The following is a 51607-nucleotide window of genomic DNA, read 5'->3' on the forward strand; positions in this document are numbered from 1 at the left end:
ATCCCGTGTCCGTACGTTACCTGTCGGGAAGTCAAGGTTAGCAGAAGCAATCGCTTGTTGCACCTGCGAAACTGACAGTCCGTAGCCCTCTAGTTTATTAGGATCCACGCTAACTTGGATTTCGCGCTCTTCTCCCCCAATCATATCCACTTTTGCAACACCGTTGATACGGGCGAAAACCGGTTGGATTTTTTGATCTAAAAGATCATATAAATCTTTTTCTGACAAATTGGACGTTACAGATAGATTCATGATAGGTACATCATCCAAGGAGAATTTGGACAATGCCGGTGTTTCTACATCATCCGGAAATTCATTGATCACCGCATTTATCTTACGTTGTGCGTCAGTGAGCAGGAAGTTAACATCCGCCCCGGTATTAAGCTGAATCATGACGACAGAAACTGATTCCATCGATTTGGATTCTATTTTCTTTACGTTTTCTAACGACGCCACAGCGTCCTCCACTACTTTGGTTACGGAAGTTTCTACCTCGGATGGTGCCGCACCGGGATATATTGTTTGCACCGTAATGACGTTGACCTCAAATTTCGGCACAAGCTCATATCCCATTTGGCTATAGGAGAATATTCCACCAAGCGTAAGTATAATAAACAATACAATTATTATACTGGGTCTTTTTATAGATATTTCAGAAATCTTCATTGAAAGGTTCTTTTTTACTTAATAATTTCTACCGGTGTGCCCTCCAAAAGGTTAATTTGACCAGAAGTTACAACCACCGTACCTTTTTCTAATCCCGACACCACTTCGATGTAATTCCCAAAGCTTCTTCCTGACACCACATTTTTCAATACCGCTTTTCCATCTTCAACAGCAAAAACTTGATTAGAGCTCACACTTCCTACAAAGGCGTTTCGTGGTATAACTAAGGCATTAACAGCTCCTTCGCCACCAAAATAGGCCGTACCATACATTCCGGCTTTCAAATCATTATTGGCATTGTTTTTTATTTCTAACTCAACAGGAAAATTTAAACTGCCATCTGCTTTAGGTGCTACAAAAGTGACCGTACCATAAAAGGTCTGATTCGGCAAGACAGGTGATTCAACCTTAACGCTTTGCCCTAATTTCGTTTGTCCGATATTTTTTTCGTCGACATTTATTTTCAACTTTAACGTGGACACATTGACCACCTCAAATAGTTCCTGTCCTGGGCTTACATAAGAACCGGGTTCAATATTTCTCTTGTTGATTACACCTGCGAAAGACGCTGTAATATTTACATCAGAAGCTGACAACTGTGCTGATTTCAAGTTGTTTTTTGCATTTTCCAACTGGAGCTTCACTTGGTCCAGCTGCTGTTGGGTGACGCCTCCTGTGGAATAAGCACTCTCGAAACGAGCAACTTCCGCCTCTGCGTTGTTGTAGGTTGCTTGCGCATTTGTCACCGTAACATTTTGCTTATCGCCATCAATTATGGCAAGTGTCTGGCCAGCTTTTACATACGCTCCCTCTTCTACCAGTACACGAACTACCTTGCCAGAAGCTTCTGCGGACAACATAACTTCCTGCTTAGGCGCAAATACACCATTAGTGACATATTCTGCATTGACGTCTTTAAAATCTGCCGTATCAGCACGAACGGATACCGCTGCGTTTTGAATGGCAACCGTAGCCGTATCAGCTTCGTTTTTAGCTTTGTTCTGATTCAAAATAAACATAATCCCTGCTAACGCAGCAGCAATGATGATTACCGTTAAAATTACCCGTTTCATATTTGATGTGTATAAATAAGTTGATTATTCGTTGATTAATGTTCTTAAATTTCCGTTTGCTTTGATCAGCTGTACCTCTGCTAATTTGTAATCTAGCAAAGAAGTATTCAAATTTGTCTCTGCATCTGCCAGTGCTTTTTCTGCGTCCAACAAATCTGTCAGTGTAGCCAAACCATTGTTGTAATTGTTTTGGGTGTCACTCAAAACCTCCTCGGCAAGTTTTACATTTCTACGGTTTGCATCTACCGTTAATAAACTGTTTCTTATTTGGGTTTTAGCATTTTCATTTGCCAGCGAAATACCCAATTTCGTATCCTCTAATACGACTCGTGCTTTTCGAATATCAATATCCGCCTGATTGATCCGAGCTTTTGTCGCTCCTCCTGTAAAAATCGGGATCGATAAATTTAAACCAATACTGGAAGTTTTAGGCCACATAAAATCTCCTCCGATCGGAAACCCTTGACCAAAACCACTAAATCCGAAATCAGTTCCTAACGACAAAGTAGGATACAAACTTGCTGTTTGCGCTTTTTTATTCAATTCGTATAACGCTATTTGTTTCTCACTCAAAAGAACTTCCGATCTATTCTCAACATCATTTACTTGTAAGGAAATAGCCGGATTGATTTCAAATGTTTCTTCAGGCAGTTCGATACCCATCTCCATCGGCATACCGATGGCAAATTTCAATGCATTCTCTTTTAGTTGCAACGCACTTTGTATCTGTTTCTTTTGTGACTCCAGATTGTTTACTGCTACCGACAAACGATCCAAATCAATTTTTTTGGCAAGACCAGCAGCTACCATACCGTCGATGATCTTATGTGTTTTGCTCGTATTATCTAAATTGTTCTGGATAGTTTGCAATTGTAACTGCGTTTGGAAAATATCGTAATACGCGTTGGATACATTTTCAATCAGCTGCTCATCCGTTAATTGCGCATTCAGCTGATAGAATTCTCTTGTGGTCCTGGCCGCTTTCAAACCTGTGAAGAGAGATTGATTAAACAATTGTTGATTCAAGGAGACAACTGCCGTAGAATTCCAGGGTTGTCCCATTTTTGCCGTAATCGTTTCTCCACCAAACTCGAGCGCCATTTCTGGAATAATAATATTATACTTCATTGTCCCCGATGCATTAATTTGCGGTAACGCTCCGGCACGCACCTCATCAATCTGATATTGCGCATTTTCGACGTCCAGTTTAGCCGTCTTCGCTTCTGCTTTATTTTCGAGTGCATATTTTATCGCCTCTTGCAGCGTAAGTGTCTGTTGGGCTTGAAGAGGGTTACCCTGCAGCAGTAAACCGACCGCTAAAACACCTAAATATTTAAATCCCATTTTTGAAAACATGATCTGTAAAACTAATTTTTCTCCTTTATTTTATTATTGAATATAAACTTTGTCGCTTTCTGTTGGCTCTCCAAAATATCATCAACATTACGTGCATTCGGCATTCCGGAAATCGTATCGGAGACACTGCGAATGAGGCTCAATCCTGCCATAATTTCCGTATACGAGGTCGCCGCTTCTTCGGTAGAGCACACCTCAATCTCGCCATATTCTACAGCGCGCTTCAATAAATCCCCTACAATCTCAATATTTTTATAGTGAAATTTTTCCAAAAGTGTACCTATCCCCTGTCCTTTTATCCATTCCAGATTTTCATTGATATGGAGAACGTAGTAATCCTTTAAAAAGTCCGCCTTTATCTCTAACAACTTACAAAGTACTTTCACCAAGCTACCGTCATACTGATCGAGCACTTCATACTGCTTTGTCAGGATTTCGTCCGATATATAGGCAAGCACATCTTTTATAAGCGCATTTTTGTCTGGATAATAGTAATATAGGTTGGCCTTTGTAATATTCAAGTCAACAGCGATCTCACTCATTGTGGTTTTATTAAAACCATAATGTGAAAACCGTTTGAGAGCCGCTTGAACAATCTGTCCCTTTTTACTGTCCATTCTTACCTTTATACTTTTTGACTTTTTTCTAAAAACGTTCAAAAGTATAAAAACAAAATGAAACAGCAAGAAACAATCCATCAAGAAATTGTAATCTTACTGTAAATTAGCATTACTTCTTACATCATACCTAGTTGTTTCTGGAATTTACGTTTGTCGAATTTATACAATCTGGCCGCACGATACGAAACGCCCTTTTGTACTTCGGGCAATTCCTTGAGAAACCCCGCATTGGCGATTTTTTTACGAAAATTTCGCTTGTCCAAGGTCTTCCCTATAATAGCTTCGTATACTTGCTGTAACTGCGTTAATGTAAATTTTTCAGGTAAAAGTTCATATACAGCAGTCGAGTAATTAATCGTATGTTTTAACTTTTGCAAGCTTTCCTGTACAATTCTAGCATGATCAAAAGCTAAGTCAGGTAGTTGATCTATGGGAAACCATTTTGCCTGTCGCATATAAGAAGTCATGGGCTTAATCTTTGACTTCACATCTTCATATTTCACAATAGTTGAAAAAGCAACTGTCAATATGCGTCCTTCTGGATGTCGTTTCACACCGGCGAAGGCGCCCAATTGCTCCATAAAGATATCTTTCAGACCAGTATGTTCATAGAGGATACGCTTTACAGCATCCTCCATTTCTTCGTCTTTCTGCGTAAAGAAGCCAGGTAAAGCCCACCAATCCTTATACGGATATACACTTCTTTCGGTTAGCAATAACTGAAGCTTGCCTTCGTTAAAGCTATATATTACACAATCTATGGTGAAATGAGTCTGCAAAACAATGTGATTTTTTAATCAATATTCACCAATATTATCACAATAATCCAAAAAAAACAAAAAAAATTTAATAGTGTAAGAAATACACACTATATTCGTAGAACCTAAAATGAGTAATCGAGTGAGAAAAATAACACGAGTAGGCGTTTTTACATCAGGGGGGGATGCCCCGGGAATGAACGCTGCTATCCGTGCTGTTGTGAGAACAGCACTGCATAATGACAAGAAAGTTACCGGTATTTATCATGGTTATCAAGGCATGATTGATAATACGATGTTTGATATGGAAAGTAAATCGGTTAGTTCCATTATACAAAAAGGAGGTACCGTCTTAAAAACTGCCCGGTGTATGGAATTTAAAACAGCGGAGGGACGCGCAAAGGCATATGAAAACGTTCGTGCAGCCGGTATCGATGCATTGGTTGCTATCGGCGGTGACGGTACATTTACAGGTGCAGAAATATTTTCGCGTGAATTTGATATTCCGGTAATGTGTATTCCAGGGACTATTGATAATGACTTAAACGGTACTGACCTCACGATTGGATATGATACCGCAAATAATACCGTTATCGAAGCGATTGATAAAATCCGTGATACGGCTGCTTCCCACAACCGCTTGTTTTTTATCGAAGTTATGGGTCGTGATTCCGGATGTATTGCGCTCAATGCTGGTATTGCGGGTGGTGCTGAGGCTATCCTCCTCCCCGAAAAGGATACCGCAATTGATGAACTTATCGAGATGCTGGCCCATGCCGCCGACAGAAATAAATCGTCCATGATTGTTATCGTCGCAGAAGGTGATAAAAACGGTGGCGCAAATAACGTCGCTAAACGTGTCCATGAAAAATTTGGTTATTATGACACAAAAGTTAGTATACTAGGTCATCTGCAACGGGGCGGAGCTCCAAGTAGTGCAGACAGGGTATTAGCAACGCGTATGGGGTATGCAGCGGTCAACGAACTTTTAAAAGGCAATACAAGGGCTACGATCGGGATTCGTGGATCAGAAATGGTTACAACCCCTTTAGAAGAAGCGCTAAGTAAAAAAGAATTAAAGCTTAACGAAGACCTTGTAGAAATTGCAAAAATAATGGCCTTATAAAAAATCATTTTTTTATTTATTGATGTTTTATTAGTTTTAAGGCATCAATGAACCATTTCAGGTTTTTGGCTTTTTAAGCGAGCTTTAGCACGTTTATCTTTAGATATTTTATAAATGATTGTAGTTGTTTTTAGCGGGTCGAGATATGCAGATTGGCGGATTGCGGATAAAAAACGTGTACTCCACGGTTTCCGTACGCCGGGTATCAACTCCTATATACAAGATGAGCGGTATATTACACAGCTCCTGAACAAAAGCAATCATTTAATAAACAATGCCGAAAAGATTCGTAAAATTTTCTTTTTCGGTGCGGGTGTATCCTCGCCTGAACGCCAGCAAAAAATAGAACAGACATTTGCACAATTTTTTAAAAATGCCAAAGTAAAAGCGGGGCATGATATGGAAGCCTCGGCGAAATCAACTTTTGGGGACGAAAAAGGTATTGTTGGCATTATTGGTAGCGGTTCGAATGCGGCATATTATAATGGTAGAAAAGTTATGCCTAATAATTACGGCATGGGCTATATCTTAGCCGATGAGGGTTCAACAAATTGGTTAGGCAGGCAATTGTTGAAAGATTTTTTAACCGAAACAATGCCGAGTAGTATCCGTGAAAAATTACTACACAAATACAACCTAGACCGACGTTCAATTTTGGAACGTGTATATTATAATCCTAATCCGAATTTGTTTTTAACAAGTTTTGCCGATTTCATTTATGAACATCGTGATGAACCTTATTTTACACAACAAATAAAAAAAGGATTAGATATATATATTAAAACATATTTAATTCCTTTGTCAGAAAGTTATCCGGATAATCAGTTTAATTTCACCGGATCAGTAGCCAACAATTACGCCGATTGGTTACGTGAATTGGGCGCGGAACATGGATTACATATTGGCTCTATTATCAAAGAGCCTGTTCAAAACTTAATAAAGTATTACATTAATAAAAACTAATAGAGAAAATGAAAATTGGAATTAACGGATTCGGTCGGATTGGCCGTTTAGCTTTTAGAGCAGCTATTAATCGCAGTGATATTGAAGTTGTTGGTATTAACGATTTGGTAGAACCTGATTATTTGGCATATATGCTAAAATATGACTCTACACATGGAAAATTCGATGGTACGGTAGAAGTTAAAGACGGACATTTAGTTGTCAACGGAAAAACAATCCGCGTAACAGCTGAAAAAGATCCTGCTAACTTAAAATGGGATGAAGTAGGTGCCGAAGTGATTATCGAATCGACAGGTTTCTTCTTAACGCAAGAAACAGCACAAAAGCATATTGATGCAGGTGCAAAAAAAGTCGTAATGTCTGCGCCGGCAAAAGATGATACACCAACCTTTGTAATGGGTGTAAACCACAAAGAATTAAAAGCAGAATACACAATTGTATCAAACGCTTCTTGTACAACAAACTGTTTAGCACCTCTTGCAAAAGTATTGAACGATAACTTCGGTATCTTGGAAGGCTTAATGACAACAGTACATGCGGTAACTGCTACACAAAAAACAGTTGATGGTCCGTCTGTAAAAGACTGGAGAGGTGGTCGTGGTGCTTATCAAAACATTATTCCTTCTTCTACTGGTGCCGCAAAAGCAGTTGGATTGGTTCTTCCGGAATTGAAAGGCAAATTAACAGGTATGTCGATGCGTGTTCCTACAGCAGACGTTTCTGTAGTTGATTTAACAGTTCGCCTAGAAAAAGGTGCTTCTTATGAAGAAATTAAAAAAGTAATGAGAGAAGCTTCGGAAGGTGAACTAAAAGGTATCTTGGGTTATACGGAAGATGAGGTCGTTTCTTCTGACTTTATTGGTGATACACGCACATCGATTTTCGATGCGAAAGCTGGGATCTCATTGAATGACAACTTTGTAAAAGTTGTTTCATGGTATGACAACGAATGGGGCTATTCCAACAAAATTATCGATTTGGCACAAGAGATTGGTAAATTGTAATTATAAAAAAGGGCTCACAATTGCGAGCCCCTTTTTGTATTCTATTTCATCAGAAAACCGCCACCGAGTAAATCACTACCTTCATAGAAAACAGCAGACTGTCCGGGTGCTATGCCTTTGACACGATGTGTAAAATCTACTTGCATCACATTTCCTTGCTGCGTTATTGTAGATTGTGCGCCTGCGTCTTTATAGCGTATTTTTGTAATGGCTTCCATTGGTTCTTCTATCGAAGCATATTTAATCAAGTTGATATCGCGTACAAAAGCTTGTGATTTCTCCAATTCATGCTCCTCTCCTAACACTACGGTATTACTTTCTGGCAATATCTCAATGACAAACATCGGTTTACCCAACGCAATACCTAATCCTTTACGTTGGCCGATGGTAAAATAAGGATAGCCAATGTGTTGGCCGACTACCGTTCCGTCAGACAACACAAAATTTCCCGGTCCGATTTCATCATCGAGTGTAGGCCGTTTATGGCGTAAAAAAGCACGATAGTCGTTGTCTGGAACGAAACAGATTTCATAGCTTTCCGATTTTTGAGCAAGCTCTTCCTGTCCCATTTCCAACGCCATCTGCCGGATTTCCTTTTTCGTAAAATTGCCTAACGGAAACTGTGTCCGGGCAAGGTTTTCCTGCGATACTCCCCAAAGCACATAGGATTGATCTTTATTTTCGTCTCTTCCCTTCGATATAACATACCTTCCATTATCGTGTAAACGGATGTTCGCATAATGCCCGGTCGCAATAAATTCGCAATCCAGCTTATCTGCCCGCTTCATCAATGCTGACCATTTGATATGGGTATTACAAAGTACGCAAGGATTAGGTGTCCTTCCTGCAATATATTCATCGACAAAATTATCAATAACAAAATCACCGAATTCATCCCGTATATCCAATATATAATGCGGGAAACCATAGCCTACAGCCAATGCCCTCGCATCGTTTATACTATCCAGACTACAACATCCTGTTTCTTTAGACGAACCACCAGCGGAGGCATAGTCCCACGTTTTCATCGTGATCCCGATAACTTCGTAGCCCTGCTCATGTAACATAATGGCCGCCACGGAACTATCTACTCCACCACTCATCGCGACCAATACCCTGCCTTTTTTACTCATATTAATTTTGTGAGCTGCAAAGATAGGTTATTTGAGACATAGCCGTGTTTATTTCGTGTAATTTTATTTACATAAGAATCAACGACTTGAAAAATACTTAAAAAATAATACAGACAAAAGTTTTAGATTTCAAAAAAAGAACATAGATTTGCAACGCAATCAAGGGAAAAATATGGTTGCGGAAGGTGCCATAGCTCAGTTGGTAGAGCAAAGGACTGAAAATCCTTGTGTCGCTGGTTCGAATCCAGCTGGCACCACCACAAAATCTGAAAGTAACAGATTCCAAACAAAAACTTAACGGTGCCATAGCTCAGTTGGTAGAGCAAAGGACTGAAAATCCTTGTGTCGCTGGTTCGAATCCAGCTGGCACCACAAAAAATCCTTTTCGATTCACGGAAAGGATTTTTTGTTTATTATTTTTTCACTTTTTAATACTAATCTTATATATTTGTGTCGTTCGCTTAACAGGCGTTCCTAATCAACACCTTTCATCGTGTTAGGTCTTGGTTTATAAAGAAGTGGCGAGAGACTGGCTCCATGACCCACTGGCAACCAGCAAGAGAGAAATTGAAAAGGTGCCAAATCCTGTCCAAAATAATATCGTTTTGGAACATATAAATACAGTAAGACAATGGGAACATTTACAGTAAACATCACGGACTATACACGCTTCTATTCAACTACATTTATTTGTTGTTGTACCTACTTGGCTATGCGAATGTGCTAGTCTCCCTCTACGCTAGATTACCATCCTACAGACGATCAGCCTCCGTATAGCATGGAATGTCTATTTAATTTTCATTATATTTATTACATTAAAATATTATAAACTATGTCAACAAATAAGAACCTAAAATTCGAAACGTTACAAGTCCACGCCGGACAGGAAGTAGACCCAACCACAGGATCTAGAGCATTGCCTATTTATCAAACTACGTCGTATGTGTTTGAAAATGCCGAACACGGTGCTAACCTCTTTGCATTGAAGCAATTTGGTAACATCTATACGCGCATCATGAACCCAACAACAGATGCTTTTGAAAAACGTATAGCTGCTTTGGAGGGAGGCGTTGCTGCTGTCGCAGTAGCTTCTGGTATGGCCGCACAGTTTTTAGCCTTGACAAATATTATCGAAAGCGGTGAAAACTTTGTAACCGGCTCCGATTTATACGGCGGCACCTACAACCAATTTAAGGTATCTTTCAAACGATTGGGGATTGAAGCTCGTTTTGCGGAGAATAGCACTGCAGAAAACATGGAGCCTTTAATCGATGAAAATACAAAGGCTCTTTATGTAGAAACCATCGGTAACCCGAGTTACAACATCCCTGATTTTGAAAAAATTTCAGCTTTGGCGCAAAAATATGATTTACCCTTGATTGTAGACAATACATTTGGAGCGGGGGGCTATCTATTTAAGCCTTTAGAACATGGTGCACACGTGGTCGTTGAAGCTGCAACGAAATGGATTGGGGGCCATGGCACCAGTATAGGTGGAGTCATTATCGATGGTGGTAATTACAATTGGGGCAATGGCAAATTTAAGCAGTTCTCTGAACCATCCGAAGGCTACCATGGATTGGTATTCGCTGATGTTTTTGGTCCAGAAGGCCCTTTTGGTAATATTCAATTTGCAATACGTGCGCGTGTAGAGGGATTACGTGATTTTGGACCGGCACTTTCGCCATTCAACTCATTTTTGTTAGTACAAGGGTTGGAAACACTTTCCTTGCGTGTACAACGCCATGTAGATAACGCTTTAGAGATTGCACAATGGCTGGAAGCTCACCCACAAGTAGAGAAAGTTAATTTCCCGGGTTTAAAAAGTGATCCGAACCATTTAGCTGCACAGAAATATTTGAAGAATGGTTATGGTGCTGTATTGTCCTTCACCATAAAAGGAGGAGCAGATAAGGCAAATGAGTTTATTGATGCATTGGATTTAATTAGCCATCTAGCCAACGTCGGTGATGCTAAAACATTGATTATACATCCGGCAGCAACTACACACCAACAGCTTTCGGAAGACGCACAAAGAAGTGCTGGAGTATTCCCTGGGCAATTACGTCTTTCTGTGGGTATCGAACATGTAGATGATATCAAAGCTGATCTGCAACAGGCTTTTGATAAGATTAAATAATAAATGGGTATACTTTTTTAGAAAAAGTTAAGGATGGGACAATACTAAACTTGACAAAAAATAATGCTTTACGAGAATAAACAACAGAATAATAACAATGAGTGAAAGGTTAATCATAGGCATTTTTGGATTTGGTGTGGTTGGACAGGGACTATATGATATTATAAAAACAAAAAAGCTAAATTTAGAAATCAAGAAGTTCGTTATCAAAAATGCGGATAAGAAGAGAACACTTCCGGCAGCGCTATTTACCACAGATGCTGAGGCTATTTTGGGAGATGACGAAATAAATACGGTGGTTGAACTTATCGATGACGCTGATGCAGCTTTTGAAATCACGAAACGTGCGTTGAAATCGGGCAAAAATGTAGTCTCTGCCAACAAGAAGATGATTGCCTCTCACTTAGAAGAGCTTACACGCATTCAGCAAGAATATGGTACATCTTTATTATATGAAGGTGCGGTGTGTGGTAGTATTCCGATTATTCGCAATTTGGAAGAATACTACGACAATGAACTACTTCACTCCATAAGCGGTATCTTTAACGGTTCTTCTAATTATATCTTATCGAAGATCTTTAATGATAGCCAGAGTTATGATGTGGCGTTAAAACAGGCACAGGATTTAGGATTTGCAGAAACAGATCCCATATTGGATGTGGGCGGATTCGATCCTAAATACAAACTGGCTATTGTAGCTTCCCACGCTTACGGGATTTATGTAAATCCCGATGATATCCTCAACATCGGAATTGATAAATTGGACGACCGAGATATCCGCTTTGCTAAAGAAAAAAGATTTAAAATTAAACTTTTGCCTTTCGCAAAAGAAATCAACAACAACCAGGTTGTTTTGTATGTATTGCCAAGATTCATTACGTCAAACAATATCTTGTTCAATGTTGAAAATGAAAACAATGGCGTCTTAGTAAAAGCCGCTTTTGCAGATGAGCAATTTTTCTACGGAAAAGGTGCTGGTGGACATCCTACCGGATCTGCTGTGCTTTCAGATATTGCGGCATTACGTTATGGCTACCGCTATGAGTATAAAAAGCATTTAGAGGCATCTCAAATCCAGTATAGCACAAATTATAAGTTAACGGTATATTTCCGTTATGCAGAGGAAGCAACTTTGAATCAGTTACAGTTTGACTCTATAGTAGAGCGTTTCTATGGACAAGATTTTAAATATGTCATCGGTGAAATCAACCTGCAAGAAATCATTGCAAAAAAAGATATCATCAACCAAAGCGGAAATTTTATTGCGGAGGTCCTTTTATAGGACTTTCCGTAATAAGTTTTCAACATAATCCTTGATAACTACGTAATTTTTTATGTTGTGGTATTATGTCAAAATTCGGTTCGTGAATGTAAAATATTTTTTTTAGGTTTGCCTTTCGATTTCGGGTTGTAGCGTAGCCAGGTATCGCGCCAGCATGGGGTGCTGGAGGTCGTGGGTTCGAATCCCGCCAACCCGACAGATTAAAGTTCGACGATAGTCGGACTTTTTTTGTTTCGATACCCGAGAAGCCTTGAACTGCATATTCAGCTGTTCCAAGATCGGGTACTACCACCATAATGCAGATTTAGTTTTAGGAAGCTACGGCGGCAATTCTTGTCTCCTGTAACCGGGCTTTAAAGTAAAAAATATAGCTCTTTTGCGGAACGTTAAGACCATATCGTCGGAGTTCTTTAACATGTCATCGGGGTTCTCCAACATGTTGCCGACCTTCTTTCCCCTGATCAACGGTATCTTTATCATATCGATGCACATCATATTTGCTTGGTAAGGTATGATGTTCACTTGGATGGGCTTCATTCTCGCTGTCCAGGATATCATCACCAAAAAGAAGGGGTAACCGAACCGAACCTTGGACATCATACGGTGTCGTAACCCCATCTTTTATGTTCTGTAAGGCGTCTTAATCGTATAGTCATATTTGTCGACCACGTACTTGTGCTTCCGTATCGCAGACCAAGGCAACATCGAGGCCTGTTTGGTATATAGAGCGACGAAGAATAATCGAAGCGTCGTGCAGATGGTCCGATAGCGTATATTGATACTATTCGGAAATAGAAATATAGATAAGAGGGTGTGACGGAAGAGGGATTCTATCATTTATCCGACCAACAGAAGTATAAAAATGGTTACTATAGCTTCCATAAAGGTCGGCAACGGTTCCAAGAAGTACGGCGACAGGTTCAAGAACTACGACGACGGGTTCAAGAACTACGGCAAAATGTGGCGAAATTCATTTTTGTTGCTTAATAACCAAAGAGTCCTTATCTTCGTATATAGCAGTGACGTCATATCAAGTCATTCTATTTATTCCGAATAAATCATCACGTTTTTGAAACACTACTTATTATTTATCGATACAGAAACCTCCGGTATTCCACAACGTTGGAATCGCCCCTACTCCGATGAAAAAAACTGGCCTCACGTCATTCAGGTCGCTTGGATTATTTATGATGTTAGTGGAACAGAAATCAAGCGTACCAGTAAATACATTTATGAAGGTGATATAGATATAACATCCGCTTCTCACGATGTTCACGGTATTACGTATGCATATCTAAAACAGCATGGTGATAGAAGGAAAGCCGTATTGCGTAAGTTAGCGCACGATATACAAAAATATAAGCCGGTTATTATCGGTCACTTTGTCGAGCTAGATGTGCAAGTGCTAAGTGCGGATTATTATCGGGCGAACCTCCCGAATCCATTCATTAGCCAATCGTTCTTCTGTACAATGTTGGATAGCGAAAAATACGCTACCAACCCATCGGCAACCTATCTTCGGTTGCCACAATTGCACGAATACCTGTTTGACAACTTATTGACAGATATTCACGAGGCAGAACAGGATGCCAATGCGACGGCGAAATGTTTTTTCGAGTTATGGAATCGTCATGAAATAACCCCATCCGATATGGAAAGGCAACAAAAAATGTTTTCACAGAAACTTAACTTTTTAGATAAATAGAATATTTAACATTGTGTTATAAAGCAGATTATGTCGAATTTGATTGAAGTTTTAAAAAAAGCCGCACCTTTTGATATTCTCCCCGAAAGCGTACTTCGTGGTATCTCCGAGTCGTTGGTACAAACTTCCTATACCCGAGATACCCTCGCTTATAGACAGGGAATAACAGAGTTGAAAGGTGTCGATATCATTGTCAAAGGAGAATATGAAACATTTTTTTATGACGCTTCTGAAAATAGACGGTCAATAGAAATACATCATCCGATTTATTGTTTCGGCGGTATTTCTATTCTTCTAAATAGGCGAAAAGCACTGAAGTCTGTCATGGCAAAAAAAGGAACAGTTGTCTACAATTTACCGCGTAAAGAATTTCTTAAAATATGTCAGGCATATGAAGATTTTTTCCAATACTATACGACCGACTTTGGTAAGAGGATGTTGGATGAAGAATTTTCACATTTTGTTAAGACACCGGCCTCTTTCGAAGAAAGTTATATTGCAGCAGAACAATTGTATTCCCGAAAAATAGACGGAATCACCTATAAGGATATTGTTTCCTGTCCTGCAGATACGCCCATCTATAAAGCAGCAAAACACATGGCCGATAATCGGGTAAGCTGTCTCTTCATTCAAGGCGAAAATCAAAATATCATCGGTTATGCCACTGATATGACCTTGCGCGATAATGTTATTTCGAAGTGCATCGATGTGAATACACCGATTGGAGAAGTCATGGACAATCCCATTGTTTCCATATCCCATCAAGCTTATCTCTATGAAGCCGTATTAATGATGTTTAGCACGAAAACACGCTATCTTTTAGTTGAAAAAGACGGTCGGTATGTAGGATTCTTGAGTCGGAACCGTATCTTAAGTGAACAAGGCCAATCACCATTAGTCTTTATACAGTCCGTAAAACTGGCCGAAACAATTGAAGAACTACGTCAAAAATGGAACTATGTGCCAGAGATCATCAAACAATTATTAGGTAGAGGTATTAATGCAGAGATTACCAATCAGGTCATTACCACAATCGCGGATACGATTGCGATTAAAATCATTGGACGTGTAATTCGGGAAATGGGAGAACCTCCGGCTAAATTTGTTTTTATGGTAACAGGAAGTGAAGGACGGAAAGAACAAACCCTGAAAACCGACCAAGATAATGCGATCATCTATGAAGATAAAGCGAACGAACAACGGGAGATGGTGCGGGAATATTTTCTAACGTTTGCCACCAAGGTATCCGATTATTTAAATGAAATTGGCTTCAGTTATTGTGAAGGAGGGTATATGGCGAGCAATCCCGAATGGACACATTCACTATCCCATTGGAAACGTAATTATAAAAAATGGATTGAAGACAGTGTGCCGGAAAATGCTATCAAATTTTCAACTTTTTTTGATTGCCGTTTTTTATACGGAGACAAAAATATTATTGAAGAACTTAAGCAGTTTCTTGAAGAAGAACTTCAAAAGCCAAACGATCGTTTTTTTGCTTTTACGGCAAAAAATGCGTTACAATATGAACCTCCTCTCACCTTCTTTAAGAATATTAAAACCGAAACAATCGGCAAAACCGAGGTTTTCAATATCAAGAACGCCATGACGCCTATTGTGGATCTAGTAAGGGTATATGCGCTTCAAAAGAGAATATATCAGGAGAATACGGGCGAACGGTTAAAAAAGCTAATGGAAATGGAGGTATTTACACCCCAACAATATCATGAACTTTATCAGTCCTACTATTATTTGATGGCTTTACGATTAGAAAATCAAGCTAATCAAATACTGGTAGAGAAGTCGGAACCCAATAACTATATCCGGATCAATACGTTAACCAAAATTGAAAAAGCTACGCTGAAAGAGATCTTCAAAACGATTAGCAACTTTCAAATGGGCATTAAAATGCGGTTCACCAATAATATACTGGGATAAGACATAGAAATGTTACAAAATATGAAGCAATAAATTGAAAGGAACACTTGACTTAGTGTAAAAAAGACACTATATTTGTCCCTTCATAATTTAGGTTTATAATTGGTTAGTTAAGGGCTTTCATTCTCCCCGTTTGAAAGCCCTTTTTTATGGTAAAAAATATAAAAATACCCCCTATTTTTACTATTAGGAGGCACTTTGTTTTAAGTTAAACGTTTGTTTATCAAAGAGATTCTGTTACTGTTTTGTAGCTTCCAGATTAACACCTACCTCAATGTCACGGCTTATTCCCCACTCAGCCGGATCTAATTCAGAAGTACCAAATTTGATCCCCCAATCAACACGATTTACTGTAAACTTAGCTTCTACAGCCACTTTGTTCTCTTGAACGTCAATTTTTGCAGGAAAAGAAATATTCAACGTACTGTCTAACAACGTAAGATTACCGCTAACAAGTTTGTTTGCTCCGTTCACAGCATTATTTACCGTAGATAAATCTAGATCAGAAACCTGCGTAATATGAAAAGTTGCTGTCGCATGATTTTCTACATCAAAAAAGTCTTCGCTTTTTAGGTGGTTCTGCAAATCGATAGCCTTCTTATCCGCTTCCGTTACAGAAGCGGCATCAACTTCTAAAGATTTCATATCAATGGTAAAATCACCAGCATTAACATTGCCCTCAGCAACTGTTAATTCGCCGGAAGTTACCGAAAGTATACCCCACCGAGGAGCAAGACCACCTTTATGTGTAGCTTTCCAATTTACTTCAGAAGCCTCTAGATTAGCCGTATACACATCTCCTTGCTTCTCCGCTACTTCTTGTTTTTCGGATACTTGCGTCTTGGAAGAATTTCCCCCACAAGAAGCAAACAGAATGGCTGTACCCACGACCATTGATAAAAAAATTTTTCTCATAAATATCTTATTTATATTCAATAAAAATTACCAATAAAAATACCTATCTTTTTTGATGTTCACAACATCCAGACCTTTTCCCGGCAAAAAATATTATATATGTTGTCTTAATGTAACATTTAGTATACCAGTACAATTTAGGTATCCAACACGACCAACGATTTACGGATAATGTCAATAGCCTCTTCCAATTCTTCTTTCGTAATCACTAAAGGAGGCGCAAAACGTATCTTGTCACCATGTGTAGGCTTCGCCAACAAGCCATTTTTCATGAGTTCCAAACACAAAATATCAGCTGCATTATCGCTGGTATGCTTAATGACAATGGCATTAAGCAATCCTTTTCCCCGAACCTGTTTAATTACGGGGTGTGCGAATCCAACTAACGCTGTTCGGAAATAGGCCCCGAGTTCTGCAGCACGATCTGCAAGTTTTTCTTCCTTCAGTACTTCTAGTGAAGCTATAGCAACAGCGCAAGCTAACGGATTACCCCCATACGTCGATCCGTGTTCACCAGGCGCTATGGTTAGCATGATTTCGTCATCCGCTAGAACAGCGGAAATTGGCATAACACCACCACTCAAAGCTTTTCCCAGAATAAGAATATCTGGACGTACATTTTCGTGGTCGCAGGCCAGTAATTTTCCAGTTCTAGACAAACCGGTTTGGATCTCATCCCCGATAAATAGGACGCGGTGTTCTTTACAAAGCGCTTTAGCAGCAGCCAAATAACCACTGTCGGGCACATATACTCCTGCTTCTCCTTGAATAGGTTCCACCAGAAAGCCAACGACGTCCTCATCTGCGATTGTATGACGAAGAGCATGTAGATCGTTATAGGGGATAGTAATATAGCCAGGCATAAACGGACCAAATCCCGCTTTTGCGGTAGGGTCTGTACTGAAGGAAATAACATTGATAGTCCGACCATGAAAATTGCCTTCTACCGTAATAATTTTGGCCTGGCCATCCGGCACGCCCTTTACAGCATAGCCCCATCTACGCGCTAATTTCAAAGCAGTCTCCACAGCTTCTACTCCCGTATTCATGGGCAATACCTTGTCATAACCAAAATACTGTGTAATATATCGCGTGTATTCTGCCATACGATCACTATGAAAAGCTCTTGATGTTAACGTTAGTTGTTTTGCCTGCTCCGTCAAAGCATGAAGAATCTTCGGATGGCAATGACCTTGGTTGACTGCGGAATAACCCGAAAGAAAATCAAAATAACGTTTGTCTTCCACATCCCAAACGAATGCCCCAAGCCCCCTATTTAGTACTACTGGCAATGGATGGTAATTATGGGCTCCATGTTGATCTTCAATTTGAATACAACTTGCTGTTTTTTCCGGTATTTGATAGCCGTTGATCTCCATAACACTGATATTATATTAATAAACTTTTAATGTAAACATATTTTTTGGAATATCGAACCAGAGTCCCTAAATTCGATTACTAAATAAAACTATCACTATATGATGTTATATAATAGAGTATCGTTAGTCATGCTGACCATTATCATGACAGCTGTTCTTTCCGAAGCAGGTGCACAGGAAAAAAGTGCTTCCCAAGCCGTGGAAACGGCTACAAAAGCACTTATAGACGCCATGTTAAAGCCTAATGCACAGGTGTTAAATAAACTTGCCTCCGACAAGCTTAGCTATGGCCATTCCAGTGGAACAATCGAAACAAAAGAGCAGTTTGTACAGACACTTATTTCTGGTGCTTCTGTTTTTGAAGAAATTCAAACGACCGGCCAAACGGTGGATGTGCAAGATAATACCGCCATTGTTCGCCATACATTGAGCGCCAAAACGAATGACCCGGGAAAAGGTCCGGCCAGTATCCGGTTAGGCATTATGCTGACATGGGTGAAATCGAATGATAGTTGGCAGCTTCTTGGACGGCAAGCGTTTAAATTGTAGATAAAATCTTCTCTATTACTGCTGTTGTCCGTAAGGCACTCTCTCCTGTTGAAAGACAATGCCCTTCTCCTCGTAACTCTTTTACAATGGATTCTATTAGGGCTTGTTGGATATGTGCTGGTTTTTCAAAATCAAAAAATTGGGTACCCGATGGTGTTATCCATGTTACTGGTGAGAAATCAAAGGTGCTAAAGCGTATCTCCCCGGTGGTTCCGGTGATGATGATTTGGTCTTCTGCCGTTTCCTGAATTCCGGAAAACGTCCATATACCTGTCCCCAGCACGCCATTGTCATGCTGCCAGCTAGCACAAACGCTATCCGGTACCTCATAATTTTTGGCAAGATTGATGGCATAGCCGTTTACGTCTGCTATCGGACTTATCATATAATCTACTATATCGAGTGTATGAGGAGCCATATCGACAAAATATCCCTCGCCTCCTATTTCCTTTTTAATGCGCCATGTATGCATATCGGGATTTAAATCCGAAAGACTGGGCGCACGTACCAATCTGACCGATACCGTTAATATTTTACCGATTTTCCCTTCATCGATCCATTGTTTAACCTGTGAAAAATAGGGTAACGCCCGACGATAAAAAGCCACAAATAGGGATACTCCCTTTTGTTTAGCTGCATCGTACATCTCTCTAGCTTCCGCGAGTGACATTGCCATCGGTTTTTCCACGTATACGGGCTTTCCGGCTTGTATCGCCTGTAATGCATATTCTTTATGTGTACTAGGAGGTGTCGCAATGTAAACAATATCAATATCTGGGTCAGCCAACAATGCTGGCACACCTTCGTATACTTTAGGCACTCCATGTCGTAGCGCATAATCTTCTGCTTTCTCTTTCGTGCGGGAAGTAACTGCTAATAAGAAAGAATGAGGTGTTTTATAAAAAGCCGGTCCGCTCTTCATTTCTGTTACCTCGCCAACGCCAATCATACCCCACTTTATAGTTTCCATATTTTTATTTCTTAAATTTCAATGCAAGTTTACCTAAAAATAACCCATTCTCCATCCATTCATGGGCTGTTGAAGCATCGCTCATAGGAAATACTTTAGACAATTGTGGTTGGAATGATTTTCCGATGAGTGGCCAAACATATTGGTGTACATCCCGTGTTAGCGGGATTTTGAAAGAAAGATCCCGAGCACGCAATGTACTTCCGGTCAAGAGGATACGTTTTTGCATTAATTTTAAAATATGAAGCTCTACCTTATGTCCTTTCATTGCATTGATATAAATCAAGCGACCGTCTGCCGCTAACAAGTCTAGATTTTTCTGGAAATAATCACCGCCGATACTGTCTAATATGACATGCACGTTCTCCGTCCGCAGAATCTCTCGAAAATCACTTTCTCGATAATTGACGACCTTATCGGCCCCTAATTGTCGACAATACCTTTCCTTTTCCGCTGTGCTAACCGTCGTCAGCACCCGTGCTCCAAATGCTTTTGCGAGCTGTATGGCCGTGCTTCCGATTCCACCCGCTCCACCATGAACCAACAGCGTCTCTCCTTCCCGCAAAGCCCCCCGTCGAAATACATTGTCCCAGACGGTATACACGGTTTCTGGTAATACTGCCGCTTCTTCAAAGCTGATCCCTTCTGGAATCGGAAGACACATCTCCTGATGAGCAGCAACATATTCCGCATATCCACCTCCCGCCACGAGACAACATACGCTGTCCCCTACTTTCCACAATGTTACTGCCGTACCTACCTCAACAATAACCCCGGCCACCTCCAGTCCTGGAATATCCTCCACCACGCCTACTGGCGCTGGATAATTTCCTTTTCGCTGAAAAATATCCGGACGGTTTATTCCCGCTGCGTTTACCTGTATCAATACTTCATTTTTCGCTATTGCGGGAATAGCTCGCTCTTGCAGTTCTAAAACTTCCGGACCACCTGCTTTTGTTATAACAATAGCTTTCATACCTATCTTTTTTTTGGATACTTCTGCAAACGCATGTTTAATGTAACCATAAAATAACGCCCAAGCCGATTATTTCGCGCCTCATATACGTCATTACCTATGTATTCACTGTACGTACCCATATTTTTATTCTGATCCAACAAATCGAACCCCTGTAAGCGTAGCAATGCCTGCTTATTATGCAAAAACGAAAACTCCAGATAGGCATTGATAATCGTCGGATTAATATTCATAAAACTGCTGGCATACCCAGAATTGAATCGTTGCGACATCTCCGCACCTAACGTTACATGTTCTCCCAAATAGCTTTTGGTAGCGGCACTTGCCAATAAGCTATGTCCGGTAATTTTCGTCGTATAAGGCCACGTATAACTCGCGTTATTTAAAAGATAATTCGCATTAAACATGGATTCAAAATAATCGCTCCAGCTATAACGCAGTTGAGCAGACTGGGAGTATATGAATTGTCTGGTGGTATTTCGTTGGTCGTTCACATATGACAAATTATTATAATAATCCGTGTTTCCACTGATATCCAATTGTACATTCTCATTAAACAGTGGTGTGTTGAAGAGATAATACCATTTAATATCATAATAACCGTCTGTATTTTTGAATGTGGTTTCCTGAATAGTAGAACCGGAAATTGCAGTTTTGTCAGATACAATTTTGTTAGCTACATAATTGTACGCAAAATTGGTTTCAAAATATTGTCCTCTGGACGTTACGAATTTTCGTAACGTCGTACTAATTCGGTTTGAAAATTCGGCTTTTAATTCTGGATTTCCGACGATAATATTTTGCGAGTTACTGTTATCCCTGATCGGGATGATATGTAAGAGATTAGGTTGATTATTTTTACCTACGTAATCAACACTCCAATCAGTTTCCTCATTTAATCGCCATTTAAACCCTGCCGTAGGCACTAGGTTAACATTTTCATACGTATACTGCATATCTTCCCGTGGAAGGAAACTGCTCAGTTTTACAGGCTGCACCGCAAATCCAATATTTGCCCGGAAGGTTTTGTGGGGTGTGTACAAATAATTCAATCCCATACGGCTATTTCGAAAACGGTAATTATAGTTCACCCCTAATGAATCCACGTAGAAAAAATAGCCAAGTTCCTCCGATTTAAGCTTATCTTCCACGATTCGTTGCGTGGTCATATCCGTTAATTCATAATTGTACAAAAACTCTAATGTACTGTATGCAGAGAAAGGCTCAACAAAAGACACCGATGCCCTCACACCATCTGTTCCGTTTCGCTGTTGTATAAAATATCGTTGCTCAAACAAGCTATGTATTGGATCTATAGGTGTCGAATCTACAGAGACATAGCGATCGAGCACGTCTTCTAGTTTACGTTGGCTATTAAAGTTAAGCGAAACACTTCCTAATAACTTTCTACCTGGTTTTTGGAATGATTTGGCATACAACATGTCAATATCTAAATTAGGATTTCGCTGATAGGATGAATCTTGATAAGTTCCTCTATTGGTTATTCTATTATTGTTAACCTGTCTCTTTCGGTTATTCCAAACATATACCCTACTATAGGAAAAAACTGGTTTTATTTCTAATACATCTTGATTTTGGAACCGATGTTTGAGTTCCGCTCTAAGTCTATGAAAATTATCATCGTTTGTTATATCATAATTTTCCTCGTTAGAAATCCGGTTTCTAAGATAATCCGAGTGCAGTATGGAATTTCCTTCCGTAAAATTTTTCTTTCGTGTAAAGCTATAATTAGCGTTGAATTGTGTATTTTCTGCTAAATTATCTGAAAAGCTAAACCCTAACGACCGTATATTATTGAGACCATCCGTAGGATCTACAAAATCATTAACATCAAAAAGTGATTTCTCCCTTTCTCCCATCCCGGTTGGCGATCCAAAAGAGAATAGACTTGTGTTTGTATTGTTTATAGAACCTACCAATGAAAACTCCTGTCCATCGTCAAAACGATTAATACCTGCGCTACCGATATAGCGTTCCCTAGTTCCGACACCAGCGGTCAATTGACCAAAGGAAATACGCTTACGATCCTCCTTGAGAACAATATTCAAAATTTTCTCCGGTTCTTCCGTTGTAAAACGCTTATCGGCCGAAAGCTCGTTGCGATAGTTTAATATCTGAATACTCTTGATAAAATCAGCAGGCAAATTACGTGTCGCCGTCAAAACATCGCCTCCGAAGAATTTCCGACCGTCTACCTGTACGGATGAAATGGGCTTTCCTTGTGCATAGACGGTTCCGTCGCGCGAAACCTGGATACCCGGCAACTGCTTCAACGCCTCCTCTAAAAGAGAATTCGACCGAAAAGTAAACGCATCCATATTATATTGAACGGTGTCACCTGCATAGACGACCGGAATAGTTTTTAACACATACACTCCCTCTATTAATGAGCTCTGTGGCCGAAGTACGACATTCGGCATAACGATAAAGCTGAACAAGTTTTTAGATGACAGCGTTCTGTTCACAATTTGATGCCCCAACATGCTATAAGACAACCGAATATCCAAACCCCTTATATCTTTAAAACGATAATATCCTGCATTGGAACTTATTACTGTAATTGTGTCCCGTGTGCTTGTCAATCGTATGGTAACACCTTTTAGTCTTGTTCCAGCGGTATCCACTACAAATCCCTGAATCTGCCGTGGTTCGGTTTGGGCTTTTGCTCCAATCGAACCTAGCCCAACAAAAAAGAGCGTCGCAATCAGAAATATAAGATACCGATGATGTTCCACAAAAACTAACGTTTACGCATTTGTGTCAATATACAAAAAAAATGAAATTCAATAAAAGAAAAGCGGGTCATCTCCTATTGAAATGACCCGCTTATGTAATTTTTTCTGGAATTATTCTCCGTCAAATGTTACTTTAACTAAATGCTTATCTATTTCCCAACGACCAGTACCTTCTTCGCCAATCACATCAAACAATTCTAAAATACGACGCGCCACATACTCTTCTTCTACTTGTTCCTCTAAGAACCATTGTACGAAATTAAATGTAACATAATCTTTCAGCTTCATACATTTGTCCGCTATGTTATTAAACTGTTCGGTAACATGCATTTCCTGCTCCAATGTTTGCTCAAACACGCCACGAAAAGATTCGAAGTCAACCGGTATATTTGTAATCTCAGGAGAGATCGCACGTCCTCCGCGGTTATTGATATAGTTAAATAACTTCAACATATGCTCTCGTTCTTCGTCTGCTTGTTTAGCAAAAAAAGTTGCAGAATTATCCAACCCTTGATCGTCACACCAAGAAGACATTGCTAAATAAAGTGCGGATGCATGTGCTTCTACTTTTACCTGTGCATTTAATATATTTTCTATCTCCTCAGATAACGAAGATTTCAATTTCAATAGGTCTTTCATATTTATCTTCCTTTAATATAATCTTATATACTTTAATAAACAACAATGTATTCCCCACATTGTTTGTACAAAGATAAACCAAGAAAACTCAAAATGGATAAAGAAAATACAATACAAATTAAGTCTAAATTACAGCTCATCCGACTTAACTTGTTTAGAATCAGTACAATTAAAAGACTAGATAACGAGCAAAGCATCCTTACGAAGGATTTTCTTTATTTCGCTGTTTAGCTCTATCATGAACTTTGCTCCAGCCAAAATTTCCTTTAAATTTAGAATATCCTGAATGGAAAGAATAAAACACCTTTCCGTACGGTGAGGCATCATAATTTCAAAATCAGCAGCACGGGAAGTATCTGCCAACATACGCGCAATATCCATCCCATCTACACGTTTTTTAAATAGAAAGAAATCAGAAATCTTAAAGGCGGTTGTCGTGTGTTGAAATTCGAGCCAATAGCAGTTTTTTCGACTACATTGGTACACGGCTCCGTGTGTTGTTTTGAATACTTCTTCTACGTGTGCTAATGGACAGATCATCGTTGTTAAAATTCGCTGAGCAAATATAGATGTTATTCAGATTCAATCCAAATAAATTACTCGTAAAATATATAAAAAAAGCTGATCTCTCGATCAGCTTCTCTCTTTTTTGATTTGTTTTTTTAAAATTCCTCTTCCGGATTACTCAATAGCTCCTTGTGATTACTTACTGCTGTCCTGGTTTTCGTCTTATGTTTATTGATCTGTCGTCGTAGTGATTCTACGGCAAGATCAGTTGCTTCTTCGAAACTTTTCGCCTGTGCTTTGGCAAATAATTGGTTTCCAGGTATGTTCATCTTCAATTCCACCACTTTGTTGGCTTCATCGTCTACGTTTTCCAAACGAAGATAACATACGCTCTCGATGATGTTGTCCAAAAACTGTTCTAACTTAGCTGTTCTCTTTTTGATAAAATCAACTAATTTTTGATCAGCATCAAACTTGATAGATTGCACAGTAATGTTCATTTTTCCTCCTTTTTTTTAAGCCTTTGGATGGGCTTGTTTATAAATAGATTTTAATCTTTCTACAGAGTTGTGCGTATAAACTTGTGTTGCCGCTAAACCAGCGTGTCCCAGTAATTCCTTGATGGCATTCAAATCCGCTCCATTATTCAAAAGCGTCGTGGCAAAGGTATGTCGCAATACATGCGGACTTTTTTTCTGCTGAGAGGTAATACGTCCTAGATATTGCCGTACTGTCCGATAAATCAAGGAACGATAAGCCTGCTTTCCTTCTTTGGTAACGATTAAATAGGTTGATTTGTTTTTAAAATCTTGTGCATATTTCAACATTAAATAGCGTCTGATTTCTTCCAACAGTGTTTGGTGCACAGGCACTAACCTTTCTTTACCCCGCTTTCCAAATATGCGTACCCTCCGATTATAGGTATCAATATCACGTTCTTGAATCGCAAGCAATTCCGAAAGTCTTATACCCGTGCCAAACAATAACTCTAAAATAATAAAGTCACGTGCTTCCTCAAAGCTTTCCGAATCCATTGCCCCCCTATCTAATAATTCTACCATTTTTTCCTGCTCGACTACCACAGGCAATTTCCGGGGTGTTTTAAGTGCATGGACCAACTGCATAGGGCTAGAAGTTACAACGCCTTCCCTGACTAGAAACTTATAAAAAGAACGCAAGGACGATATAGATCGGTTAATACTAGAAGCTTGTCTATCGTTCTCTTTCATCACCGCCAAATAATATCGAATAACCCGATAGTCTACCTCTTCAAAAACGATTTCTTCGGTTGATAGAAAGTCGAGAAAACGATCTATTTCCAACGCATAAGCCAAAATGGTATGGGAGGAATAACGCTTCTCAAACTCCAAAAAACTTAAAAACCGTTGCTTATTCATCATCTATATCGTTCTTCTATAAATATAGTAAAAAGAGTGATGTAAAAAAATTTATTAGAAAATTTTAGAAAAAAGATGGCATAAAAAAAACTTAGCTCACCGTGGTCCGCAAGCTAAGTTTTAAGCGATCAATAGTAAATCTTACAATTTCGTATTTACATCAATAGCGTTCAATTCGTTGAAGGCTTGTTTTAAACGTTCTACAAACGTTTCTTCACCTTTACGCAGCCAAACCCGTGGATCATAATATTTTTTATTTGGAGAATCCGCACCTTCCGGGTTCCCGATCTGGGCCTGCAAATAATCCCGATTTTTTGCTTCATAAGCGCGAATACCATCCCAGAATGCCCATTGCATGTCTGTATCAATATTCATTTTGATAGCGCCGTAGGAAATCGCTTCTGAAATTTCTTCTGGCGAAGATCCAGAACCACCGTGAAAAACAAAATTTACCGGCTTCTCAGCGGATAAATTAAATTTCTCCCGGATATATTCTTGTGAGTTATGTAAAATAACCGGTTGCAATTTCACATTACCAGGCTTGTATACCCCATGTACATTACCAAATGCCGCCGCTACCGTAAATTTATCGGAAACTTTGGATAGCTCTTCATATGCATAAGCCACTTCCTCCGGCTGTGTATACAATTTTGAGCTGTCTACATCCGTATTATCTACACCATCTTCCTCGCCGCCAGTTACACCTAATTCAATTTCAACCGTCATACCAAGCGGCTTCATGCGCTCTAAATATTTTCTGGAGATCTCGATATTCTCTTCGATTGGTTCCTCTGATAAATCCAACATATGCGAAGAGAACAACGGTTTTCCGTGTTGTGCAAAGAATTTTTCGCCCGCATCCAAAAGACCGTCAATCCACGGCAACAATTTTTTTGCCGCGTGATCTGTATGCAATATAACAGCCACACCGTAATGCTCCGCTAACAAATGAACGTGATGAGCAGCCGATACAGCTCCCAAAATACAGGCTTGCAAACCGTCGTTGTTCAATGATTTTCCTGCATAAAACTGTGCTCCACCATTGGATAATTGAATAATGACCGGTGAGTTCACCGCCTTCGCTGTTTCCAAAACAGCATTGATCGAATTTGTTCCAATTACATTAACCGCAGGTAAAGCAAACTTATGTTCTTTAGCTATCTCAAATAGTTCTTGTACTTGATCGCCAGTTAAAACACCCTTAAAATCTTTTAGGCTCATATTTTTTATTTTATTACTTGTGTTATTCGCGACTAAAGATAGAGAGTTTTTTTGTTTTTTACAACTTAGTGTATAAAATACACAACATAGATGTAACACCGCTATATAGCCTCAAAAAAAACGTGTAATTTGCATAGAGACAGAAAGAAATGATATAGGAACAGAAAAGAATACCACTATTTTTTAATAATATTAATATCTTTATCACATCATACAACATAAAAACGAAATTAATTAATGGCATTACAGGTATACGGAATCAAGAATTGCAACACGGTAAAAAAAGCGTTAACGTGGCTGGATGACAATAACATTGCTTACAGATTTCATGATTACAAGAAGGAACCTGCGACATCGGAGCAGCTAACGGCGTGGGAAAAGAAAGTATCTTGGGAGTCCTTGGTCAATAAAAAAGGAACAACCTGGCGTAAACTAAATCCCGAAGAGCAGGCAGCAGTAGTTGATGCCAACTCAGCAAATGCTGTTCTTTTAAGAAATAATAGCATGATTAAAAGACCATTAATAGAATCACCTAAAGGTATTATATTAGGTTTCGATGAGGAGGAATATCAAGATAAACTTAAATAGTGCTATGATTAAAAAACTGATTTTTATATCGTTTAGCGCTGTCCTGCTGGCCATAGGTCAAGTAAGTGCACAAACGAACAGTGTATACGACTATACAGAAGCTTTCCATCCTATTTTTTATACGCAGAACGGCTCTCCTTATCGTTCCGCTAGCGGAAAACCAGGGCACGCATACTGGCAAAACAGTGCGGATTATATCATCAAAGTGTCCCTAGATGAACAAATAAACCAAGTTTCTGGACATTTAACTATCCACTATACCAACAATAGTCCGGATGATTTACAACATCTTTGGTTTCAACTAGATCAAAATCTCTTCCAAGCGGATTCGCGGGGACAGGCTACTATACCATTGCAAGATAGCCGTTATGGCTCTGCGGAATCTGATTTTAAGGGAGGATTTCAATTAACGAATCTTCACTTTTCCGATGGTTCAAAGGCATCTTACGAGGTCATTGATACACGAATGCGATTGGAATTGCCTAAAGTATTAAAAGCTGGAGGCCAATCGGTTACCTTAGAAATGGAATTTTCATATACCGTTCCGGAATACGGAGCGGATAGGACAGGTATATTAGACACCAAAAACGGAAAGATATACACTATAGCACAATGGTATCCTCGAGTATGTGTATACGATGATATTTTGGGCTGGAATACAGACCCTTATACAGGACCGGGTGAATTTTATCTTGAATATGGAGATTATCATGTAGAGATCGATGCACCTGCTGATCACATCGTCGTCGCGGGAGGAGAACTCCTTAATCCGACAGAAGTTTGGACTTCCGAACAGCTTTCCCGATATAAACAAGCATTTGAAAGTGAAAGAACAATCTTAATTCGATCGGCAGAAGAAGTGACTAACGCTGCTTCACGCCCGAACAAGAAACGCCTCACCTGGAAATACAAATTGGATAATGCGCATGACTTCGCTTGGGCCTCTTCCAAAGCTTTTATTATTGACGGTGCAAGGATCAATAACCCTAGTGGAAAAAGCGCATTGGCCCTCTCTGCTTATCCTGCTGAAAGTAACGGTGGCAATGCTTGGGAGCGTTCTACGGAATATACGAAGGCATCTATCGAACATTACAGCAAAAAATGGCTTGAATACCCCTACCCAGTTGCTGTTAATGTGGCGTCTAACGTCGGCGGGATGGAGTACCCGGCTATTTCTTTTTGTGGCGCTACAGCCAAAGCAGGTAATTTATGGGGCGTAACCGATCACGAATTCGGACACAACTGGTTTCCAATGATCGTAGGAAGCAACGAAAGGCTTCACGCTTGGATGGATGAAGGTTTTAATACGTTTATCAATGGCTTATCCACCGAGGAATTCAATAAAGGAGAATATCATAAAAAGTTCGGAAACCGTAATAGTATGGCGCCGGCATTTTCCAAACCTGATTTAGAACCGATCATGTCTTCTCCCCAAAATATGAAAGAAAAAAACATTGGGATTCTTGCCTATTACAAACCTGCGTATGGCTTACGTTTGTTACGCGATGAGATAATTGGTGCGGAGCGTTTCGACAGCGCATTCCGTAAGTATATTGCGTACTGGGCATATAAACATCCTACACCGGATGATTTTTTTCGTACCATGGAAAATGAAACAGGCGAAAATCTAGCTTGGTTTTGGCGTGGTTGGTTTAAAAACAACTGGGCATTGGATCAAGCTGTCCGGTCAGTAGAATACGAGGGGCTGGACCCAAAACATGGTGCGATAATAACGATCGATAATCTACAAAAACTGGCTATGCCTGTTGTCATCGAAGCTACCACGGAGTCTGGAAAAAAAATAAGGAAAAAACTTCCTGTAGAAATATGGCAACGTAACACATCTTGGCGCTTTAAGCTTAAATCTACGGAAAAACTTACACGGGTAATCATCGATCCAGACAACGTTTACCCAGATATGGATCCTTATAATAACGTATGGCCCAGAAATTAGGGGTGATGAGATATAAGATAGAAAATATAATGAGAAAACAGATACAACATTACGCATTCCCTTTCTTTCTATTGCTTAGCGGGCTGGGTATAAGCTTTTCGACCAGTGGACAGGAAATTAAAGGCATTGTGTACGAACTGGAAAGCAGTCAGCGGTTACGCGATGTGACCGTTAAAAACCTTCGGACACATGAAACCACACAGACGGATATAGAGGGTAATTTTATGGTGGATGGACAAATCAATGATCTACTGACCTTTACGCAGCCTGGATACGAGGTAGATACTGCTTTCGTTTATCAAGAAGGCATACAACGGATCTATCTCATTCGCGACAGCAAAACCATTATGATCGATGAGGTTGTTATCAGTCGTCTTACTGACAGTCGTTTGGCACACGAAATAGAAAAAGCTAAAAATGAAGGACAGGTTACCGAAGCGTCGCAAAACCGTGGTGGGTTGCGGATTTCGCTTTCCCGTTTATTCGGAAGGCAAAGTAAAATGGCGCGTAAAAATCTCGATCTTCTACTGGAAGAACAGCATAATCGAAAAGTGGATCGGTTATTTAGTGCACAGGCTATTCGTGCCCTTGTACCACTTACAGATACCGAAATGGCACTCTTTAGAGAACAATTTCGCCCTTCACTTGAATTTATCGAAACAGCCTCGCCAGAAGATGTACGGGCTTATGTCCTCGATTCTTACAGTAAATTTAAATCTTCAAAATAAGACAGCGCAGTCTCTATAAAATAATATTATGCTATATAAAAAGTCTATACCACAAATTATCCAAGAAGCGAAGGAGAGCGGAGAGCACACCTTAAAACGAACACTTTCAAGTACTGGCTTGGTTTCTTTAGGTGTAGGCGCTATTATTGGAGCTGGGCTTTTCTCATTAACGGGAATTGCTGCTGCTGAAAATGCGGGGCCTGCCGTTATCCTTTCTTTCATTATCGCTGCCATAGCGTGTTCTTTTGCCGGACTATGTTATGCTGAATTTGCCTCTATGATTCCAGTCGCTGGCAGTGCTTATACTTATTCCTATGCGACGATGGGTGAATTTATGGCATGGATCATCGGTTGGGATTTAGTTCTAGAATATGCGCTGGCCAGTGCCACGGTAGCCGTCAGCTGGTCACATTATTTCAACGAGCTCTTACTCACCTTCGGATTTATTATTCCACCAGAATATTTAAAAGGCCCCTGGGAAGGCGGCTATATTAATATTCCGGCGATTATCATCGTTTGTCTCTTATCGTTGCTATTGATGCGAGGTACGAAAGAATCATCAACAGTCAATAATTTGTTGGTTATATTGAAAGTGGCAGTTGTCCTCATCTTTATTGTATTGGGTTGGAGCTTCATCGATTCATCCAACCACGTTCCTTTTATTCCGGAAAATGAAGGCGAAAAAATGGTGAAAAGTGGGGAAATGGGACTTTGGTCCTTTCTTAACAGTGATTATTTCGGACAGTTTGGTATCAGCGGGATTTTTCGAGCTGCCGGTATATTATTTTTTGCATTTATAGGGTTCGATGCGGTGAGCACAGCCGCACAAGAAGCTAAAAATCCGAAAAAAGGCATGCCTATAGGTATTATTGGGTCGCTTGTTATCTGTACAATTTTATATGTGCTTTTTTCCTATGTAATGACAGGCTTGGAAAACTATAAATCCTTCGAGGGGGACGCAAAGCCTGTCGCAACAGCATTTGCCAATACAGGATACACCTTCTTAAATACGGCACTCATCGTCACCATTCTTGCTGGTTATACGTCGGTTATTCTTGTGATGTTACTGGGACAAAGCCGTGTATTTTATTCCATGAGTAAAGATGGATTATTGCCCAAGATGTTCTCCGATCTTTCCAAAAACCAGACCCCGTGGAAAACAAACGCTTTTTTCATGTTATTTGTATCCTTATTTGCAGGTTTTGTACCTATATCGGATTTAGGTCATATGGTCAGTATTGGAACACTCTTCGCCTTCATGCTGGTTTGTATCGGTGTTTTAGTTCTCCGTAAAACAGATCCGGAACTGGAACGTCCCTTTAAAACACCATTCTCACCTTTAATACCTGTATTAGGCATTATCGTATGCTTAATCCTCATGATATCTTTACCAATCGAAAGCTGGGAGCGTTTAGCAATATGGCTGGTTCTCGGATTTGCCATCTATTGGTTCTATAGCCGAAAACACAGCAAAGTACGGAAATCACATCGATGACCTCTTTCCTTTATCATTATAAAAAAAGAAGCTGTCTAATTAGACAGCTTCTTTTTTATTCTCCACTTTTGGCTTGGGATGTTTTCTAGGTCTTTTCTTTCCATACGATCCCATGATAATTTTTCCTCTACGTGTTTTTTTATCTCCTTTACCCATAGCTTTTTGTATTTAAATATTACAATTATTGATCGATTGAAAGCAATTTAACAATTACTGCATGTAAATCCAAGTACTATAAGGAATTTATCTGATCTTTAACCCCTACTGTAATTAGGTGCTTCTTTTGTAATCGATATATTGTGCGGATGTGATTCTCTTAATCCCGCACCCGTAATTCGTACAAATTGTGCTTCTTTCAATTTTTCGATACTACCCGCCCCACAATATCCCATAGATGCTCTTAACCCACCGATATACTGATATACCACTTCTGCTAATGTTCCTTTATAAGGTACACGTCCCACAATTCCCTCTGGCACTAATTTTTTAATATCCTCTTCCACATCTTGGAAGTAACGGTCTTTAGAACCTTTTTCCATGGCTTCTACCGAACCCATACCCCGGTAAGACTTAAACTTACGACCTTCGTAGATGATCGTTTCACCAGGAGCTTCTTCTACCCCTGCAAATAGTGAACCCGCCATAATGGTATCGGCACCTGCTGCAATAGCTTTCGCAATATCGCCTGTTTGTTTAATACCACCATCGGCAATCAATGGAACGCCAGAACCTTTTAGTGCTTTAGCTACCTCATAAACCGCGTATAATTGTGGTACTCCTACACCTGCAATAATCCGTGTAGTACAGATAGACCCTGGGCCAATCCCAACTTTTACAGCATCTGCACCAGCTTCTGCCAATGCTTTTGCCGCTGCACCAGTCGCAATATTGCCTACAATAACCTGTAGTTCCGGAAAAGCCGATTTAACTTCTTTCAGTTTTTCAATAACGCCCTTCGAATGTCCATGTGCTGTATCAATGGTTACCACATCCACCCCTGCTTTTACTAAGGCAGTAACACGTTCAAGGGTATCTACTGTCACGCCGACTGCTGCCCCTACTAATAGACGACCATGACCATCTTTGGCAGCGTTCGGATAGTGTCTATATTTCTGAATATCTTTAAACGTAATAAGACCTTTCAAGTTTCCTTCCACGTCCACGACGGGTAACTTTTCTATCTTATGGTTTTGTAAAATCTCCTCTGCGCGAATCAGATCCGTTCCCTCCGGTGCCACGACTAAGTTGGTCTTTGTCATAAGCTCATTAATGGGCTTTGACATATCTTTCTGAAAGCGAAGATCACGATTGGTAACAATACCAACAAGCTTTCTATCTCCGTTAACGATCGGGATGCCTCCTATCTTATGCTCTTTCATAATTTTAAAAGCATCGCCGACAGTTGATCCTTCCAACAGCGTTACTGGGTCTTGGATCATTCCGCTTTCTGAGCGCTTTACTTTGCGCACTTCCGCCGCCTGTTCGTCGATAGACATGTTTTTATGCAACATCCCTATCCCCCCCGCTTGTGCGATGGCTATAGCTAAATCAGCTTCTGTTACCGTATCCATAGCGGCAGATACTAACGGAATATTTAAACGGATTTTTTTTGTAAGCTGTGTGCTCGTATCGACGTCACGAGGTAAAATTTCTGAATACGCAGGAATCAATAAAACATCGTCGTACGTAAGACCTTCTGCTACGAATTTTTGTGGATCTAATTGCATATGGCAAATATCTTTGGAGTTTCTATTTGCCAGGCAAAATTACGGTTTTTTTTGAGATTATCAAAAATTATCATTTTTTTATATCGACAGTAGAGCGCTTTTACAATAGGCTTACACTTGCTTTATTAATATGCACCCCTATATCATTTTGACAGTTTGGCAAACTATTTGCATTGAATAGTTTAAAAAAACCAACTTATCGATAATCGATAAGTTTTTGAAATTATATTAGAGAAGAATATCATGAAAAAAGTATTTTTATCGTTATTAGCAGCTTCTTTCGTCACGATCGGCGTACAAGAGGCGAATGCACAAGCCCGTTATCGAACAGCCCTAGGGTTGGGGATTGACGTGGGAGACGGCCCCACACTGGTAGGTCCGCAAATAAAGCATTTTTTTGACGGGGCCAATGCCGGAAACGCTCAAGTATTATTCGGGGACGATGTTACGGTATTAGGGGTTGATTATTCCTACAATCAGGCTATAGCTGGAACCAACGGTTTGAATTGGTATGTAGGTGTGGGTCCACAACTCGCTTTTGTTGATGGTGGACGCTGGTGGGGTGACGGAGATGATGATACCTATTTTGCCCTACGTCCTGCTGCTGGTTTGGAATTTAAAATTCCGTCCGCACCACTAGCATTCCATTTCGATTGGAAACCTTGGTGGAACCTATCCAACAATAGCAATTTTGAACCCGCACGTTTTACATTAGGATTTAAATTCACGCTCAAGTAAATTCCGGTCCACCATAAAAATGGAAATATCGGTATACCAACTTGGTGCACCGATATTTTTTTTTAAAAGCGGAACAAACACTATCTTTGCACTAGATTATATGATTAAGCTAGAGCAAGTCAGCAAAATATTCTATAAGAAAAAAAAGGAGATTCAGGCCCTCCTAAATATTAGTCTCCATATCAATAAGGGGGATATTTTTGGTATTATTGGTTATTCCGGTTCAGGTAAGAGTACACTTGTGCGTACTATTAACCTGTTGGAACGTCCCACTTCGGGAAACCTATACTTGTCGGGTCAGAATATTGTGTCGCTTTCGGAGCAAGAATTAATTCCTCTTCGACGGAAAATAGGGATGATTTTCCAACATTTCAACTTACTTTCTTCCCGCACGGTTTTTGACAACATTGCTTTTCCGCTAGAATTAACAGGAATGCCTAAAGCAGAAATAAAGAAAAAAGTAAGTAGCCTGCTCCATATGGTAGATTTATCGGAAAAACGAGATGAATATCCTGCTGCATTATCTGGCGGACAAAAACAGCGTGTAGCGATTGCCCGAGCATTGGCCTCTGATCCCGAGATTCTACTTTGTGACGAAGCGACCAGTGCATTAGACCCACAAACAACACGGGCCATCCTTTCACTTTTGAGACGTATCAACCGCGAACTGGGTATCACCATTGTTCTGATTACGCATCAAATGGAAGTTGTACGTGCGGTATGTACCCGCGTAGCTGTTATCTCTCAGGGTCAACTGATTGAAGAAAATGAGGTGAATGAATTATTTAAATATCCGAAATCATCTATTACACAGGAATTACTGAATCCAGCATGGACAATTGATTAACAGGAACAATTATGTCAGAAGCAACATTTTGGTTATTAGCGAAAGGCACTTGGGAAACGATCGTCATGACATTTTCTGCCGGATTCTTCAGTTTTCTACTTGGGCTTCCACTAGGCATATTATTATTTTTAACACGGGAGCGACAATTACTCGCCAACAAGCCGTTAAATAGTACGATTGCATTTTTCGTCAATATTTTCCGTTCGATTCCTTTCATCATTCTCATCGTGTGGATGATTCCCTTCACACGCGCTTTAGTAGGTACATCGATTGGTATGAATGCCGCTATAGTACCGCTAAGCATTGGTGCTGCACCATTTGTTGCACGACTGATAGAGAACTGTCTACTGGAAATCCCTTATGGCATCATCGAAGCAGCGCGCTCCATGGGCGCCACAACAATGCAAATTGTACACAAAGTGCTTATTCCTGAAGCTCTTCCTGCCATAATCAACAGTACTTCCCTTACCCTTATCACGTTAGTGGGATATTCTGCTATGGGTGGTGCCGTAGGTGCTGGAGGATTAGGACACATTGGTTATCAATATGGTTATGTAGGTTATGATGCATTAATTATGAATGTGGTGTTGGTATTGTTGATCGGCATTGTATTTGGTATACAATTTATCGGCGATCGACTATCGAAATACGTGGATCATAGGAAGTGAAGCGTTATGAATGATGAGTTATAAGTGATATAAATATGCACAAGATGATTAAATCTTTATTTAGTTCGGCTATTATTATAGCGACCCTTTTATCCTGTGGCGGGGCGAACCGTTCTGCTGATATCCTTCGTGTCGGTGTACAAGCGGGCCCTGAATACAGTTTGGCAGAAGAAGCCAAAAAAGTTGCAAAAGAAAAATACAACTTAGAAGTCGAACTGGTTTCTTTTAACGATTACGTTATGCCGAATGAAGCGCTACATCAGGGTGACATTGATGTGAACGTCTTCCAAACCACTCCCTATTTAGATGATCAAATGGCAAGTCGTGGCTATAAATTAGCCATTGTTGGAAATACGTTTGTTTACCCGATGGCAGGTTATTCCAAGAAAATAAAAAATATAAGTGAACTCAAACCGGGGGCTACGCTAGTTATCCCAAATGATCCCACTAACTTAGGGAGAGCACTTTTGCTCATGCAGGAAGTGGGGTTGATTCAGCTTAAAGATAACGTCGGATTACTACCTCGTTTACAAGATATTACCGGAAACAATTTAAATCTAAAGATCTTGGAACTGGAAGCTCCGCAACTGCCGCGTACATTGGATGACGATAAAGTCGCCGTAGCAGTGATCAATAACAACTTTGCTGCGAGCCACGGACTCATTGCAAAAAATGATGGAATTTTTATCGAAAACGAGAAGTCGCCTTATGTAAATATCATCGTGAGTCGGGAAGATAATAAGGAGGACGAAAAAGTATTAAGTTTTGCAAAAGCATATCAATCAGAAGAAGTAGAGGCTGTCGCAGAAAAGGTATTTAAAGGTGGGGCTATAAAAGGCTGGTAATTTGATGATGGAGGGTACGTTATGCGCCCCCTCCATCATCAAATTTAGCGGTTTGGAACCGTCCATAAAAATATCGTACTTCCATCTACCGTGATAGTTTTTTCAGCTTCCCAGTCGCCCATATCAAAAGCATGCGATACCACGCGTGTTCCCGGCTTCAATTCTTTTAAAATTTTGGATCGCAATTTTAAATTGACTTCCGGAAGTAAATAAAGCGTCAATACATCTGCCTTGCTAAAGTCAAAATCAAACAGATTTCCCTGTACAAAAGTTACTTTATCCGTTACACCTGCTTCTTTTGCATTTTCATTTGCTTCTCGGATACGTTGTGGATCAATGTCTACACCTGTAGAGGTGGCACCACGTTTAGCAGCAGAAATCGCAATACGTCCATCACCACAACCTAAGTCATAATGAACATCTCCTGCTTTCACACCTGCCAAATCCAACATGGCATCTACGACTGGTTGTTTTGTAGGTACATAAGGCACGTCTAGATTAGGTGTTTGTGCAAATACCTGAAAGCCTACGAATAAGCAAAGAACCAGTAAATAATTTTTCAATGCATTCATTTTATTTAATTTAAAGGGTCAAAAAAATATATTCATTTAATTATTATCAAAGTCCAACATACTATAATAGTACGTCGAAATCATGCTTTTTGTTTCGGTATGAAAAAGAAAAACACCATTCCCAACAACAGTACGCCTACTCCAAGCCACGCTCCTCTTCCGGCAAACATTAAACTGGAATATAATAGATACGTAGAGGTGAGGCAAAAAATAATCGGAAGAACGGGATACAACGGCACCTTAAAGGGCCGAGGAGCATGAGGCTCCTTATGACGTAAAACAAAAAGCGATAGCCCGGTACATAAAATAAAAAACCAGAAAATCGGTGCCGTAAAATCCACCATAGATTCAAATCCACTACGGGCGAACGACCCCAGAATAATAAGCATGACCGCTATTCCGCCTTGCGTCAAAAGTGCATTTACAGGTGTAGAGGTTTGAGTTTTCCAAGTGCGCATGAAAGAAAAAACAGAAAAATCCCGCCCTAACGCATGATTGGTGCGTGCCCCCGTAAAGATGGTTGCATTGGTAGACGTCAGTGCTGCCAGAACAACCAATAAGCCTATAAAAAACACACCGGCATCTCCCATAACAACACGCATGGTTTCCACACCAACTGCTTCCGAAGAAGCTAAACCAGCAACCCCCAAAACGTTAAGGTACGCTAGATTTATCAGTAAATATATAGCAGTTATGATTAGGATACTGGTAATCATCACCGTAACCATTTTTTTACTTCCTCCCCGCATCTCCGAAGATATATAACCTGCTTCGTTCCACCCGCCAAATGTCAGCAGCACCATGACCATCGCTCCTCCTATTGCCGATGTTATACCAGGACTTACAGGTGCGGCGGCCGCAGTCACATTATTTTCGGGTGCAAAGAAAAGTCCTGCAACAATCAATGCAAGCAATCCAACGAACTGCAAACCGACTAAGAATTTCTGCGCTCCCGTACCAACATGTACTCCGATAATATTAACAAGTGTTAGCCCAACAACCACTATTGCGGCATAAATAGAAGAAGAAAATGTACCTAAGCTATACAATTCACTCATATAGTCGCCTACGATAAAAGCCAACAATGCGATGGAACCTGTTTGGATAATACTCATCCTTGCCCAAGCAAATAGAAATGCAAAACGCCGACCGAAAGCACGATGCAAAAAATGATAATCACCACCGGTATTGGGGAAAGCCGTGCTCAACTCGGCATAACACATCGCACCGATTAATGATATTACACCTCCTAAGACCCATACGCCAAAAAATAATTCCGAGCTCCCTGTGTTTGCTGCAACAATAGATGGAGTTCGGAAAATACCTGCTCCGACAACAATGCCGACGATAACGACAATAGCATCAATTACACTTAAAACTTGTTTGGGGTGGGTTGATTTATGGGGATTAGCGGCACCATTACTGTTCGCCTCCGTTATGTTTTCAATAGTGGTTTTCAGGTTCTGCGTGTCTTTCATGCGCGCTTTCCATTTTGTAGGGTTATGTATTATTCCTTACATAATAGTACAAACAACTATGCAAATTGTTTCTATTTTTTTACGCTTAACTTACGAAAATGCGCTATCTCCCAGCGCGCTTGACTCCAAACTAATCATAAAATTCCGTACCTTTGCCCTGTTTTTATTTTGAGAAACCAAATTTATGCAAAATATTTATTCATCCCGACCTTATGCTGCGATCACTGCTATAGGTGGCTACCTTCCACAAGGACGACGAACCAACTTTGATTTAGAACAGGTATGCGATACGTCGGACGAATGGATCGTAAAACGTACCGGAATTAAAGAACGTCGTATTTTAGAACAGGGATTGGCCACCTCGGATATGGCCGTTATGGCTATCCGAGATTTGTGCACACGCTACGATAAAGATATTTCTGCAATAGATGCTATCATCGTCGCCACTTCAACACCAGACATGCTGATGCCTGCAACAGCAAATATTATAACACAAAAACTAAACTTAAAAAATGTGTGGGCTTTTGATATGAATGCTGCTTGTTCGGGATTTCTATATGCATTGGATATGGGGGCGTCGTTAGTAGAAACGGAGCGATACAAAAATGTACTCGTTGTCGGAGCGGACAATATCAGTGCATTTGTCAATATTCATGACCGTTCTACCAATATTCTTTTTGGTGACGGGGCTGGCGTAATCTGGTTAGAACCGTCCGCAGAAGCCGGTATCATTGATGCCTTTATGCAAAGTAACGGCGACGGACGCGAGTTCTTAAATATTGAAGGTGGTGGCTCTCTACATCCTACCCATGATGATATATTTAGTGATGAACGCAGGTATTTGCGACAAGACGGAAAGGTCGTATTTAAACAGGCTGTACAGTCCATGAGCAATGCATGCAAAAGCGTACTGCAACGCAACCAACTGGGTATAGAGCATATAGACTGGTTAGTACCACATCAAGCTAATAAACGTATTATCGATGCTGTAGGTAAGGAGATTAATATCCAAGAGGACAAAACACTGACCAATATCGAGTATCGTGGTAATACGATTGCAGCAACCATTCCCTTATGTATCTGGGAGAATATTAAGCTGATACAAAAAGGTGATCTACTGATGTTGACCGCGTTCGGCGCGGGGTTCTCTTGGGGCGCCAGCTTGTTACGATGGATGATATAGATATCAAAATATATACTTATATTCATTCCAGGCTTTAGTTTTCATGGATATGCGTATAAAATCTCTCACCCCATGGTTATTTGTAGTTTTCATATTATCGACTTTGATAGCATGCAGCGTTGTAAAAGACGCACATATACAGCAACAAACGGTAGTTAGTAATTGCAACCAACAAAATATCTACGATTATACGGAGGATGATATGCCACAACCTCTTCATACACTCCCTATCGATAAGACTTTATCTACTTATTTAAGCTATGAAAATTTAAATATGGCTAATGCGATTGGTATTTTAACCGATCTCACGTATTATGTTCGTTTAAAAAATGATAATAATCCCGCAGATCTTGAAAAACGAATTAGTCTCCTGGAATTAAAACAACGCATCGATCATAAAATTAATATGGCTTCTCTTGAAGTCTCTGCAATAGCGTCAGAAATGGATTGTGAAGAAGAACGAACCAGCCAAGTCGCCAATTATTTAAAAGGCGGAGAGAGTGAACTAGAATCTAAACTTACGGTAGCGGCCATCGTGGTAGGTGCAGCGGGTGCTATTACAACAGGTGGTGTTATAAAAAACGAAACGGCAAGCAATACGGTCGGAATTGCGACAGGTATTACCGAAGCCTCGTTAGGTCTCATTATGCTCTTCAACAATCGAAAGATTGACTTCTATCATGAACGAAACGCGCTTCGGGAAGTTTGGAAAGGAAAAAAAGTTTCTTCTAACTTTCCACCTTCTGTATGGTATTATCTCAATTATAATGACCCTACCAACGATACGCCGTCAGTTAGAATGCAAATCATTGACAAATGGAAAAACTTTGGGCAGATTTCGGAAGAAGAAAATGCATCCATCGAGCAAATATATTTTGGTAACGGTGGTAAATATACAACCGAACAACTTGCAAATCGGGCTGATATGTACGATCAGCTCGAATCTCATATCACTTTAATGAAACAAGATTTGAAATCACTGTCGTTAGCACTGGAAAAGCTTTGATCATGTCCTCAATCATTTGGCATAACCTTATATGTGGGGTCTTCCGCTATATCGATTTGGACAAAACCTTGTGCATTTTTTAATAAGGAACGGCAATCTGGACTAAGATGTCTCAATTGTACATGCTTATCCTGTTTTGCATATCGTCCCGTAATTTTATTCAACGCATCTATGGCAGACATATCTACCACCCTACTTTCTTTGAAATCAATAATAATATATTTTGGATCATCGAATACATCAAATTTTTCCATAAAGGCAGCTGTAGACCCGAAAAACAATGGCCCATATATTTCGTAGTGTTTCACCCCATCTTCGTCGATGTATTTTCTAGCACGAATACGTTTGGCGTTGTCCCATGCAAAAACCAGTGCGGAAACAATTACACCAGCTAATACCGCTAAAGCAAGGTTGTGCAGCACAACCGTAATAAACGCGACTAACATGCCTACAAAAATATCTGATCTCGGAAATTTATTAATAATACGTAGGCTTACCCACTGAAATGTACCAATGGCAACCATCATCATCACCCCCACCAAAGCCGCCATCGGAATCTGTTCGATAAACGGTGCGCCCACTAAAATGATAACCATAATAGCCATGGCACCGATGAACGATGAAATTCGGGTGCGAGCACCGGCATCGAGATTAACCAGTGTCTGTGCGACCATCGCACATCCCCCCATACCGCCGAAAAAACCGTTTACCATATTCGCTAGGCCTTGTGCCACGGCTTCCTGGTTTGACTTCCCTTTTGTATTTGTTATTTCATCGACCATATTAAGGGTCAGAAGTGATTCGATAAGCCCCACTCCTGCCATAACCAATGAATAGGGAAAGACTAATTTCAGCGTATCTAATGTCCATGAGATATCGGGAATATGAAAAGCAGGAAGCGTTCCACTTACCGATGCAATATCTGCCACTTTTTTTGTATTGATGCCAAATATGGTCACTAAGGCAAATACCATTAAAATAGCAACTAAAGATGCAGGAATTTTCTTAGTTATCTTCGGGAATCCTATAACGATCAGAATCGTGAGGCCTGTTAACCCAATCATCGTATAAAGAGATGCACCGGTCATCCAAGAGGACGGATCAGTGGGTAGCTTGAATTGTTGGACTTGCGCCATAAAAATAATAATTGCCAAACCATTCAAGAATCCATACATTACCGGCTGCGGAATTAAACGAACAAATTTACCTAGCTTACATAGACCAACTAGCAATTGCAATATACCCGCCAACACTACCGCGGCAAAAAGATATTGGACACCGTGCCCCGCTGCCAATGCAATTAATACAACGATTGTAGCACCAGCTCCGCCCGATACCATACCCGGTCTACCGCCCAGAATAGATGTCACCAGCCCCATCAAAAAAGCAGCATATAATCCCGTTAATGGCGAAAGACCTGCTAGGATGGCAAACGAAAGGGATTCTGGAATCATCGTCATTGCTACGGTCAATCCTGCCAGAATTTCATTTCTTAAATTGATATTTTCCAGTAATTTCAAGATAAAAAGGATATATTTTAACCACGCCAAAGGTAATTATTTTTTAAGTCCATCGTACTATTTTATACCCTGTAATGTTTTTTTAAAAACATTTGCATTTATAAAAAAATACTACTACCTTTGCCGTATCATAATTTAGGTTTATAATTGGTTAGCTAAAGGTTTTCATTCTCCCCGTTTGAAAACCTTTTTTTTATGCCTTATCAAAACATTTTCATACATTTAATGCTTAAATGAAAAAGACATACTAAAAATAATATTTGACAGATGAAACGAACATTTCCAGCTTTTTTATTATTATCGACAGCTTCATTAGTAGCTGCCTCTTGCAATACTAACGGAGCTTCCAAAGCGTCAGACGACCATGCTGCAACCGACAGTGTTTATCCTCCCGTAGAAAAAAACAAACCCAATACAGATTACAAACCTGCTTTTGAAGGTCAGACTCGGGCTCCAGGAGTAAAGACACAGACACCGTATGAAAGCGAAGTGGTCACAGACAAACTCAAATCTCCTTGGGGGATTGTAGCACTTCCTGATGGCCGCCTGTTAATTACCGAAAATGAAGGCAACATGCGCATCGTTTCTGACAATGGTGAACTTAGCGAAGCAATTGGCGGCATCCCAAAAGTGGATGCACGTGGCCAAGGCGGACTTCTTGGACTTACACTCGATCCTAATTTTGCTTCTAATAGAATAGTATATTGGGTATTCTCTGAACCTGTCTCTGGTGGCAATCATACGGCGGTAGCCAAAGGACGTCTAGCTGATGATGAGAAATCCATTGAGAATGCACAGGTTATTTACCAAGCTTTGCCAACCTATGATGGCAAACAACATTATGGCGGACGTATTATTTTTGATAAAACGGGGAACTTATTTGTGAGTACAGGTGAACGTTCTGATCTAGAAACAAGACCACAGGCACAAGACCTAAAATCTGCTTTAGGAAAAATTGTCCGCATCACAAAAGACGGCCAAGCAGCATCTGACAACCCTTTTGCTGCAAACGGCGAGGCTCGTCCGGAAATCTATAGCTACGGAAATCGGAATGTGCAGGGTTTAGCATTACATCCAGAAACCGGAGATTTATGGGAAACAGAATTCGGCCCACGTGGAGGGGATGAACTTAACCGTATAGAAGCAGGAAAGAATTATGGATGGCCAACCATTACTTATGGTTTGGAATACAGTGGAAAAGAAATAGGGAATCCCCCCATCCAACAACAAGAGGGATTAGAGCAACCCGTTTATTACTGGGATCCCGTATTGTCACCAAGCGGCCTGATCTTTTATACAGGTGACGCTATTCCAGAATGGAAAAATAACATATTTAGCGGAGGCTTAAGCAGTATGCATATTGCACGGCTTGTTATTAAAGACAATAAAGTAGTGGGCGAAGAACGCCTTTTGGAAAAAGAAGGACAGCGCTTCCGAGATGTCGTACAAGGTAAAAACGGCGAAATATTCGCAATTACAGATGGTGGTAGACTTTATAAAATACATAAGAAAATATAGGGTGTTTACCCTATATTTCTTTCATAAGGTACGCGCGTAGCAATAGACCGTCCTAACGTTATTTCATCCACGTATTCCAGTTCACCACCAAAAGCTATCCCTCTAGCTATCGTACTAATCTGTACATCAAAATCCTTCAATTTTCTATACAGATAGAAAATAGTGGTATCGCCTTCCATCGTGGCGCTAAGGGCCAAAATAATCTCCTGCACTTCACCTTTCTTCAATCGCTCCATAAGTGCTTCTATCTTGAGATCGGAAGGTCCTACCCCATCCATCGGCGAAATAAGTCCGCCTAGCACATGGTAAACGCCTTGATATTGATTCGTGTTCTCAATGGCCATTACATCCCGCGTATCTTCCACCACACAGATCGTTTCATGATCCCGCTTTACAGACGAACAGATTTCGCATACTTCGTGATCGGAAATATTAAAACAGGTCTTACAATAACGTATCTGTTCTTTAAGTTGATCTATAGAGTGGGTGAAACGGTTCACGTCGCTATTTGATTGTTTCAACAAATGCAGTACCAACCGTAAAGCGGTTTTTTTACCTATTCCAGGCAAACGCCCAAATTCTTCTACTGCCTGTTCTAAAAGTCGCGACGAAAAATGCATATGCAAAAATAAAAAAAATCCCTATCTTGGAAAACTCAACAAGTGGAATCATGTATATGGTTAAAGATGACAAAATAAGAAGATCATTTGCCAATAAAACTTGGCAAGAAATAAAAGTAAAAGACTCTTGGCAGATTTTCAAAATCATGGCAGAATTTGTCGACGGTTTTGAAAAATTAGCCAAAATAGGCCCCTGTGTATCCATATTTGGTTCTGCACGGACCAAATCCGACCACAAATATTATGAAATTACGGTGGAAATAGCACGTTTACTTGCGGACAAGGGTTATGGTGTGATTTCAGGGGGAGGTCCAGGCATTATGGAAGCTGCCAATAAAGGGGCGTACGACGCCGGCGGTAAATCGGTTGGACTCAATATCGAATTGCCCTTTGAGCAATTTCACAATAAATATATTGACCGGGACAAGCTGTTAGAGTTCAATTATTTCTTCGTACGTAAAGTTATGTTCACAAAATATTCGCAGGGATACATTGTGATGCCTGGTGGGTTTGGCACGATGGATGAACTCTTCGAAGCCATCACCTTAATCCAAACCGGAAAGATTGCCCGCTTCCCGATCGTTTTGGTCGGAACTGAATATTGGAAAGGATTATTCGATTGGATTGCGAATTCCATGTTGGGTAATGCCTATATTTCCGAAGAAGACTTAAAACTTTACCGTTTTGTAGATACGGCAGAGGAAGCTGCTGACCATATCTTCCGATTCTATGATAAATATTTAATGAAACCGAATTTTTAAACACAAAACCATTAAACTTTCTATGTACGAAACCGTTATACTAGCAATGCACGATGACGGCAGTTGCTATTAATTGATAATAAGATATGTTTGAGTGGCTAGAGGATGTACCTATCCAGAGTGTATTAATATCCATTTTATGTGGTGCTGTGGTAGGCTTTGAACGAGAGTTTAAAAATAAATCTGCGGGTTTTCGTACCATTATCCTCATTTGTTTGGGTTCTACCATATTTACCTTAACATCTCGTATGGGAAATATATCCGATGACCGTATCGCTGCCAATATTGTGACCGGAATTGGTTTTCTGGGTGCAGGCGTCATTTATCAAGGCAAATTTACAGTACAGGGATTGACAACAGCAGCTGTCATCTGGTCTATGGCAGGTGTCGGTATGATGATTGGCTTCGAAAACTATGCGCTTGGCTTTGTGCTCACTTTTTGCATGGTGGTTATTCTTTCCTTATTCCAAAAGATGGAAAACCTGCTTGCCAACATTTACTTTATACGAACTATCCACGTCACTTTTCAAAATATCGAAGTAGCCCATTTAGGTGAATTTGAAAATTTCATGAAAGAGCATAAAGTAAAGCCTCAACGTAAAGGCGTGGAGAAAAAAGGAGAACATCTTACGGTTGTTTATGAAATAACGGGTACACAAAAAAATATCCGTCGCGCAAACGATGCCATTATCACACTGGATTATGTGTATTCGTTTAATAATTTAGGCTAAACAAAGCCCCCACCATTACTGAATATAAGCATAGGTAATTCCATCTCCACCACGATCAGCATGTTCGTCTTCAAAATGGGATATGTGACTATATTTACGCAGGTAATCCCGAATAAATTTTCGGAGTATACCGTCTCCTTTGCCATGCAAAATTTTCAACGACGGATAACCGATCATCACTGCGCGATCCAGCACGGTTTCCAACTGGCGTAAAGCATCTTCTGTACGCATTCCCCTGACATCAAGTTCTGGCTGAAAATCGGCTGCCGATTCCGTAGAAATAGCCTTGTGCTTCTTGACCACATTAGTTTTTTCCTTTCCCTGCAATTTAACCACTGTATTTTTCTTGACCACCGTACGCAGTTCTCCAAGTGCCAAAATCAGATTGTTCCCTTTCGCAACCTCTATGACTTGCGCTTCTGTATCAGCTCCCAGAATTTTCACCCAATCCCCTACTTTGAAGGATTCGTCCATTTGTGCAGCCACAGCTTGTTTGGTCACAGGCTTCTTCTCGGTGTGCTTATCCACTTCGGCATGCAAACGACGACGTATTTCCCTGGTTTTATCTTTATCCGCCTGTACGGATTTAATTTCGGCAACCGTATTCTCCACCAGTTTATTCGCATTTTTCAAAATCTGGCGAGCTTCCTCCTTCGCTTCCCGAATAATCTGTTTCTTATTTTCTTCCAGATATACTTGCAAGTTTTCGTATTCGCTCTTTAATTTTTCTAACTCGCGTTCTCGCATAGCGATAGCCGTCTTCGTGTCGTATATTTCCTTTTTATCACGCTCCAGATCCACTAATAACGTATCCACTTTCTTCTGACGAGCACCTATCTTGTCTTTGGCCACATGTAAGATATCTTTACGCAAACCTATTTTCTGTGCTATCTCAAAAGCGTATGAACTTCCGGGCTTTCCTACTTGCAAGATATATAGCGGACGCATCGCGACATTATCGAATAACATAGACGCGTTTTCCAATCCGGCTGTATTACTCGCAAATACTTTAAGGTTGGAGTAATGCGTTGTTATCACACCACGCACCTCTTTTTTGTTCAACGCTTCCAAAACAGCTTCAGCAATGGGCCCGCCAAATAACGGATCCGTCCCTGTACCAAACTCGTCAATCAAGACCAACGTTCTCGCATTTGCAAACTCGGTGAAATGTTTCATTTTTGACAGGTGCGCACTATAGGTACTCAAGTCACTCTCGATAGATTGGTCATCGCCAATATCCGCAAATATCTGTCGGAAAACCCCCACTTTAGAGGTTGTCTCCGCCGGGATGAGCAATCCCGATTGCACCATAAGCTGTAGCAAACCAACTGTTTTCATACAAACCGATTTACCGCCGGCATTTGGTCCAGACACTAGAATTATGCGGTCTTCTCGATCTATTTTGATATTTAAGGGAACGACGGACGGATGATTTTCTCTGCGCGCATTAATTAACAACAACGGATGCCGCGCATTAACGAGGTTAATATCTGCCTCTGTTGATAATTCCGGCATCTCGGCCTCCATATCAATGGCAAATAGCGCTTTCGCCCGAACAAAATCAAGTTTACTCAATAAACCATGATACGCTAATAATAACGGAACATGCGGGCGCAATTCGTTGGTTAATTCCGTCAATATCCGTATAACTTCCCGTCTACGCTCAAATACCAAATCTCTTACCTTATTGTTAAGGTGAAAAACTTCTTCTGGCTCTATATAAGCTGTTTGTCCAGTAGCAGATTCATCATGTATAAAACCCTTTAATTTACGTTTGTTTTCCGCGAGTATAGGAATACACAAGCGACCATCTCTAATCGTTAAGTTTCCGTCTGCTGTCCAACCGTTATTTTGTGCCTGCTTAAATACCTGATCGATACGTTTACGTGCTTCCTGTTCACTTTTAAGTATTTGTTGCGTCAAGTCCAACAACAAACGAGATGCATTATCTTTCATTTTTCCGCGGTCGTCTATCACCACTTCAATCTGTCTGATAATCTGTTTTTCGATAGGAAGATGTTCAAAAAGCAATTCCAGATGCACATACTGCCCTTGCCGTTCGTTGAAATAGCGGATAATAGCATACACCGTACGCAATGAAAGTAAAATACGATGAAACTCCTCCTCTGCTAAAAAAGAACCTTCTACACGGGCTTTTTCCGCTAACGGCTTTATAGGGTACAAATGATCCACAGGAAGCGGTGCATCGTTAACCAACAAATCCTTAAACTCTTGTGTCTGACGAAGAAATCTATCGATATTATCAAGTTTCACTTGAGGCTGAATTTTCTCCACCATTTCTCTTCCAGACTCACTCAAACATTTATCTTTTATCAGGTCTTTAATTTCAATAAAACCTAATTTATCTATTGCATTTTTGGGGAAAATCATAAAATTCTTAATTTTCAAGCGGCTTCGCTTCTACTTTCTTCGGGACGGGGTTTCGCATCGGGGTTGGCCGGATGTGTCTAGGTATCGTCGCCGGTTTCTGTCCAACAGATACCGCATTCGAATCCAGTTGAGACTTTTCCGTTTCTTCTGCATTCGGTTCATCTGCTTCTTTTGATACCGAAGGCTGGATCGTTGGTTGATATGTCTGAATAGCATATAGTCCTGCGCCGTTCATAAAATCGTTTTGATGCACACGATATGTCAATGGCACCGTATCCACCTGTACCTCCAGAATTAACTTACGGACATCCTCTTTTAAACGTTCAAACCGCTGGACAACACGTATACTATCTGAGACCCACACGTTTCTCAAAGAATCTGTCCGACGATAGTCGTCCTCATAACCATTTATTTTTTTTGTCACTTTGGTATACAATTCCTTAGAAACTATAGGGTTGCCTAAATAATAAGCAATATTATCCTTAAATTTAATCGAGTCGATACCGTATTTTTCAAATACCTCTCCATACAAGCTGCCGATAACTTTACGGGTACTATCCACCGGCAAGGTATTCAAATAGCCATCCACCAGATGTACATCCGTCATCAAATCTACCATTGTCTTTTCCGAAAGGATTCCTTTTGGCTTCGACCGATTACAGGAGATCATCAAAAAAAACGACGACAATATAATAAGTATTAAGCGCTGCATTTTGTAAGTTTGTACAAAATTACAAAAAGGCATCATAATAACCGCTTTTTTTCATTTTCAGAACATTTGAAATTACACCAAAATGAGTATTGCAACAAATATTGAATCTTTACAAGTCGACCTCAAACCAATCGGTGTTACCCTTATTGCCGTTTCCAAAACAAAATCTAACGAAGAAATCATGGAAGCCTATGCTGCGGGTCAGCGCATATTTGGTGAAAACATGGTACAAGAAATGGTCGAGAAATATGAAGCATTACCGAAAGATATTGCCTGGCATCTTATAGGTCACTTACAGACAAATAAAGTGAAATATATTGCTCCTTTTGTATCCATGATACAATCTGTTGATTCATTAAAGGTTTTAAAAGAAATCGATAAACACGCCGGCAGGCATCACCGGGTCATCGACTGTCTTTTACAGGTGTATATTGCAGATGAAGCCACCAAATTTGGTTTCGATCATGCAGAGCTTATCGAAATGCTGCGTAGCCGTGACTTTCAGGATTTACAGTATGTGCGTATCCGTGGGCTTATGGGCATCGCCACCAATACCGAAAACGAGAAGGTGATCAAAGAAGAGTTTTATGAACTAAAAATGTTGTTCGATGGCATTAAGACTAGTTTTTTCCATAAGGACGATACCTTTGATACCCTATCTATGGGTATGTCGTCGGATTACAATCTGGCTATAGAGAAGGGGGCAAATATGGTCCGACTCGGAAGCACCATTTTCGGGAAACGTATTATCAAACATTATAAGAACAATGATTAATGGTTAACGGTTAAGAAACTAGCAATTGGTGAAAAAGCACTTAATATATAGTATCGGATTGGGCATTTTTTTATTCGCCCACAGTTGTACCAGTAGAAACAAATCACAGGAAAGCGTATCAACAATAGTAGAAGATGCCCCTCCGTTGACGACAGACACGCTGGATTATCACCTGGAGGTTTTCAAGGAGATCAGCCCTTATTTTTCCGGTGACGAAACGACCTTGGACACGACATTTTATGCGGCACGTTATCCTGTTTTTTCTACAGAAATAGATTCCTTGGTTCGAGAAGCAATCTTTGTCGATGGTGAGCATAAAGCAAACCAAGTAGCAGAAAGCTTTCTAGGTGGATTCAATGAATATGCCGAAGAACAAATCAATAGTGAAAATCATGCTTTTCATGCTTGGTTCAGAAATCAAGATTGTGAAGTTATTTTGAATGTACCCGGATTTCTAACCTTAAAGAATGCGATTAGTGAGTACACAGGAGGTGCACACGGAATAGAAATTGAAATCTGGTCTAACTACGATACGCAAAATAAAAAGAAGCTTTCATTGGCTGATATTTTTCAAGACACACTTGTATTACGCCAAATTGTAGAAGGTTATTTCAGAAAACAAGAAAAGTTGAGCAATACCAGCGCTTATGGAAGTAATTATTTTTTTGATGATGAAACCTTTACCCTGGCAGACAACTTTGGTCTGACCCGTGCGGGGCTTTTGTTTCACTATAACCCTTACGAGATCAAATCGTATGCGGAGGGACCGACTACACTCATCGTTCCATATAGTGCGTTGGAAGAGGTAACGACGGAAAAAGGTCAGCGGTTGTTAGATATTTTAAAATAAATTTTCAGTAAAAATACATCAAAGATTAATAACAAGGAAAACGATTGTAAATAAAGGCTTTACAATCGTTTTTTGATTTTTTAGTAATGAGGTAAAAAGCAGAGAAAAGCTAGGTTTGGCAAAAGTAAGGTTACTAAAACGTTACTTTTGAAAACAAAAACTAACACATGTAAAATACTGTATTTCAGCTTTCTGCATAGTTTTTCATATTGTCCCGTAGCTCACATAGGTTTAATTTTATCATTAAGAATTGTGAGTATGGAAACGACAAAAAAATCAACGTTTAAGGTATTGTTCTACCTTAAAAAGAATGCCCCGAAGAAAAACGGAAAGGTAACGGTTATGTGCAGAATTACCGTAAACGGTAAGCAGTCTGCATTCAGCACCAAGTTGGATATTTCCGCAACAAATTGGGATTTGAAGTATGGCAGGGTTTTAGGAAAGAGCCGAGAAGCCCAAGAGGTAAACGGCAAGCTTGATAAAATCCGTTTAGGTATTGAGGAATGCTATTCAAAAATCCTAAAGAATGAGGGAGCGGTAAACAGTGCCAAAATTAAAAATGCTTTTCTCGGTATGGAAAGTGGAGAACTGACCTTTTTCAAGTTCTATGAACAGTTCCTTTCCGATTATGAGAAAAAAGTAAACAGTGGACTTCGTGTAAATGGCACACGTAGTAAGTGGAATTGCAACTTAAATTAGGTGCATTAGTTTCGATTTCATCTGACAGTTAAAGGGCAAACAAACTAGATTTGTAATGCGAATAACAAATTGAAGTTTAACCCCTTAACAATGTCAGACATGAATGTAGAGACAAAATTAATCAAAAG

Annotated in this window: 50 protein-coding genes, 3 tRNA genes and 1 riboswitch (1 of these 54 cut by a window edge); of the genes, 28 read left to right on the top strand and 25 right to left on the bottom strand. The window is 40.1% G+C overall.

Annotation, left to right across the window (positions count from 1 at the left end):
• From H8B06_RS16730 to H8B06_RS16750, 5 genes are all read right to left on the bottom strand, one after another.
• A protein-coding gene (locus H8B06_RS16730; RefSeq protein WP_190995354.1) for an efflux RND transporter permease subunit crosses the window boundary here: on the bottom strand, nucleotides 1-666 show its 5' end (the start). It extends 2526 nt beyond the left edge of the window; 666 of the gene's 3192 nt are visible here — the first part of the coding sequence; it begins with the start codon at nucleotides 664-666; the stop codon falls past the left edge of the window.
• A gap of 14 nt (nucleotides 667-680) precedes the next feature.
• Nucleotides 681-1739 (bottom strand): efflux RND transporter periplasmic adaptor subunit, encoded by a 1059-nt coding sequence (locus H8B06_RS16735; protein WP_130140122.1) that lies wholly within the window; start codon nucleotides 1737-1739, stop codon nucleotides 681-683.
• Between the two features lie 24 nt (nucleotides 1740-1763).
• Nucleotides 1764-3095 carry a TolC family protein gene (locus tag H8B06_RS16740; protein WP_223857727.1) on the bottom strand — a complete coding sequence of 444 codons (1332 nt, stop codon included), beginning with the start codon at nucleotides 3093-3095 and terminating at the stop codon, nucleotides 1764-1766.
• An 11-nt stretch (nucleotides 3096-3106) separates the two neighbouring features.
• Nucleotides 3107-3712, bottom strand: coding sequence for a TetR/AcrR family transcriptional regulator (locus tag H8B06_RS16745; RefSeq protein WP_190995356.1), 606 nt, complete (start codon nucleotides 3710-3712; stop codon nucleotides 3107-3109).
• A gap of 119 nt (nucleotides 3713-3831) precedes the next feature.
• Nucleotides 3832-4494: an NUDIX hydrolase gene (locus H8B06_RS16750; protein WP_130140119.1), complete on the bottom strand. Its 663-nt coding sequence runs from the start codon at nucleotides 4492-4494 to the stop codon at nucleotides 3832-3834.
• 109 nt (nucleotides 4495-4603) lie between these two features.
• On the opposite strand from H8B06_RS16750, the gene pfkA reads away from it, so the two are divergent.
• From pfkA to gap, 3 genes are all read left to right on the top strand, one after another.
• Nucleotides 4604-5599 carry a 6-phosphofructokinase gene (gene pfkA, locus H8B06_RS16755; protein ID WP_223857728.1) on the top strand — a complete coding sequence of 332 codons (996 nt, stop codon included), beginning with the start codon at nucleotides 4604-4606 and terminating at the stop codon, nucleotides 5597-5599.
• A gap of 114 nt (nucleotides 5600-5713) precedes the next feature.
• Complete coding sequence (locus H8B06_RS16760) at nucleotides 5714-6562, top strand: hypothetical protein (protein ID WP_130140117.1); 849 nt, start codon at nucleotides 5714-5716, stop codon at nucleotides 6560-6562.
• Between the two features lie 8 nt (nucleotides 6563-6570).
• Nucleotides 6571-7566 (top strand): type I glyceraldehyde-3-phosphate dehydrogenase, encoded by a 996-nt coding sequence (gene gap / locus H8B06_RS16765; protein ID WP_190995357.1) that lies wholly within the window; start codon nucleotides 6571-6573, stop codon nucleotides 7564-7566.
• A 41-nt stretch (nucleotides 7567-7607) separates the two neighbouring features.
• Here the strand turns inward: gap and mnmA are convergent, their stop codons facing one another.
• A complete protein-coding gene (gene mnmA / locus H8B06_RS16770) occupies nucleotides 7608-8699 on the bottom strand; it encodes a tRNA 2-thiouridine(34) synthase MnmA (RefSeq protein ID WP_190995358.1) in 1092 nt (363 codons plus the stop codon).
• 184 nt (nucleotides 8700-8883) lie between these two features.
• On the opposite strand from mnmA, the gene H8B06_RS16775 reads away from it, so the two are divergent.
• The 5 genes from H8B06_RS16775 to H8B06_RS16795 all read left to right on the top strand — a co-directional run bounded on the left by H8B06_RS16775 (nucleotide 8884) and on the right by H8B06_RS16795 (nucleotide 12317).
• Nucleotides 8884-8959, top strand: a tRNA-Phe gene (locus H8B06_RS16775).
• Nucleotides 8960-8998: 39 nt separating this feature from the next.
• Nucleotides 8999-9071, top strand: a tRNA-Phe gene (locus H8B06_RS16780).
• 133 nt (nucleotides 9072-9204) lie between these two features.
• A riboswitch (SAM riboswitch) is annotated at nucleotides 9205-9320 on the top strand.
• 211 nt (nucleotides 9321-9531) lie between these two features.
• The gene (locus tag H8B06_RS16785; protein WP_130140114.1) at nucleotides 9532-10839 is read left to right on the top strand and encodes an O-acetylhomoserine aminocarboxypropyltransferase/cysteine synthase family protein; all 1308 of its coding nucleotides are present in this window, start codon (nucleotides 9532-9534) and stop codon (nucleotides 10837-10839) included.
• 97 nt (nucleotides 10840-10936) lie between these two features.
• Nucleotides 10937-12121: a homoserine dehydrogenase gene (locus tag H8B06_RS16790; RefSeq protein ID WP_190995359.1), complete on the top strand. Its 1185-nt coding sequence runs from the start codon at nucleotides 10937-10939 to the stop codon at nucleotides 12119-12121.
• A gap of 122 nt (nucleotides 12122-12243) precedes the next feature.
• Nucleotides 12244-12317: transfer RNA gene (locus tag H8B06_RS16795), tRNA-Pro, on the top strand.
• 122 nt (nucleotides 12318-12439) lie between these two features.
• On the opposite strand, the gene H8B06_RS16800 is transcribed toward H8B06_RS16795, so the two are convergent.
• On the bottom strand, nucleotides 12440-12739 hold the full coding sequence (locus H8B06_RS16800) for a hypothetical protein (RefSeq protein WP_190995360.1): 300 nt from the start codon (nucleotides 12737-12739) through the stop codon (nucleotides 12440-12442).
• Nucleotides 12740-12934: 195 nt separating this feature from the next.
• On the opposite strand from H8B06_RS16800, the gene H8B06_RS16805 reads away from it, so the two are divergent.
• The 3 genes from H8B06_RS16805 (at nucleotide 12935) to H8B06_RS16815 (ending at nucleotide 15764) form a co-directional block, all read left to right on the top strand.
• The gene (locus tag H8B06_RS16805) at nucleotides 12935-13108 is read left to right on the top strand and encodes a hypothetical protein (RefSeq protein WP_190995361.1); all 174 of its coding nucleotides are present in this window, start codon (nucleotides 12935-12937) and stop codon (nucleotides 13106-13108) included.
• An 82-nt stretch (nucleotides 13109-13190) separates the two neighbouring features.
• Nucleotides 13191-13826 (top strand): 3'-5' exonuclease, encoded by a 636-nt coding sequence (locus H8B06_RS16810; protein ID WP_190995362.1) that lies wholly within the window; start codon nucleotides 13191-13193, stop codon nucleotides 13824-13826.
• A 30-nt stretch (nucleotides 13827-13856) separates the two neighbouring features.
• Nucleotides 13857-15764 (top strand): DUF294 nucleotidyltransferase-like domain-containing protein, encoded by a 1908-nt coding sequence (locus tag H8B06_RS16815; protein WP_190995363.1) that lies wholly within the window; start codon nucleotides 13857-13859, stop codon nucleotides 15762-15764.
• A 237-nt stretch (nucleotides 15765-16001) separates the two neighbouring features.
• Here H8B06_RS16815 and H8B06_RS16820 read toward each other — a convergent pair whose 3' ends face one another.
• Together H8B06_RS16820 and rocD are read right to left on the bottom strand one after the other, a co-directional pair.
• Nucleotides 16002-16679, bottom strand: coding sequence for a YceI family protein (locus tag H8B06_RS16820; protein ID WP_190995364.1), 678 nt, complete (start codon nucleotides 16677-16679; stop codon nucleotides 16002-16004).
• A gap of 137 nt (nucleotides 16680-16816) precedes the next feature.
• Nucleotides 16817-18058 carry an ornithine--oxo-acid transaminase gene (gene rocD / locus H8B06_RS16825; protein ID WP_190995365.1) on the bottom strand — a complete coding sequence of 414 codons (1242 nt, stop codon included), beginning with the start codon at nucleotides 18056-18058 and terminating at the stop codon, nucleotides 16817-16819.
• A gap of 99 nt (nucleotides 18059-18157) precedes the next feature.
• Here rocD and H8B06_RS16830 point away from each other — a divergent pair, with 99 nt between their 5' ends.
• Nucleotides 18158-18607 (top strand): nuclear transport factor 2 family protein, encoded by a 450-nt coding sequence (locus H8B06_RS16830; RefSeq protein ID WP_190995366.1) that lies wholly within the window; start codon nucleotides 18158-18160, stop codon nucleotides 18605-18607.
• Here the strand turns inward: H8B06_RS16830 and H8B06_RS16835 are convergent.
• The 8 genes from H8B06_RS16835 to fbaA form a co-directional block, all read right to left on the bottom strand.
• On the bottom strand, nucleotides 18597-19577 hold the full coding sequence (locus H8B06_RS16835; protein ID WP_190995367.1) for a Gfo/Idh/MocA family protein: 981 nt from the start codon (nucleotides 19575-19577) through the stop codon (nucleotides 18597-18599). The two genes, H8B06_RS16830 and H8B06_RS16835, sit on opposite strands and share 11 nt — an antisense overlap.
• 4 nt (nucleotides 19578-19581) lie before the next feature.
• A complete protein-coding gene (locus tag H8B06_RS16840; RefSeq protein WP_190995368.1) occupies nucleotides 19582-20553 on the bottom strand; it encodes an NAD(P)H-quinone oxidoreductase in 972 nt (323 codons plus the stop codon).
• Nucleotides 20554-20555: 2 nt separating this feature from the next.
• The gene (locus tag H8B06_RS16845) at nucleotides 20556-23309 is read right to left on the bottom strand and encodes a TonB-dependent receptor (protein WP_317170948.1); all 2754 of its coding nucleotides are present in this window, start codon (nucleotides 23307-23309) and stop codon (nucleotides 20556-20558) included.
• 111 nt (nucleotides 23310-23420) lie between these two features.
• Nucleotides 23421-23948 (bottom strand): ferritin, encoded by a 528-nt coding sequence (locus H8B06_RS16850; protein ID WP_130140105.1) that lies wholly within the window; start codon nucleotides 23946-23948, stop codon nucleotides 23421-23423.
• Nucleotides 23949-24125: 177 nt separating this feature from the next.
• The gene (locus H8B06_RS16855; RefSeq protein ID WP_190995369.1) at nucleotides 24126-24488 is read right to left on the bottom strand and encodes a hypothetical protein; all 363 of its coding nucleotides are present in this window, start codon (nucleotides 24486-24488) and stop codon (nucleotides 24126-24128) included.
• 122 nt (nucleotides 24489-24610) lie between these two features.
• Nucleotides 24611-24955, bottom strand: coding sequence for a ribosome hibernation-promoting factor, HPF/YfiA family (gene hpf, locus H8B06_RS16860; protein ID WP_130140103.1), 345 nt, complete (start codon nucleotides 24953-24955; stop codon nucleotides 24611-24613).
• A 15-nt stretch (nucleotides 24956-24970) separates the two neighbouring features.
• The gene (locus tag H8B06_RS16865) at nucleotides 24971-25855 is read right to left on the bottom strand and encodes a tyrosine-type recombinase/integrase (protein ID WP_317170949.1); all 885 of its coding nucleotides are present in this window, start codon (nucleotides 25853-25855) and stop codon (nucleotides 24971-24973) included.
• 138 nt (nucleotides 25856-25993) lie between these two features.
• Nucleotides 25994-27073, bottom strand: coding sequence for a class II fructose-bisphosphate aldolase (fbaA, locus tag H8B06_RS16870; protein ID WP_190995370.1), 1080 nt, complete (start codon nucleotides 27071-27073; stop codon nucleotides 25994-25996).
• Between the two features lie 237 nt (nucleotides 27074-27310).
• On the opposite strand from fbaA, the gene H8B06_RS16875 reads away from it, so the two are divergent.
• Genes H8B06_RS16875 through H8B06_RS16890 form a run of 4 tightly spaced genes read left to right on the top strand, consistent with a single transcriptional unit; the run spans nucleotide 27311 to nucleotide 31838 of the window.
• Entirely contained in the window at nucleotides 27311-27661 is a 351-nt protein-coding gene (locus tag H8B06_RS16875; protein ID WP_190995371.1) for an ArsC family reductase, read from the top strand.
• Nucleotides 27662-27665: 4 nt separating this feature from the next.
• Entirely contained in the window at nucleotides 27666-29615 is a 1950-nt protein-coding gene (locus H8B06_RS16880; RefSeq protein WP_190995372.1) for a M1 family metallopeptidase, read from the top strand.
• Between the two features lie 29 nt (nucleotides 29616-29644).
• Nucleotides 29645-30343 (top strand): hypothetical protein, encoded by a 699-nt coding sequence (locus H8B06_RS16885; protein WP_190995373.1) that lies wholly within the window; start codon nucleotides 29645-29647, stop codon nucleotides 30341-30343.
• 28 nt (nucleotides 30344-30371) lie between these two features.
• A complete protein-coding gene (locus H8B06_RS16890; RefSeq protein WP_190995374.1) occupies nucleotides 30372-31838 on the top strand; it encodes an amino acid permease in 1467 nt (488 codons plus the stop codon).
• A 39-nt stretch (nucleotides 31839-31877) separates the two neighbouring features.
• Here H8B06_RS16890 and H8B06_RS16895 read toward each other — a convergent pair whose 3' ends face one another.
• Nucleotides 31878-31994: a 30S ribosomal protein THX gene (locus H8B06_RS16895; protein ID WP_190995375.1), complete on the bottom strand. Its 117-nt coding sequence runs from the start codon at nucleotides 31992-31994 to the stop codon at nucleotides 31878-31880.
• Nucleotides 31995-32092: 98 nt separating this feature from the next.
• The gene (gene guaB, locus H8B06_RS16900) at nucleotides 32093-33565 is read right to left on the bottom strand and encodes an IMP dehydrogenase (protein WP_190995376.1); all 1473 of its coding nucleotides are present in this window, start codon (nucleotides 33563-33565) and stop codon (nucleotides 32093-32095) included.
• Nucleotides 33566-33808: 243 nt separating this feature from the next.
• Here guaB and H8B06_RS16905 point away from each other — a divergent pair, with 243 nt between their 5' ends.
• The 4 genes from H8B06_RS16905 to metQ are packed head-to-tail and all read left to right on the top strand — an operon-like array spanning nucleotide 33809 to nucleotide 36663.
• On the top strand, nucleotides 33809-34303 hold the full coding sequence (locus H8B06_RS16905) for a hypothetical protein (RefSeq protein WP_190995377.1): 495 nt from the start codon (nucleotides 33809-33811) through the stop codon (nucleotides 34301-34303).
• A gap of 19 nt (nucleotides 34304-34322) precedes the next feature.
• Nucleotides 34323-35150 (top strand): methionine ABC transporter ATP-binding protein, encoded by an 828-nt coding sequence (locus H8B06_RS16910; RefSeq protein WP_317170950.1) that lies wholly within the window; start codon nucleotides 34323-34325, stop codon nucleotides 35148-35150.
• Between the two features lie 11 nt (nucleotides 35151-35161).
• The gene (gene metI, locus H8B06_RS16915; protein WP_190995378.1) at nucleotides 35162-35818 is read left to right on the top strand and encodes a methionine ABC transporter permease MetI; all 657 of its coding nucleotides are present in this window, start codon (nucleotides 35162-35164) and stop codon (nucleotides 35816-35818) included.
• 44 nt (nucleotides 35819-35862) lie between these two features.
• Nucleotides 35863-36663: a methionine ABC transporter substrate-binding lipoprotein MetQ gene (gene metQ, locus H8B06_RS16920; RefSeq protein ID WP_190995379.1), complete on the top strand. Its 801-nt coding sequence runs from the start codon at nucleotides 35863-35865 to the stop codon at nucleotides 36661-36663.
• Nucleotides 36664-36707: 44 nt separating this feature from the next.
• Here the strand turns inward: metQ and H8B06_RS16925 are convergent, their stop codons facing one another.
• A complete protein-coding gene (locus H8B06_RS16925) occupies nucleotides 36708-37235 on the bottom strand; it encodes a class I SAM-dependent methyltransferase (protein ID WP_190995380.1) in 528 nt (175 codons plus the stop codon).
• 80 nt (nucleotides 37236-37315) lie between these two features.
• Complete coding sequence (locus tag H8B06_RS16930) at nucleotides 37316-38713, bottom strand: APC family permease (RefSeq protein WP_190995381.1); 1398 nt, start codon at nucleotides 38711-38713, stop codon at nucleotides 37316-37318.
• A 184-nt stretch (nucleotides 38714-38897) separates the two neighbouring features.
• On the opposite strand from H8B06_RS16930, the gene H8B06_RS16935 reads away from it, so the two are divergent.
• Both H8B06_RS16935 and H8B06_RS16940 read left to right on the top strand, forming a co-directional pair.
• Nucleotides 38898-39896 (top strand): beta-ketoacyl-ACP synthase III, encoded by a 999-nt coding sequence (locus H8B06_RS16935; RefSeq protein WP_190995382.1) that lies wholly within the window; start codon nucleotides 38898-38900, stop codon nucleotides 39894-39896.
• Between the two features lie 49 nt (nucleotides 39897-39945).
• Complete coding sequence (locus tag H8B06_RS16940) at nucleotides 39946-40902, top strand: hypothetical protein (RefSeq protein ID WP_190995383.1); 957 nt, start codon at nucleotides 39946-39948, stop codon at nucleotides 40900-40902.
• 8 nt (nucleotides 40903-40910) lie between these two features.
• On the opposite strand, the gene H8B06_RS16945 is transcribed toward H8B06_RS16940, so the two are convergent.
• Entirely contained in the window at nucleotides 40911-42452 is a 1542-nt protein-coding gene (locus H8B06_RS16945) for a SulP family inorganic anion transporter (RefSeq protein WP_223857729.1), read from the bottom strand.
• Between the two features lie 237 nt (nucleotides 42453-42689).
• Here H8B06_RS16945 and H8B06_RS16950 point away from each other — a divergent pair, with 237 nt between their 5' ends.
• On the top strand, nucleotides 42690-43940 hold the full coding sequence (locus H8B06_RS16950; protein ID WP_190995384.1) for a PQQ-dependent sugar dehydrogenase: 1251 nt from the start codon (nucleotides 42690-42692) through the stop codon (nucleotides 43938-43940).
• 5 nt (nucleotides 43941-43945) lie between these two features.
• Here the strand turns inward: H8B06_RS16950 and recR are convergent, their stop codons facing one another.
• Nucleotides 43946-44560, bottom strand: coding sequence for a recombination mediator RecR (gene recR / locus H8B06_RS16955; RefSeq protein ID WP_190995385.1), 615 nt, complete (start codon nucleotides 44558-44560; stop codon nucleotides 43946-43948).
• Nucleotides 44561-44616: 56 nt separating this feature from the next.
• On the opposite strand from recR, the gene H8B06_RS16960 reads away from it, so the two are divergent.
• Together H8B06_RS16960 and H8B06_RS16965 are read left to right on the top strand one after the other, a co-directional pair.
• A complete protein-coding gene (locus H8B06_RS16960) occupies nucleotides 44617-45321 on the top strand; it encodes an LOG family protein (protein ID WP_190995403.1) in 705 nt (234 codons plus the stop codon).
• Between the two features lie 86 nt (nucleotides 45322-45407).
• Entirely contained in the window at nucleotides 45408-46052 is a 645-nt protein-coding gene (locus H8B06_RS16965; protein WP_190995386.1) for an MgtC/SapB family protein, read from the top strand.
• A gap of 15 nt (nucleotides 46053-46067) precedes the next feature.
• Here H8B06_RS16965 and H8B06_RS16970 read toward each other — a convergent pair whose 3' ends face one another.
• Nucleotides 46068-48443 (bottom strand): endonuclease MutS2, encoded by a 2376-nt coding sequence (locus H8B06_RS16970; protein WP_190995387.1) that lies wholly within the window; start codon nucleotides 48441-48443, stop codon nucleotides 46068-46070.
• Between the two features lie 7 nt (nucleotides 48444-48450).
• Nucleotides 48451-49155 carry a DUF4296 domain-containing protein gene (locus H8B06_RS16975; protein ID WP_190995388.1) on the bottom strand — a complete coding sequence of 235 codons (705 nt, stop codon included), beginning with the start codon at nucleotides 49153-49155 and terminating at the stop codon, nucleotides 48451-48453.
• An 82-nt stretch (nucleotides 49156-49237) separates the two neighbouring features.
• Between H8B06_RS16975 and H8B06_RS16980 the strand changes: the two genes are divergently transcribed.
• The 3 genes from H8B06_RS16980 to H8B06_RS16990 all read left to right on the top strand — a co-directional run bounded on the left by H8B06_RS16980 (nucleotide 49238) and on the right by H8B06_RS16990 (nucleotide 51479).
• A complete protein-coding gene (locus tag H8B06_RS16980) occupies nucleotides 49238-49930 on the top strand; it encodes a YggS family pyridoxal phosphate-dependent enzyme (RefSeq protein ID WP_190995389.1) in 693 nt (230 codons plus the stop codon).
• Between the two features lie 28 nt (nucleotides 49931-49958).
• Complete coding sequence (locus H8B06_RS16985; protein WP_190995390.1) at nucleotides 49959-50780, top strand: DUF3298 and DUF4163 domain-containing protein; 822 nt, start codon at nucleotides 49959-49961, stop codon at nucleotides 50778-50780.
• A gap of 258 nt (nucleotides 50781-51038) precedes the next feature.
• Nucleotides 51039-51479 carry an Arm DNA-binding domain-containing protein gene (locus H8B06_RS16990; RefSeq protein ID WP_223857731.1) on the top strand — a complete coding sequence of 147 codons (441 nt, stop codon included), beginning with the start codon at nucleotides 51039-51041 and terminating at the stop codon, nucleotides 51477-51479.
• Nucleotides 51480-51607 lie beyond the last annotated feature (128 nt).

The sequence above is a fragment of the Sphingobacterium micropteri genome (genome assembly GCF_014692515.1).
GTDB lineage: Bacteria > Bacteroidota > Bacteroidia > Sphingobacteriales > Sphingobacteriaceae > Sphingobacterium > Sphingobacterium micropteri.

Excerpts from the sequence above, each read along its gene's own strand:
- H8B06_RS16965 (WP_190995386.1), top strand. The coding sequence starts at position 45,408 with ATGTTTGAGTGGCTAGAGGATGTACCTATCCAGAGTGTATTAATATCC.
- H8B06_RS16800 (WP_190995360.1), bottom strand. The coding sequence starts at position 12,739 with ATGGGGTTACGACACCGTATGATGTCCAAGGTTCGGTTCGGTTACCCC.
- H8B06_RS16975 (WP_190995388.1), bottom strand. The coding sequence starts at position 49,155 with ATGCAGCGCTTAATACTTATTATATTGTCGTCGTTTTTTTTGATGATC.
- H8B06_RS16960 (WP_190995403.1), top strand. The coding sequence starts at position 44,617 with ATGGTTAAAGATGACAAAATAAGAAGATCATTTGCCAATAAAACTTGG.
- recR (WP_190995385.1), bottom strand. The coding sequence starts at position 44,560 with ATGCATTTTTCGTCGCGACTTTTAGAACAGGCAGTAGAAGAATTTGGG.
- H8B06_RS16840 (WP_190995368.1), bottom strand. The coding sequence starts at position 20,553 with ATGAAAGCTATTGTTATAACAAAAGCAGGTGGTCCGGAAGTTTTAGAA.
- H8B06_RS16815 (WP_190995363.1), top strand. The coding sequence starts at position 13,857 with ATGTCGAATTTGATTGAAGTTTTAAAAAAAGCCGCACCTTTTGATATT.
- H8B06_RS16850 (WP_130140105.1), bottom strand. The coding sequence starts at position 23,948 with ATGAAAGACCTATTGAAATTGAAATCTTCGTTATCTGAGGAGATAGAA.
- metQ (WP_190995379.1), top strand. The coding sequence starts at position 35,863 with ATGATTAAATCTTTATTTAGTTCGGCTATTATTATAGCGACCCTTTTA.
- H8B06_RS16835 (WP_190995367.1), bottom strand. The coding sequence starts at position 19,577 with ATGGAAACTATAAAGTGGGGTATGATTGGCGTTGGCGAGGTAACAGAA.
- H8B06_RS16745 (WP_190995356.1), bottom strand. The coding sequence starts at position 3,712 with ATGGACAGTAAAAAGGGACAGATTGTTCAAGCGGCTCTCAAACGGTTT.
- H8B06_RS16930 (WP_190995381.1), bottom strand. The coding sequence starts at position 38,713 with ATGAAAGACACGCAGAACCTGAAAACCACTATTGAAAACATAACGGAG.
- H8B06_RS16885 (WP_190995373.1), top strand. The coding sequence starts at position 29,645 with ATGAGAAAACAGATACAACATTACGCATTCCCTTTCTTTCTATTGCTT.
- H8B06_RS16865 (WP_317170949.1), bottom strand. The coding sequence starts at position 25,855 with ATGATGAATAAGCAACGGTTTTTAAGTTTTTTGGAGTTTGAGAAGCGT.
- H8B06_RS16940 (WP_190995383.1), top strand. The coding sequence starts at position 39,946 with ATGCGTATAAAATCTCTCACCCCATGGTTATTTGTAGTTTTCATATTA.
- rocD (WP_190995365.1), bottom strand. The coding sequence starts at position 18,058 with ATGGAGATCAACGGCTATCAAATACCGGAAAAAACAGCAAGTTGTATT.
- H8B06_RS16925 (WP_190995380.1), bottom strand. The coding sequence starts at position 37,235 with ATGAATGCATTGAAAAATTATTTACTGGTTCTTTGCTTATTCGTAGGC.
- H8B06_RS16990 (WP_223857731.1), top strand. The coding sequence starts at position 51,039 with ATGGAAACGACAAAAAAATCAACGTTTAAGGTATTGTTCTACCTTAAA.
- H8B06_RS16830 (WP_190995366.1), top strand. The coding sequence starts at position 18,158 with ATGATGTTATATAATAGAGTATCGTTAGTCATGCTGACCATTATCATG.
- H8B06_RS16950 (WP_190995384.1), top strand. The coding sequence starts at position 42,690 with ATGAAACGAACATTTCCAGCTTTTTTATTATTATCGACAGCTTCATTA.
- H8B06_RS16890 (WP_190995374.1), top strand. The coding sequence starts at position 30,372 with ATGCTATATAAAAAGTCTATACCACAAATTATCCAAGAAGCGAAGGAG.
- gap (WP_190995357.1), top strand. The coding sequence starts at position 6,571 with ATGAAAATTGGAATTAACGGATTCGGTCGGATTGGCCGTTTAGCTTTT.
- H8B06_RS16790 (WP_190995359.1), top strand. The coding sequence starts at position 10,937 with ATGAGTGAAAGGTTAATCATAGGCATTTTTGGATTTGGTGTGGTTGGA.
- H8B06_RS16760 (WP_130140117.1), top strand. The coding sequence starts at position 5,714 with ATGATTGTAGTTGTTTTTAGCGGGTCGAGATATGCAGATTGGCGGATT.
- H8B06_RS16895 (WP_190995375.1), bottom strand. The coding sequence starts at position 31,994 with ATGGGTAAAGGAGATAAAAAAACACGTAGAGGAAAAATTATCATGGGA.
- H8B06_RS16740 (WP_223857727.1), bottom strand. The coding sequence starts at position 3,095 with ATGTTTTCAAAAATGGGATTTAAATATTTAGGTGTTTTAGCGGTCGGT.
- H8B06_RS16785 (WP_130140114.1), top strand. The coding sequence starts at position 9,532 with ATGTCAACAAATAAGAACCTAAAATTCGAAACGTTACAAGTCCACGCC.
- metI (WP_190995378.1), top strand. The coding sequence starts at position 35,162 with ATGTCAGAAGCAACATTTTGGTTATTAGCGAAAGGCACTTGGGAAACG.
- H8B06_RS16820 (WP_190995364.1), bottom strand. The coding sequence starts at position 16,679 with ATGAGAAAAATTTTTTTATCAATGGTCGTGGGTACAGCCATTCTGTTT.
- H8B06_RS16970 (WP_190995387.1), bottom strand. The coding sequence starts at position 48,443 with ATGATTTTCCCCAAAAATGCAATAGATAAATTAGGTTTTATTGAAATT.
- fbaA (WP_190995370.1), bottom strand. The coding sequence starts at position 27,073 with ATGAGCCTAAAAGATTTTAAGGGTGTTTTAACTGGCGATCAAGTACAA.
- H8B06_RS16905 (WP_190995377.1), top strand. The coding sequence starts at position 33,809 with ATGAAAAAAGTATTTTTATCGTTATTAGCAGCTTCTTTCGTCACGATC.
- guaB (WP_190995376.1), bottom strand. The coding sequence starts at position 33,565 with ATGCAATTAGATCCACAAAAATTCGTAGCAGAAGGTCTTACGTACGAC.
- pfkA (WP_223857728.1), top strand. The coding sequence starts at position 4,604 with ATGAGTAATCGAGTGAGAAAAATAACACGAGTAGGCGTTTTTACATCA.
- hpf (WP_130140103.1), bottom strand. The coding sequence starts at position 24,955 with ATGAACATTACTGTGCAATCTATCAAGTTTGATGCTGATCAAAAATTA.
- H8B06_RS16980 (WP_190995389.1), top strand. The coding sequence starts at position 49,238 with ATGAGTATTGCAACAAATATTGAATCTTTACAAGTCGACCTCAAACCA.
- mnmA (WP_190995358.1), bottom strand. The coding sequence starts at position 8,699 with ATGAGTAAAAAAGGCAGGGTATTGGTCGCGATGAGTGGTGGAGTAGAT.
- H8B06_RS16910 (WP_317170950.1), top strand. The coding sequence starts at position 34,323 with ATGGAAATATCGGTATACCAACTTGGTGCACCGATATTTTTTTTTAAA.
- H8B06_RS16855 (WP_190995369.1), bottom strand. The coding sequence starts at position 24,488 with ATGATCTGTCCATTAGCACACGTAGAAGAAGTATTCAAAACAACACAC.
- H8B06_RS16880 (WP_190995372.1), top strand. The coding sequence starts at position 27,666 with ATGATTAAAAAACTGATTTTTATATCGTTTAGCGCTGTCCTGCTGGCC.
- H8B06_RS16735 (WP_130140122.1), bottom strand. The coding sequence starts at position 1,739 with ATGAAACGGGTAATTTTAACGGTAATCATCATTGCTGCTGCGTTAGCA.
- H8B06_RS16935 (WP_190995382.1), top strand. The coding sequence starts at position 38,898 with ATGCAAAATATTTATTCATCCCGACCTTATGCTGCGATCACTGCTATA.
- H8B06_RS16875 (WP_190995371.1), top strand. The coding sequence starts at position 27,311 with ATGGCATTACAGGTATACGGAATCAAGAATTGCAACACGGTAAAAAAA.